Source organism: Echinicola jeungdonensis, from assembly GCF_030409905.1.
In the GTDB taxonomy this organism is placed as follows: domain Bacteria; phylum Bacteroidota; class Bacteroidia; order Cytophagales; family Cyclobacteriaceae; genus Echinicola; species Echinicola jeungdonensis.
The window spans coordinates 1,445,071-1,502,741 of record NZ_JAUFQT010000001.1; the positions used below are offsets into that span (position 1 = coordinate 1,445,071).

Consider the following 57,671-nt stretch of genomic DNA (forward strand, 5'->3'; position numbering starts at 1 on the left):
ATGCAATCTGGTTAATGTATTTTTTGACCTCTTCTGCAGTCATCCCGATTCCTTTATCGGTAACGGTGATGGTTTTCTTGTCCTTGTCAAAACTTACTTCAACTGTCAAATCCCCCAAATCACCAGAGTATTGCCCCAATGTAGCCAAACGCTTAACTTTTTGCGTTGCATCCACCGCATTGGAAACTAACTCACGAAGGAAGATTTCGTTATCTGAATACAAAAACTTCTTAATGATCGGGAAAATATTCTCGGTATGAATCGAGATGGTACCTTTCTCCTGCATAACTATTTTCGTTTTATATTTATTTTCAATGGAATAATTCCTTCATATCAAGGCCTGTTCCAAAGCTTTATCTCCGCCAAAATGACAGTCCAATCTGAAAAAAAATAACAGCCTGTTCACATTTCCTGAAAAAATTTCTACCTGGAACAGCTGCGTCCCTTCCTTACATAACGCATCCTCTAATACAAAAAATTCTATTTCTTCCATTGTTTCAGGGATTTAGGAGATTTATTTTTCCCATTTACCTGACAAATTGTTAAATTAATTAGGTATATGAACCCAAAGAACCATGGCTTTTTACCATCGATTAGGGGAAATTCCCCCCAAAAGACATACGCAATTCAGGCAGCCAGATGGAAGCCTTTATAAAGAGGAACTGGTAAGCTCCAAAGGCTTTTCAGGCATTTACAGTAATCTTTACCATAAGAAAAACCCCAATCGCGTAACCCAAATTGGTGATCCCCGGCCTTATCATTGGGAAAATGCCCAGGAATACGGGCTTCGGCAAACCCACCTTAAAACCTCCCAGGTCACCCATACGGGCAAAGATTACCTCCTGTCCAGAAAGATTTTGCTTCAAAATCAGGATGTCATGATGGGAATTTGTGCTCCGGAAGAACGACATATGGATTATTATTTCAAAAATGCAGATGGGGATGAAGTCATATTTGTCCATGAGGGGGAAGGACAGTTGGTCTCCCAGTTTGGCATTCTTCCAGTAAAAAAATGGGATTATATTGTCATCCCCCGTACCACCATTTACCGCTTTGAATGGAAAAAAGGCCCCTTGAAATTATTGGTCATTGAATCCCACAGTCCGGTAGAAACGGTCAAAAGGTACCGCAATGAGGCAGGTCAATTAATGGAACATTCCCCTTATTGTGAAAGGGATATCCGCCCCCCAGAATACCTGCATATGGAAGACAACCCAGGGGAATATCGGGTCCAGATCAAAAAATGGGGCCAGCTTTTTCAATACCACTATGAACACAGCCCATTGGATTTGGTAGGTTGGGATGGGTATTTATACCCTTATGCTCTTTCCATCAAAGATTTCGAACCTATTACAGGCCGAATTCATCAACCCCCTCCTGTTCATCAAACCTTTCAGGCAGATGGTTTTGTCATTTGCTCTTTTGTTCCCCGGTTATTTGACTACCACCCACAGTCCATACCGACCCCTTATAATCACTCCAATATTGACTCGGATGAAGTGCTGTATTATGTAGACGGGGAATTTATGAGCAGAAAAGGAATTGATATAGGATCTTTTACCCTCCATATGGGAGGCCTCCCACATGGACCACATCCCGGTGCTGTAGAAAAAAGCCTTGGAGCCACCAAAACAGAGGAAACCGCGGTAATGCTGGACACATTCAGACCATTCCAATTGACCAAAAATGCCCTTGAATACGTTGATAAAAACTACCCCATGAGTTGGACGGAGTAGATTTAAGTACGAGGTAGTAATACAATAATTCTTTTAACAGGTAGGTGAAATGTGGATTTTAGCATATTCCACCCCCTTACATCTCAAGTCCCCATCTCATCTCTCCTACTGTTCTTCCCACAAATTCCCTATCTTTGTCCTCCAAAATCTAATCTTTCCTTATGAGGCTTCATTCCAATACAGTTTACGGCGTAGTACATGCCATTGAAGAAATTTTTAATGAAAAGCAATTTGCCGATAAGGTAATCGAACGAACCCTTAAGTCCAATCCCAAATGGGGATCAAGAGACCGGGGATTTATTGCAGAATCAGTTTATGAAATGGTTCGATGGTGGCGGTTGATAAAAGAAATCAGCCCTTCTGAGGATATTTTTCACCTCTTTGGCACCTATTGGTTGATGCAGGGTAATGAACTTCCCCCTTGGCGTGAATTTAAAGGCATTGACCCCGAAGCCATCAAAAGGAATTACGAAAAAACCTATGACCGGGCCACTTTACAATCCATCCCCGATTGGTTGGATGAAATGGGATCTGAATTATTAGGCAAAAAATGGGACAAGGAAATTGACACCCTCAATGAACAAGCTCAAGTGGTGATCCGTGCCAATACCCTAAAAACTACCCGGGAAGATTTAATGAACCGCCTCAAGGAAGACGAAATAGAAACCTTTGCACCCAAAGGCTACAAAGATGCTTTAGTGCTGGCCAAAAGGCAAAATATATTCCGGCACCCAGCCTTTAAAGAAGGATGGTTTGAGGTGCAGGATGCTTCTTCGCAGTTGGTTGCTCAAGCTCTGGATGCTGAACCCGGTATGCGGGTAATTGATGCCTGTGCCGGTGCGGGAGGGAAATCCCTTCACCTTGCTGCATTGATGCAAAACAAAGGAAAAATCTTATCCATGGATCTGGAAGGATGGAAGCTCAAAAACACCAAGTTAAGGGCCCGGAGAAATGGCATTAGTATCATCGAAACCCGGGTCATTGAGGGGAATAAAACCATAAAAAGGCTTAGCAATAGTGCAGACCGTTTATTACTGGATGTCCCCTGTTCCGGCTTGGGGGTATTAAAAAGAAACCCCGATACTAAATGGAAGTTAAGCCCTGAATCCATTGCGGAGGTAAGGGAGGTCCAACAAGACATCCTCCAAAAATACAGCAATATGTTAAAACCAGGAGGCTTAATGGTTTATGCCACCTGCAGCATTTTACCCTCTGAAAATCAATTTCAGGTTGAAGCCTTTTTGAAAAGTGAAAAAGGCAAGGAATTCGAACTCTTGGAAGAGCAGAAAGTTCTGGCACATGAAAGTGGTTACGATGGATTTTATATTGCCAAATTAAAAAGATCCGAAACTTCCTCATGAATCAATTTTGCTTGAACTGGTTTTAATGGACAACCCAAACAATATCCCCTTTCCATCCGGATTGAAGCATTACTTTCTCAATTCATCCATTTCCCCCACTATATGAATCCTTTTGGAAAGAGGACATTTATAAACAAGTATTAATCTAAAACCTTGGGCCAGGCTTAATCTGACTTGAGGGAATTCAACAATACATTTCCCGCATACGCTATTTCCATGCTTGGGTCCAACAAACTGGCCTTTAAATTGGAGGTGATTTTTTGCTCAACTTCTTTTTCAATTTGAACTGCATTTGCCATCTCCTAAGAAACTCTATGAAAATGGGGGCGGTTTGAGGAAACTTCTAAGTATTTTGAAGAATTTTTGAAAATTGTAGGAAATAAATAAACAGGGTAAATGAAAACCAAAATCACCTCCCAACCAATAAGCATTTTGAATTTTAATGGTTTTACACAATCAAACGAATATTTGAAATCCTTGTGATTCCAAAGAATATTCCATGGTCAGGAAAATTTTTGTAAAAAATTTAAAGAATTTTTCCTTTCCCATTGATTCTCGTCTAAAAATGTTTGTATCTTTGACGGGCAAATAGGGTGACTTAACCAAATTTGCCATGAATCTAAACACGGATAAATTCCTCTTTGAAGCACTCACTTACGATGATGTGCTATTGGTACCGGGATACTCAGAAGTATTACCGCGCGACACCAACACTTCCACACAGCTTACTAAAAAAATCAGGTTAAACATTCCTCTGGTTTCCGCCGCCATGGATACAGTTACCGAGGCGGAATTGGCCATTGCAATTGCCCTGGAAGGCGGCTTGGGCTTTATTCATAAGAATATGCCCATCGAAAAACAGGCTGCCCAGGTAAAAAAGGTAAAACGATCTCAAAGCGGCATGATCCTGGATCCTATTGTCCTGGAAAATGACGCCAAGGTAAAAGATGCAGAAGCCATAATGAGGGAATTCAGCATTGGCGGAATTCCTGTGGTGGATGAAAAAAGAAACCTTAAAGGCATCATCACCAACCGGGATTTGAGGTTTATCAAGGACCAAAACAAGCCCATCAAGGATATCATGACCTCTGAGGATCTGATCACTGCCAAAGCAGGAATTACCCTCGAGGAAGCCGAAGAGATTTTGCAGGAGTATAAAATCGAAAAACTCCCCATAATAGATGAAAACAGCAAGCTTACCGGCTTGATCACCTATAAAGATATCCTGAAAAGGAGGGACAAACCCAATGCCTGCAAGGATGAATATGGCAGGCTAAGAGTGGGTGCCGCTGTAGGGGTAACTGCAGACATTCAAGACAGGGTGCAAGCCTTGGTGAATGCCGGGGTGGATGTAGTATCTATCGATACAGCTCATGGACATTCCAAAGGTGTGATCGAAACCTGTAAAAAGATCAAAGAACTGTTTCCTGACCTGGAAGTGATTGTTGGCAATATTGCCACACCCGAAGGAGCCCTAGCACTTGCAGAAGCAGGAGCAGATGCGGTTAAGGTAGGGGTAGGTCCGGGAAGTATCTGTACCACCAGGGTGATTGCCGGTGTAGGCCTTCCCCAGTTATCAGCAGTATTTGAATGTGCTAAAGCCCTGAAAGGGACTAATGTACCCCTTATCGCAGACGGAGGTATCCGATATTCCGGAGACCTGGTAAAAGCCATAGCTGCTGGAGCAAGTTCCATAATGATTGGTTCCCTGCTGGCAGGAACTGAGGAAGCCCCAGGAGAAATGATCATTTACCAAGGCCGAAAATTCAAGACTTACCGGGGAATGGGATCATTGGAAGCCATGGAATCAGGATCCAAAGACCGGTATTTCCAGGATGCAGAGGACAATATCAAAAAACTTGTACCGGAAGGCATTGTAGGCAGGGTACCTTTCAAAGGATTGGTAGCTGAAGTTCTTTACCAAATGGTAGGAGGCTTGCAGGCAGGTATGGGGTATTGTGGCACCAAAACCGTAGTAGACCTTCAAGAAAACGGCAAATTTGTTAAAATTACTGCGGCAGGTGTCTATGAATCTCACCCCCACGATATCAGCGTGACACGAGAAGCGCCTAATTATAGTGCAAAAATGTAAGAGTCACTTAAAAAAATCCATAAAAAAAGGCTGCATTATTTAGCAGCCTTTTTTTATGGATTTTAAACCAACAAAGGATTTTTAATTACATCAAGATCCAAAATATTGAACTTAATCCATACCCAGAAAATCAATTTCAAACACCAACACAGAATTAGCGGGTATTAATCCTCTTTCAGAGTCCTGATAAGCGTAAGGGGAAGGAACAATAATTACCCCTTTTGCACCACTTCTCAATTTTTTTATACCAATACTAAATCCCCGGATTGCAGCACCTGTAGTCTGGCTATCCACCACAAATTGGAAAGGGCGATACTCATCCCCTTCTTCATGGAGGTCATTTTCTTTGGCCACAGCTTCAATATTGGTATCAAAAACAGTACCGTCCAGCAGCTTACCGACATAATCCAAATAAACCACATTTCCACCAGTAGGCCTGGAAGCATTTCCCTCTTCCTGAACGATTACTACGACCCCTGTTTCATCATGAATCCTGTATAGGCTGTCATATTCGGCAGTTTCAAGGAATTCAGCAATCTTAACACTATCCTGTTTTAGATTTCCCTCAAAATCATACACTGGCCCTCTATCAAATGGATTGCTGCTCTCGCAGGATGCCAATATCCCTAATACCAGCACAACCAATATACTCCAAAATATTTGTCTTAATTTATTCATTGGTATCTTCTTCATTAATTTTCACTTCCAAAAGATGGACATCGAAGATCAAAACAGAATGGGGTGGAATTACTCCCAAGTCCCTGCTCCCATATCCCCATATGGAAGGAATAAATACTTTGGCCACATCCCCTTTTTCCATCTTTGATAATGCAAACTCAAAACCAGATACGAGCCTATCATTTTGCCCATCTCCGAGAAATTTCAAGTGTAAGGGAGCATAATTTCTATTTGAATTGTAAATGCCCTCCTCCTTGGCCACTTCTTCATTTGAAGTATCAAATACGGTTTCATCCAAAAGGGATCCTGTATAATCTACTTTTATGGAATCTCCTTTTTCTGGATTTATTCCACTTTCAGAAATTGATTCCCAAAATATAATAATACTAGATTTCTCATCTCTATATTCACTGACCCTGTCAATGGAATGATCATCCAGGTACTCTTCTATTTTTTTTAATTCCTTTTGATGAATTTCTTCCGGGGTTTCTATTTCCGAAAGACAAGAAGAAAGCAGCCCAAAACATTGGACTGCTATTATCAATCTTAAAAGCCGGTGAAAAGGTTTATTTTTCAGCTTTTTCAACGTCTTTTACTTCTACGTCAAATACCAGAACAGAGTTTGGTTTGATCACCTTACCGGCTTGTCTTGGACCATAGGCCAATGGAGAAGGAATCAACAATTTTGCTTTGGCTCCATTTTTCAATAACTGAAGTCCTTCATCCCAACCTGGGATGACCCTTCCTTTACCAACAGGAACTTGGAAAGGCTCATAGTTTCTGTTTTCTTGGAAAATTTCATTTTCTTTGGCAATCGACTCAAGGCTGGTATCAAAGATAGTACCGTCCAAAACGTACCCTGTATAATCTACAGTTACCTTGTCTCCTTCACTGATTTCTTCTCCTTTACCTTCTTTCTCGATAATGTAGAAAAGCCCGGATTCAGTTTTAGTGGCATTCAGATCCTTTTCAGCCATATAATCCTGAATGGTTTTGATATCCTTGGCCAATTGTTCTTCAGCTTCTTTTTCCCGTTTCATACGTTGTTTTTCGGAAACCTCAGCCATAAAGTCCTTCATCTCATCCTCATTCAAGACATCTACCACTCCGATGTTTAAGGTGATATTTTCTTCTTGTTTCAAGAAAGGTGGCACATTCATTTCTCCAAATACTTTGGCAGCGGTAGTAGTAAACTGGATGCTGTCCCCATTTTTAAGCCCCATAAAAATTTCGTCCACACCTGGTCTTACTTTGGTGGTGTCGTAATTTTTTATGGTATCATTATATTGCATATAGGCTGGGGCTCCATTTTCAATGCTGGAAAGGAAAATGGAATCATTGGCATTTTTCTTTGCAGTAAAATTGTAAATGATAAACTGGCCATTTTCCGGTTTCTCACTTCCCTCATTAAGGTAAGTGTATTCGGTGCCGTCTTCTGTGGTTTTGGTCTTGTTACACGCAACCATCGCTACGGATGCAACCAGCACCCCAGCGGACAATACTAAACTTTTAATGTTTTTCATTGACTAACTCTAGTTGATTTAATAATCTATCTTGGTTCTCTTTTATTAATTTTTCAAACTTCTCAAGGGTTTCTTTTAAGGTAAGGTCGGACTTTCCTCCTGCGGCATTTTTATGTCCCCCACCATTAAAGTATTTGGCGGCAAATTTATTTACCGCTATATCCTCGGTAGAACGGAAAGAAATTTTCACAGCTTCTTTTCGCTCGGTAAATAAAGCTGCAATTTTGATTCCATCCAAGGACAAGGCATAATTGACCAGGCCTTCGGTATCCCCTGTTTGGGAATCATATTTTTTTAGGTCCTTTTTGCTAATCCAAAAATAGGCTGTATTCAGCTCATTGAGAATTACCAACCTTCTGCTTAGAGCGAAGCCAATAAATTTGAGCCTGTTGACCGAATTGGTATCATATATTAGGCGGGAAATTTTGGCATTGTCAGCCCCAAGTCCGATCAGCTCCGCGGTGACTAGGTGAACATGTTTTGTTGTATTCGGATGTTTGAAACCTCCGGTATCCGTCATAATCCCTGAATAAAGGCATTCAGCAATGTCCTCATCGATTAGTTTTTTATCCCCAATCTTTACGATAAGGTCATAAACCAATTCGCAAGTGGCAGCAGCTTGGGTACTCCAATACCTGAAATCCGCAAAATCTTCAGGATCCTGGTGATGGTCAATATTAACCTTAAAGGCCTGGGACCTCCGTACCATTTCTCCAAGCTCATTGATCCTGCTCAGGCAAGAAAAATCAAGGCAAATGATGATTTCAGCCTGATTCACACGCTTGACAATTTCTTTCTTGTGGTTTTCCTCCTCAAAATTCAACACCTCATCATTCCCTTTCATCCAATAAAGAAATGAAGGGTAATCAGAAGGAGTCACCACCGTCACTTCATGGTTTTTCTTCACCAGGTAATTGGCCATCCCCAATGAGGAACCCAATGCATCAGCATCAGGTTTATGATGGGTCGTAATGACTATTTTTTTTGGTGAATTCAGAAGTTTTTTAAATGACTCTAATGCTATCATCTACGTAATTTTGGTCGCACTTTTCACAGCACACAAGATGCAAATGTCCACATTATTTTTTAAAATTCCCAATTTCCATAAACCGCTAAAAACGAACAACATACAGCTTTAATAAGCCAATTAATGCATACTTTCCATGAAAAACACTAATTTTGAAACCGAAAGTTAAACCAAAGCATATAAACAAATTCAAATGGCAAGTAACAGAACATTTACGATGATCAAGCCTGATGCCTTTGGCGAAGGCAATTCAGGTGCGATCCTAAAAATGATTGAAGAAGCAGGTTTTAAAATTGTGGCCATCAAAGCCACCAGGTTATCTGCTAAATTGGCAGGTAAATTTTATGCCGTCCACAAGGAAAGGCCTTTTTATAATGACCTTTGCAACTACATGTCCTCCGGTCCTATAATTGCTGCCATTTTAGAAAAAGACAATGCAGTGGAAGATTTTAGAAAACTGATCGGTGCCACCAATCCTGAAGAAGCCGCTGAAGGAACTATCAGAAAGCTTTATGCTAAGTCTATTGAAGCCAATGCAGTTCATGGCTCCGACTCTGACGAAAATGCTGCTATTGAAGGGGGCTTCTTCTTCAACCAATTTGAAATCCAGTCATAATCTTATTGGATCTTTTTGGAAATGACTTTGAAAAGGCCCCGGGTTAGACGGGGCCTTTTTTTTATTCATTTTTTTATTGGTCTGTGAGGAGAAAGGCCAAGGATTAGAATCTACCTACGGTAGTCTGGTTGTGAAACTGTCTAAACTACCTTCGAACAGGCAGTTTGTCGAAAGCCGAATGGTGAAGGCCGAATATTGAAGGCCAAAAGCGAAAATATGAATCCAAAAATGCGATGATACTTCTAAAGAAAGTTGCTGTAAAGATTTTTTCTAGATACTAAAACCTTGATACTCAACACAGCAGCTTTCCTCTTTATACTTGATTCTTGGTTGTATAATACAACTAGTTAACTTCCCAACAAGGAACAATCTCATATCTCCCACCTCAATTCTCTCCCATCATGCTTCTTCCCTTTTCTTTGAAAAGAACACCTGTCTGATCCACCTGGGCAAGAAGATGGCCCCTAAAAACAAGTAGGGATAATAAGAGAACATCCTCCACAAAATACTAGTCACGAAGGTGTAATTGGTCAAAAATTCGTTGAAAAACTGGGCAAAGAAAAACTCTGCGGTACCACTGCTCCCTGGTGTAGGGGATATCATCATGACAATCCACATGATGATCTGCCTGGCAAAGACGATGACATGGTCTATCAAACTGAGTGATTCGTATGCAGAAATCAAGGCATTCAGCATCAAATAGCGGGAAGACCAAATAAAAATAGTTGAAGAAATAATCAGGAGCCAATATTTGGCAGATTTGCCCTGTAATTCCTTAGAAGATTCCATGATTTGGTTGCCGTATTCCCCGGCATTATATTTCCATTTCTTGATCCAGCGAATGCTAAATATTTTTAACAACACCCACTTGAAAACCCTTGGCCTATAAAACAGGGCCGCAGCCATAACCATACTGTACAAAGCGTACAGTGAATAGCTAAACCAGAAAATATATTGAAGGCTGTTTTCTAGTCTTAATTCCAGCACTTTACTGTCCGGGAAAATACTTCCTTGGGCAAAAAACAGGACTATTGGGGCTCCGATGACAAAAAACAAATTGTCCATAATGGCAGTCAACATCACAAAAGCAATGGATTTTCCCAGCTTGATCCCCTCTTTATGTAAGATAAAGACCGCTACCGCCGTGCCCCCCACAATGGAAGGCGTCACCGCAGAGGCAAATTCCCATAAAATAATTACATAAATGGATCTTATCCAAGTAAGTCTTTTGTCTGTAATCTCCCTTATTCGAAAAACATAGCCAGCATCCCGCATAAAGATTACCAGGATGGCAATGCATATGGAAAGGGAAGAAGCATCAAATACACTTCGCAAGTCGGCCTTTTTGATGGAAGGGTCAGTATAAAACATCAAAAAAACAATCCCCAAGCCGATCAGCACCGGAATCCAAACTTTATTAGGATTGAGTGTTTTAAAAATCTCTTTATTATCTAACCTCATACGAACTATTCCGGATTTTCTTCAGTCTTCTCTACCCAAAAATTGTTGAATCCCTCCCCCAGTTTGAGGGTAACTTGGGACAGTTGCAAAAGCTCCAAAATGGCCAGGAAGGTATAAATCACAAATATTTTGTCAGGCTTGTAAGCAATAAAATCTGTAAACGCCATGCGACGTTTTAAACCTATCCGCTCCAGAACAAAGTTTTTTTGCTGGTCAATGGTATAAGGATACTGAACAACAGTATGTTTGGTATCATCAGTTCTTGAAGAATATTTGGCCATGACACGCTGAAAAACCTTTAAAATTTTGTAAAGGTCCAAATCCTGGATTTCCCGCTCCACATCTTCAGTTTTGCTCAGCTCCTTCAGTTCTTCCTGAATATTCCCTCTTTTTTTCTTAGAAAGCCGGTTTTCCTCCAAATCGGACAGCTCCCCGATCACTGATTTGTACTTTTTATATTCCAGTAAATGTCTGATCAGCTCCTCCCGGGGGTCAATTTCCTCCCCATTCTCATCCAACTCCGGCCTGGGAATCAACATTTTGGATTTTATTTTCATCAATGAAGCCGCCACCAATATAAATTCACTTGCCACTTCAATCTCCATTTTTTCCAACCGATGTATGTAATCAAGGAAATCAAGGGTGATTTTGGAGATGGGAATATCATAAATATCCAATTCGTCCCGCTCAATAAAGAACAGCAAAAGATCGAAAGGTCCTTCAAAAAGCGGTAATTTGATTTCGAAACTCACTGGATACTATTTATTTTGTATTATTTTTGCGGTCAAATTGAATTCAAAGATATTACATATATACAAAATTCAAGGTGTGACCGTTCAAAATCAATAAGAATTCTTATTGAGAAAAAGATTGGCTATATTAAAACAAAAGAATTGGGTCGGAGTTATCTAATTCTAAACACGACAATGGCATAATGTTGATACAACCTGGCAAATTTCTGGCTCAAATAAATTCCCCTGAGGATCTAAAAAAATTCCCCAAAGATCAATTGGTACAGGTCTGTGAAGAGTTGCGCCAGTATATCATTGACAGTGTATCCGTATATGGGGGCCATTTTGGGGCCAGCCTTGGCGTGGTGGAATTGACCGTTGCCCTCCATTATACCCTCAATACCCCCAAAGACCAATTGGTATGGGATGTGGGACATCAGGCTTACGGCCATAAGATCCTGACCGGAAGAAGGGAACAATTCCATACTAACCGATTATACAAAGGGGTATCCGGCTTTCCCAAAAGAAGTGAAAGCCCTTATGACAGTTTCGGCGTGGGGCATTCAAGCACCTCCATATCTGCGGCCCTGGGAATGGCCATGGCATCCAAATATTCAGGTGATGCCCTTAAACAACATGTAGCCGTCATTGGTGATGGAGCCATGACTGGTGGAATGGCTTTCGAAGCAATGAACCATGCTGGCGTTTCGGACACCAACATGATCATTATCCTCAATGATAATTGCATGTCCATCGATCCCAATGTGGGTGCCTTAAAGGATTATCTGACCGACATCACCACCTCCCAGATTTACAACAAGGTAAAAGATGAGCTTTGGAGAATTTTGGGGAAATTCAGCAAATTTGGATCCAGCGCCCAAGAGGTGATCTCAAAAGTTGAAGGGGCTGTAAAATCAGCCCTGTTAAAGCAAAGTAACCTTTTTGAATCCCTTAACCTGAGGTACTTTGGCCCCGTGGATGGTCATGATGTCACCCACTTGGTGGAAGTTCTCAATGATCTAAGAAAAATACCAGGTCCGAAGATTTTACATTGTGTTACGCTCAAAGGAAAAGGATATGGCCTGGCCGAAAAGGACCAAACCAAATGGCATGCCCCAGGGAAATTTGACAAAATTACCGGGGAAATCGCCAAAAAAGTGCACGACACCCCTCAGCCACCAAAATACCAGGATGTTTTTGGACATACTTTGGTAGAGCTGGCTGAGAAGGATGAAAAGATAATGGGCATTACCCCTGCTATGCCATCGGGATCTTCCATGAACATCATGATGAAAGCCATGCCTGAAAGGGCATTTGATGTAGGCATTGCTGAACAGCATGCGGTAACATTTTCTGCTGGGTTGGCCACCCAAGGCATGAAGCCTTTTTGCAATATTTACAGCACCTTTATGCAAAGGGCCTATGACCAGGTAGTCCATGATGTATGCCTTCAAAATCTTCCCGTGGTTTTCTGTCTGGACCGGGCTGGATTTGCAGGTGCTGATGGACCAACCCACCATGGAGCCTATGATTTGGCTTATTTCCGCTGTATCCCCAACCTGGTGGTCAGTGCCCCGATGAATGAAGAGGAGTTGCGTAATATGATGTATTCGGCCAGCAAATATGATGGGCCCTATTCCATCCGTTATCCCAGGGGCCAGGGGGTCATGGCTGATTGGAAAACGCCTATGTGTGAAATTCCAACCGGTCAGGGAAGGATCGTTAAAGAAGGGGAAGAAGTGGCCATCTTAACCATAGGCCATATTGGCAACTATGCAGTGGAAGCTTGTGAGATGCTGGAAAAAGAAGGATTGAATCCTGCCCATTTCGACATGCGGTTTGTCAAGCCATTGGATGAAGAATTGCTCCATGAAATTTTCCGCAAGTTCAAGAAAGTGGTGACCGTTGAGGACGGTTGTTTGTTGGGTGGATTTGGATCAGCCATTTTGGAATGGATGATGGATCACAATTATCAATCTCAAATCAAAAGGTTGGGCATCCCCGATAGAGTGGTAGAACATGGAACCCAATTAGAACTTCATAAGGAATGTGGTTTTGACCCGCGGGGAATTGCCAAAGCTGTCAAAAAAATGGCTCATTTGAATTTAGCCTAGTTCTTTAAGGCCCTGGGTTTTCAAATAATTTTTTTTAGAGAATTCTGTAATCATTCCAGGTAATCCCTGGGCCCCAGGTATTAAGTACAATGTACAAAGATTGGATTGGGGAAAGTATTTGTTATTTGGAGTATGGGGCATTTTGGAAGCCCATATTAACCTGAAAACTTAAACCACTGATTTTTTTATTATTCGTGGTGCCAGATACTGACCGTAAAAACACAATACTCATTACTCAGGACAAAAGACTACAATTAGCTAAAAGGTGGATTTCCACAAAATATCCATTAATTTGGTAACTATTCAACTTAAAAAAGAACACCAAAAATGGATATCCATTATACCGACAAAGGACATGGGAAACCCGTTATTTTTATCCATGGATTTTGTGAAACCAAGGAAATGTGGGGAGCATTTGAAGAAGCTCTTTCCCCTTATTACCGGATAATCTGCCCCGATTTGCCAGGTTTCGGAGAAACCCGCTGGCACCAGGAAGAAATTACATTGGAAGAAACAGCCGCCATTCTCGAACATTGGATCAAGTCCCTCCAACTGGAAAAACCAAAAGTCATTGGCCATTCCCTTGGGGGGTATGTTACTTTGGCTTTGGCTGAACTGATGGATAATCAATTGGGCGGAATTGGGCTTTTTCATTCTACAGCCTATGCAGATGATGAGGAAAAAGTCGGGGTTAGGAACCGGACTTTGACCTTTGTGGAAAAACATGGAGTGCAAAAATTTGTCGAGTCTTTTGTCCCTCCACTTTTCTCAGAGCCCCACCGGGAAAATATGAAAGACACCATCGATCAGGTAGTCCAGTGGGCCAAAACCACCACATATGAAGGTCTAGTCTCCTTTACTAAAGCCATGAGGGACAGAAAAGACCGTATGGACGTGTTAAGAGAATTTCCCGGCAAAAAGCTGATGATAGCCGGGCTAATGGATGGAGCGGTAAAAATAGAGTCCAGCAAACAGCATCAAGGTTATGTGGATGATTATCATGAACTGCCAGAAACCGGCCATATGGGTATGTTTGAAATGGAAAAAGAAACCATTCAGATTGTTAAGGATTTTCTGGAAAAGTAAATAATCATTTGACTTTCTTCTGGGATAAAAGGTCCACGAATTGTCACTAATAAAGTTTTATATGAAAAAGGCCTTCCTGGCTTTGAAACCCAAGAAGGCCTTTTTTACTTTTTGGAGCTTATTCCCTAATTAAAATTTCACATTTACACCTGCCATAAAGTTAATTCCGGCCATAGGGTAGTAATAATTCTCAGTAACCAATTGCCTGCTTCCTTCTGATTCACCAGGGACATAATAGCTAAAGGTATAACCATTGGGTTCGTATTCTTGATCCAATAAGTTATTTACTTTGACATTAAATTCCAGGGCTTTGACAAACCTGGGCCTAAGAGTATAACTCAACCTTAGGTCATTAGTAATATAGGCATCCAATTTCCTGTTTTCGTTTTCTGTGTTGTCCAGGTATTGGTCACCCACATATTTATTGAGCAAACTGATTTCCAAATTGTCCACCGGTTTAAAATCAATAGTGGCAGACCCTACTATACTTGGAGAAAAAGCAATTTCCGTATCTGTGTATGTAAAGGATTCCTGCTGAAATTCTTCAGCTGCATAATCATCCACATACTCGGTAAATTCGTCAATTTTATTTCTACTGAAGGCAATATTACCTCCTAAGGTCCAAGCAGGGGAAAGGCGTACAGCTCCATTTAATTCCACACCAGCACGATAAGAGCTTTCCACATTTTCCCTGATATAAGCCCCTACATCATTGATCTGGCCGGTAAGGATCAGCTGGTCCTTGTATCCCATATAGTAGAAATTGGCATTATAGCTATAATTTCCTTTTTGGGCCCTAATACCAGCCTCCACATTGTTAAGTCTCTCCGGACGGGGGATTTCAGTAATGGGGTTATCCGTAAAATCACTTCTTACAGGTTCGCGATTGGCAACGGCATAAGAAGCATACCAGGTTTCACCCTCTCCGGTTTCATAACTTAGACCTACTTTGGGGTTGAAGAAATCATAACTTTCTTCTCCATCCAAAACTCTCCTGTCATCATTGATCCCTTCAAAGGTGTAATCAATCTGACGGAATTGAAGGTCACCAAACAGATAAAGTCTTTCCTTAACTTCATAAGTTGCTTTCAGATAAATATTGCGGTCATCTTTTACTGCATTATTATCATAATACCTGTCTCGGATATCGGTATCTCCGGCAATCCTGGCCCAGATAATTTCACCATAATGATCCCCGTCGTAGCGGTTGGCACCACCGCCAAGGATCAAATCCCAAAGCCCATCATCTGAAACATAGTTAAAGGAAAAGACACCTCCATAGAAGTCATTATCAAGCCATCTTCTCCTGATAATATCCGTGCTCTCGATGGTCTCTCCACCAATCACAACCGGGTCAAGCCCATAACTGGAAAAGTCATCATCCTCACGGTATTGCTCATAATAGCCCCTTCCATAGGTATAGTGCAGGGCTGCATTGGCTTTCCAATTATCTCCATATTTCCCGGTATAAATGAATTGATAATGATCCTGCTGGTAATTATCAGTTTCATTTTCATAGGTATAATAATTGTCTGTCCTGTCATTTTCCAGTTTGGATTCAGGAAGTCCCCACCAGGATTGATAGGTTTGCTCGTTTCCGGAAAATACATTGACTTTAAAAACATGGTCATCGCCATAATAACCACCTGACAAATAATAACTTTTCAGGTCAGAAAAAGCCCTATCGACATAGCCATCAGAGGTGATTTTTGACAGGCGGGCATCCACCGTCCACCTGTTGTTGAGGAGGCCAGTTCCTGCTTGGACGGTATGCTTCCAGGAATTGAAGGAGCCAAAGGAATTGGCTACCTCTCCATAAGCTTCTTCTTTTTTTGTATCTGTCTGAATGTTCATGCTGGCCCCAAAAGTGGCGGCTCCATTGGTGGAAGTCCCCACCCCCCTTTGGATCTGAATATTGTCAACAGAACTGGCAAAATCCGGCATATTTACCCAGAAAACACCATGGGATTCCGCATCATTGAGGGGAATTCCATTTACCGTTACATTGATTCGGGTCTGGTCAGATCCCCGGATACGAAGGCCGGTATAACCAATTCCTGCTCCTGCATCAGAGTGGGTGACTACTGAAGGTGTATATTTTAAAAGGATGGGCAAATCCTGCCCCAAGTTATTTTTATCCAACTCTTCATTAGTTATGACCTGAAAGGTGGTGGGAGTCGTTTCTGAAGCCCTGGTAGCAGAAACAATAAACTCCTCTGTCAATAGTGTGCTGGGTGCCAAATGGATTTCCACATCTTCAATCGGAACCTCTATTTCCGTCCTAATGGTTTGATAACCGATATAAGACACTTTTAATTGATAAGTTCCACTTGGCACATTCCGGATGTGAAAATCCCCCTGCAGATCAGAAGTACTTCCCCTTCCGGTGCCTTCCAGGATGACATTGGCTCCTATCAACTCTTCTCCAGTTTCCGCATCAATGATGCTTCCACTCACGTTGTTTTGGGCAAATGCGCCAATGGCCACCAATGAAAATATGGCGGTCAATAATAAGCTTTTCATAATAACAATGATTTTTTTGGTTAAACAAGAAGAAATCAAAAGGGGCGATTCCTCCATTATTTGTTTACCCTTTTTCCATAGAAAATGGAATTTTCCCTTCGCCGGCACTACCCGGATCAGGTGATATGGGTATGATCTCAGCCCGTGGTATTCAGGCACCCCTTGTAATCGATCGTTTCTAATGCAAAGTTAGAAGGAATAATTTAGAATGTAAAAAGCAATTTTAACAGCTTAACCCTCCATTAATGTGATGGACACATATGATCTTCAATTTTTTTAATTCATAGAAGGAATTTCTGAGTTATTCGGGAATTAAGTTATTGAGTATCGCTTCTCATCAAGCTATTCAAGAATTTTAAAGCCTCGAAGAGCTCTCCTTCTCCTCCTCAAGAGTCCGGATTTTCCAATAACTAAATAACCCATTAACCAATTTCTACAAATACCTTCCCCGTAAATTCAATAAGCTAGAAACCAAATCCTAAAAAAGTTAAAATTCTAGTTACTATTGTCTTCAGCAAATACCTTTTTCAAAAAGCCATCCATATATCCAACTGTCGTATCCACCCAGGGCTCAAAAAGCCAAAAAGGATGCATTTTTACATCAAATTCATATACCTCATGGTAAATGCCATAATCTTCCAGCATTTCCACCATTTCTGCCTGACCTGCATGAAAACGGGGAAAACCGCTGTTAACAAATAAGGTAGGCACAGAATTTTCATCCACCCAATACCCTGGAGATGCTTCTTTCCAGATTGCTGGCACTTGAGTAAAGGTTCCGCCCAACCAAAATGCATCCGGGGAATCAGGACTTCTTGGGCTTTTCAAAGACAATGGAGCCAAAAAGTTAATTGCGCCATCAATATCCATAATGGCTTGCACTTCACTTGAATATTCCTCCCAGCCCTGCTTGCCTTCCATTTTATCCACATTATTGGTCAACCCTACTAAAGATGCCAATTGGCCTCCAGCAGAACAACCAGAAATTGCTATTCTGTCCGGATTAATTCCATACTGGTCAGCATGAGCTCTGGTCCAGCGAATTGCAGACTTGATATTATGGACAGCAGCTGGATATTTGGCTTCCAGGGAAAGTTGGTATTCCACACAAATGGTAACAAAGCCTTTTTTGGCCAACTTTTTGGCCATGGGTACCTGCAGGGATTTGTCCCCCGACCTCCATCCTCCACCATGGATTAGGAGAATAACTGGAAGATTTTGGGAGGACTCCGGGTAAAAAATATCTAAATGAAGCGGCCTATCTCCATAAGGGGTATCTTTTAGAACAGTATAAACCACATCCCTATCTTCTCGTACTCCTTCAGGAAGTTCATCCTTCGCCAGTTTTGCCTGTGGAAAATCTCCTTTTATTTTCTCCCAAACTGCCTGGGCATTATAGGAGGTATCTCTGGGAATGGTCTTTTGTTGGGACCAGCCATTGGTGCAGCAAAGGGAGATAAAAAGGGCAGTTAAAAGTAAGTTCAGTTTCATTAGGGGTAAAATCCATTTAGTGAAATAAATTCATTTCATCCATCCAAGTCTCACAGATGGCTGTCCATTGGTTGGCAGATCCGGGATTATTTCTAAGGGCAATGCTATGACCACCTTGTGGAAATATATGAAGACTGGCATTGACACCTTTTTCTTTTAGGGCAATATAATATAGGATACTATTCATGGAGCTTACAACGGGATCATTATCAGCATGAACAATAAAAGCTGGTGGTGTATTTTCTTTTACCTGTTTTTCACTGGAAAACTTACTGACCAATTCCTCACTAGGGTTTTCGCCCAATAAGGCCTCCCGGCTGCCCTCATGGAAATGTTCTATCATACTTACCACAGGTGAAACCAATATTTGGAAATTGGGCAAAAACCCCTGAGCATCCAAAGAATCGCCAATTCCAGCATAATCATTTTCCAGGGTACTTAAGGTTGTCGCCACATTTCCCCCAGCAGAACTTCCATAAACCCCAACTTTTTGAGGGTCAATTCCCCAATCCTTTGCCCTAGCCCTAATAATTTTCATGGCCCTTTGCGCATCCTGAAGGGAACCATAGGCAGGCTTGATCAAATCCGGGGAGGTGGGCAGTCTATGTATCAGCACAAATGCATTTACTCCTATGGTATTGAACCATTTGGCAATTTGTAAACCAGCGATGTTATAGGTTAACTTTTGGTAACCTCCCGGAGGGCAAATCAAAACTGCACTTCCCGTATTTTCTTCATTTGAAGTGAAAAAAGCATATAGCCCAGGTTGGTCCACCTGGGTTATCCTCTCCCTTTCCTCAACCCGTTTCAATTTCAAACCCTTGGAGTTAGGCATTTTGCCTTTTGGCCAAATTGGGATATAATCCTGGGAATAAGACGGACCAGCTATCAAAAAAAGTAAAAAATAAAACGGTAAGGCTTTCAAATTTTTTAGATCCATAATTGAACTTAAAGTTAGGTTAAAATTATAAGTCCAAAATTTAAAAAGAAAGAGCTGCAGAAACAGCTCTTTCAAAAATTAAACTAAAGGAATTAGTGGTTTATAGGTTTAATTTAAATGATTAATTATAGTGATCGTTTTGCTGGAATTCTTCTTTATTTTGGACCACATCCAATTCTACCTGAGGAATTGGCCTAACCAAATGATAAGGTTCAACATTGGCTGCAGCAGCTACATTGTACTTATCCAATCGCTCAATTAACTTTCCGGTCCTCTTCAGGTCAAACCACCTGAGCTGTTCACCCACAAACTCCCGGGCTCTTTCGTCCAAAATAAAGTCAATATTCACCTGATCAGCTGTAATTCGCATAGCTGCTTCTTCACCTGGGTAAGCGGCACGCTCACGGACCACATTGATATAATCTGCGCCAGCCTGATTATTTCCCAGCTTCATGCTAGCTTCCGCTGCAATCATGTACATTTCGGCTAGTCTGAAAACGATAGCATCCCGCTTACTTTCTATCACCCCTTCTGCTGAACGGGTATCATCATTAAATTTTTTCATGTGGTAGTACATGGTCTTGTCACCACCCAAGGTTCCATCCGCATTGTAGATATCATTCAAATCCAGGATTTCATAGGACTTGGAAGCTTTATACTCAGGGTCCAAAACTTTATTGGCCACATACAAGACAGTATCTCCCAACTGCATTCCTTCCGGAAGGTTGCCTTCATCATTTGCCAGCCAAGTATCCCTGAATGTACCTTCATATCTGGCGTCAATTTCATCGTTATAAAGTTCAATCAGATATCTTGAAGGGGCAAGTTGATTAAGAGGACGGTCATATTCCAAAGAAAACCTAAGCCCAGGCCTTGCATTATAATAATATGGGGTAAAGTAAAGGTGTCCATGATGCCCCCCTTCCCATAACCACATATATCCAAGTGCATCACCTCTGGGAACATCATTTAGGTTATTATCTGCCGCATAATTTACAAACCAGATAGCCTCAGGATTTAAATTGGCATCGGAGTTTTCCATGTTCCACATGGTGGTGTAATCTTCATTTAACTCAAAGTCGTAATCATTGATTAACTTTTCGGCCATATTCAAAGCCTCCTGGTTCATACCTCTTGTCAAATAAATCCTTGCCAGAAATGCCTCCACAGCTGGTTGAATCACCCTTCCACCCCCTGGGGTCACCTGGCCTTCCAAGTTGGTCAATGCAACTTCAAGGTCACTGAAAATCAAGTCATACACATCATTTACAGGTGCACGGGTAGCTTCCAATTCTGGGGAAGAGGTTTCCTGAGTCCTAATGGGAACTGGCCCAAAAGTCTCTACAAGATGATAGTAATAAAATGCTCTAAGGAAATGAACCTCACCCAATCGAAGCGTTTTGGTTGACTCACTTAATGGGGAACCAGGAATCCTTTCAATGGCAGCATTACAAGAATTGATACCCTTATAAGTTGCGCTCCAAATGTGTTCAATTGGTTTTTCAGATCCTTGCAAATTGGAGTTGTAAGTATGAAATCCAATGTATCCGGTACCCCAACCTGCCATTAAAAATTGGTCAGTGCCGGCTTCGGACAGCAAATAACCGGAAAACTTTCCGTACCATTTACGAGTAACCGTATAGCTGGCATTAACGAGACTTTCAATCCCTTCCTCCGTGCTATAAAGTGCATCTGCTGTTGTGGTACTGATAGACTCTTCTTCCAGAAAACTTTCGCAAGAAACGGATAGAAGAACTGTTATTGATAATATGAATAATTTTAAAGTTTTCATGCCTATACATTTTTGGTTTGACATTCCTGTTAAAATTGGATATTCAATCCAAATACAAGTTGTTTAGTAAGTGGGAAGGTAGCCGAACCCCCTCTCTCTGGATCGTAATCCTTCAACTTTGAAAAGGTGAAGAAATTTTTGGCCGTAGTATATACTGATACCCTATCAGTATGTAAGAAATCCGTGGCCACCTTAGGCAAGTTATAAGCGAGCCTAACTTCTTTAATTTTAAGGAATGAACCATCTATATAGCCAAGTGTCGAGATGTATTGGTCATTACCCAAAACAGGCCTTGGATAGGCATTGGTTGGGTTTTCTGGGGTCCAATAGTCCACATAAGGAGTATTTTGGATACCTCCGGTATAATACATCTTTCTAAATTCATGATCGATCATCTGCCCTACCCTGGCATAAACCAACACTGACATGGAGAAATTTTTATAAGAGAAATTGTTGGTCATACCTGCAGTCCACTTTGGAGATGCCTGACCCAAAATTACGCGGTCATCTGCAGCGGAAATATTTCCATCATTGTTTTGATCTTTTACCTTGATTTCTCCAGGTTGCTTATCAAAAGTTTCTGCAACATCTGCTTCATCAGATTGCCAGATACCAACTTTTTCGTAATCATAAAATACATTAAGTGGCTCACCCACAAACCAGGCATTAGACACGTCATCTCCACCGGCACTGAGTTCCAGGATTTTTTCCTTAACCGAAGAAAAGTTCATGCTAGTACTCCAGCTGAAATCATTGGTATTTATATTTCTGGTGGTAATCTGAAGGTCAATACCCTTTGTTTCTGTTTTACCAATATTGGCAATAATGGAGTTATAACCTGTCAAAGCAGGCAATATACTTTGCATCAGCAAATCACTGGTTTCAGTTTGATAAACATCAACGGAACCATAAATCCTGTCATTCAAAAAGCCGAAATCCAAACCTAAGTTTTTGGTAGCGGTAGTTTCCCAGCCAAGGTCCTTATTAGGAATCATGGTAGGCATATAACCAAAGGCAGGATTTTCATTGAAGGCAAAATTCAATTTGCTTACTCCTCCTTGTGTCTGGTAAGGAGCAATGGCACTGTTACCGGAAACACCATAACTTACCCTGGTTTTCAAATCAGACAACCAGGATACATTTTGCATAAATGGCTCCTCTTTTAACCTCCAGGCCAAGGCAACAGAAGGGAAGTAGGCCCATTTTTTACCATCAGCCAATACTGAAGACCCATCTGCCCTCAAAGAAGCGGTTAATAAGTATTTTTCCAAAAACTTATAATTCACCCGGCCAAAGAAGGAAGCCAGTTGGCTTTCGGTTAGATTACTAAAAGTCCTAATGTTATCAGTATTGGTATTCAGGTTATAGAATAAGGAAGATTCAAAAGCCTGATTTCTACCTTCACCGGATAGGTTGGTGGTACGGTAATTCAAAATACTGTTACCTACCATCATATCCAGGCTGTGATCACCTAACCCCAATTTGTAGTTCAGTACATTTTCCCAGGTTAGGTTTCTATTTAAAGTATTCGCAAGAGAGGACTTGGAAAAACCATTATTATTAATTGACCAAGTAGATTTGGAACCTTCAAAAACACCTTGTTGGCTATTTTGGATATCCATTCCAATGTTTGACCTTAGATTAAGGTTGTCAATGATTTTCCAATCTACATTACCCACCAAAAACACCCTGTTACTTTTGGTATTATTGTAATAGTTTTCTTTTTGCTCATCAAATAATGGATTCAAATTAAGGTTACCTGGAAAAGGCATCTCCTTTAAAGTTCCATCTTCATTATATGGTTGTCCAGTGGGAAGCAACTTGATAAGGTTCCAAAAACTGGTGTTTCTGGTATCCCGGTCTGAAACATTAAAGTTAAGGGCTGCACCCACTTTTAAATTATCCAGAATCTTATGGTCAAAATTGATTCGTTGAACGAAACGCTTTAACTGGTCATTTTTTACCAATCCGGTCTCTTTGAAATATTCAGAAGATAACCTAAAGGAGGATTTTTCATTACCCCCGGAAATGGCCAGGTGGTGACTCTGGATTTTGCCATCATGAAGCATTAATGCAGGCCAATCGGTATCAATACCCTGTTGGATGTTGGCATAGTTGGATCCAAAAATGGTCTCATCATCTTCTGGGCCAGACCATTCCCCTGCAGCTTCAAAAGCCTCCCGGGTCATTTCAACATACTGTTCGGTATTGGCAAACTTCCTATAATCTGTAAGGGCATTCACCCCATAATAATTATTCAGCTCAACCTTAGTCTTACCTTTTGCACCATCCTTGGTGGTGATAATGATAACCCCATTGGCCCCTCGGGATCCATAAATTGCTGTAGAAGAGGCATCTTTTAAGACCTCTACAGATTTGATATCGTTGGGATTGATATCGATATAGGAACCATACTGGATTCCATCCACCAAAATAAGCGGGGCATTTGAAGCATTCAAAGACCTGTTTCCCCTAACTGTAAAGTTCAAACCTGCTCCCGCCTGACCACTGCTTCTGGTGATGTCAAGCCCGGAAACACGGCCTTGCAAAGTTTCCAAAGCATTAGTTGCGGGGATATTCACCAAATTGTCCGCATCAAGGGAAACCACAGAACCTGTAAGGTCGCTCTTTTTCATGGTTCCATAACCTACCACGACTACCTCTTCCAGGGCTTGCAGATCTTCCTTTAATACAATATCGATTTTAGATTGATTGGCAACGGTAACCTCTTGAGATACAAACCCCACAAAACTATAGGTCAGAACATCCCCTTGTTCCACATTGATCTGGTAATTACCGTCAATATCTGTAACCGTACCTCTGGTTCCACCTTTGACACGGACAGTTACCCCAGGAATGGGCATGCCAGTCTCATCGGTAACTGTTCCACTGATGTCAACGATTGCCTTTTCAGAAATAATCTCATCCAAGCTTTTCTCATTTTCCTTTTTTCGAACCACATGGATATTATCATTGATCCTAAGGAATTTTAAGTCGGTATGTCCGGAAATTTCCTTTAGCACATCAGTCATCTTCCCATTTGGGATATCGATGGACATTTTTTCGTCTGTCACTTTTTGGAAACTCTCATTATAAGAGAACTTCAAATTGGATTGTTGCTCCAATGCCTCAAAAACTTGCTTTAGAGGCAAATCTTCGACCTGTAAGGAAACACTAATCTCACTTAAACTCGCCCTTTGGGCATTACTCGTGTTGGCTAACAGTACAGCTGTAAAGAAAAGCTGTAAGACAAAACCAAACACAAAATATTTCGATAGCATAATAAATTGCCTAAGTATTCTTTTTTCCATATTTTAATGCTGTTTTGAGTTTTAACAATTCTTGAAATCAGTCTTTGCTAGATTTGGCGATTGACACAAAGACTGGGAAGGCAGCTTAACCCGCTGCCTTCCGCACTTAGGTTGAATTAGGGGTTTCTATATATTTCATGGTTTATTAAGGGTTTGGATTGATAATTACTTGATTTTTATCGATTTTATATTCAAACTCAGAAGTTGCACTGATTCCTTCCAAAACCCGCTCTAGGGTTTCATGGTAATACTGCCCAGTATAGGACCAATCTTTTTGAAGGGGTCGTTCCCGGATTATTTCAACACCATACCATTTTTCCAGTTTTCGTTTCACCTCTAAAAAATCATCCCCACGGAAAACCAAATATTTGTCTTTCCAGCCAATGGTCTCAAAAGGGTCAAATCCGGATTTGGAATACTCTCCGTCTTTTTGATAAGTGACCATTTCATTGGGTGATAATAAAACTTCTTTTCCTTTGGTATCTTTAACTGCCACCTTTCCTGAAACAAGGGCCACCGATACTTCCTCTTCCTTCTTCACATTAAAGGAAGTACCCAAAACTTTGATTTCAATTCCATCCACCTGGACAATAAATGGTTTCTCCTTGTTTTCTTCTACCTCAAAAAATGCCTCTCCTTCCAGGGCTACATACCTGATGGAGTCGTTGAATTTCTTGGGAAAGGTAAGTTTACTTTCAGAATTCAGGTGGACAATAGTTCCATCACTTAGCTTCATTTGTGATTTTTGTCCAGCCGGATTGACCTTAACAATTTGTTCCACTTTCTCCGGAGTCCCTTTTGAGGAGGGAAACATGGTTTTAAATCCAAAATAGGCACAAAAAAACACCAAAATCACCGCTGCAATCCGTCTCAATGCCAAGAAAACATTTCTTTGCTTTCTGCCTTTTGGTTCCTTTTCATCTTCCTCCAGGTCATGACTCAGGATAGATTCAAACAAATCAATATGCTCCTGATCACTGACTTTTAGTTCATCTTTATAATTCAGCGAATTGATGATATAAAAAGCCTCCATTACAGTCCCTCTCTTTTCGGGATTGTTTTCCATCCATCTTTGCCAAAAGTGTTCCTCTTCCTTATTGGAAGATTTGGCCCACCTTACAAAAAATTCATCGACGAGGAAATCCTCTATTTCAAATTCACTATATTTTTTCATAACTCAAATTCTATCAACAGCCCTCAGCTATTTTTGTCGGTCACCAAAATTGCCCTCATTTTAGCAACTGCCCTGTAAATAAGTTTCCGGGCTGATTTTACATGTTCAAGTTCCAGGATTTCTGCAATTTCCTTGTAGGATAGTTCTTCCCTGTACATCAAAAGGAGGGCTTCCCTTTGCCTTTTTGAAAGCTGGTTCAATGCATCTTCCAGCTTGGACCTCTTTTCCTCTGATACTTCCTGATTTATCATTTGGGATTCAGGAGACAATTCTACCGGGAAGAGATTATCATGTGGATTTTCAATTAGCGGATGACTTTTCTGCTTTTGCTTTAAAGCATCCAAAATAAGCCTATAGATGATTTTCATCAGGTAGGCTTTGATATTATGCACCTCAGGCAGCTCTTTCCTTTTCCTTCTAATTTTGATAAAAAGGGTATGAATGGCATCTCTGGCTAAATCCTGATCCCTAGAAACCTGATAGGCATAATTGTACAGGGCATTCATATATTGCCTGTAGATGTAATTGAATGCTGCTTCGTCTCCAAGCTTAAAAGCACTCCATACTTCGAAATCAGATTTTTCAGCATATACCATCAGAATTTTACGATCATGGAAATGCTCCACCTCTTTACCATTTTTGGAAAGATGCAGACGGTTATTTCTGGGTTCTTTCATCATTGTTATTCTGCAAAACTCTTCCTTTCTATAATAGCGACGTGCATATCACCCAAAATGACCCCAAAAAATTTTGTATTTTTTCACAAAAAGGACAATTTAATTTTAATACGCTGAAAATCTCATTTTTTTCACTCCTTAACTCGCTAGTTTTAAAACAACCGAACAAATTTACAACAATCTATTTACCAATGAATTAAAACAAAAAAGCAAGCATGATATATATCTATCATGCTTGCTTTGTGTCTCCAGGAACTTTAGCATTAAAGTTTAAAAACCTGATTGGATTACCTTAAAATGCCTGGGAATTTCAAAAAAAATGACTTCCCCAATCGCTACATCACTCCATAACTATCCCATACCATTCTTCACCTTTTGTATCTAATTGATCCGTTAGGCCCTCAAAGATTTTATCGATTGAATACTGATTGTTTTCTTGCTTATCTAATTGCACAGCCCAATCCACACTGTTTGATGCATCAGCTCCAGGACCTATTGATCCTCCTTCTGCATAAAAAACCGTTTTCTCATTTTCCGGATTGCCCCAATTATGCCACCTTTCTTCAGCAATGTGTGACCCCATTTCACAATTGATAAAAACAGTTTTGGCATGGGCTCTCCATGGCCTTCCCAAATATACTTTGTCCACTCCTTCGGCAGCGGTCAACTTACAATCTTTAAAAACATAGCCTTGTTTCACCCATTTTGGTGTCGAAGCGGCAGTGATATAGCTATTGCTCTTGGAATGAATCTCGCAGTTTTCGAATAATGCCGTACCCGATCCAAAAATAAAATCCGTAGTCCCCTCGATATAGCAATTTTTATAGTATTGTCTTTGGTTTTCCCCTGAGGCAAACATGGTATCCTGATTTCCCTTAAAATTGCAGTTTTCAAAAACCAATCGATCCCCATCTGCATGCAAGGCCACTGCTTGCCCAACAGATCCTGCTGAGTTTTCAATGGTCAGGTCTTTAAAAGTCAATGTATTCCCGGAAACCTTCAGCGTGTAAGATTCAAAGGTTCCTATTTTGCCCTTACCGGAAAAGTCATCATACACTATTTTGGTCTTTTCAGGTCCCTCCCCTTTAAAGGTCACATTCGTAACCGTTGCAGGAATCTCTAGCTTTTCCCTGTAAACCCCTTCTTTGATGTAAACCGTAATTGGCTCTGGCAAAAACACCCGGATAGCTTCTATGGCATCTGCCAAATAAAGAAAATCCCCTGTACCGTCCTTGGCTACAACAATATCCTCCTGAACCCTTCCTTTTAGGTTTTTGATTTTTCCATCCTTGGGATAATTGTTAACATCCTGAGCTAAAACTGAATTACTTAAAATTATCAGTAAACCTAATAACAGATATTGGCCCTTAAATAAAAAACCAAAAGTTAAACCTTTCATAATGTCTTTCATTTTATTTCCTTAAAACAAAAAAGATTCCTCCTTCAAACGAAGGAGAAATCTATGTTAGCAATAAACCCTCAATTATTAGATGAATAATTCTTCTTTTTTATCCTAAGGGATTAAAAACCGGTTTTTTACTCATCCTCTATAATAAAGAGGGGCTTTTCTACTAAAATGCCCCCAATTGGTTTTAATTATTTTTTAAAGAGCCAAGATTTAAATTGTCCACGGTCCAGGGTTGACAGTCGACGGTCGTCCGTGGACGGGCATACCCCGACACCGGTCATTTCAGCTGCTTCGCAAATTCCCTGGGCAACTCATTTACCGTTCTGATTTTAATTTCCTTGTAATACAATTCTGCTCCTTCTGATTGTAGTTGAATTTTCCCTTTTGTCAAAGTGACTCCTTGGCTTCCTTCAGGATATTGCTTCGAATTTTTCAACACCATCACCACTTTGCCATTGACGATATGATAAGCTTCCTCTCCGATACAAATCAACTCCAAATGATTCCATTTTCCATTGGGCTTTTCATAGTTATGGCTCTTTCGGCATCTTCTATATTTCGCATCGCTTTTGAAGGTCATGGTTTTTCCCTGGGGATCATATTTCCAAAATTCATCCCCATTTTCTGTAAAGGGAACTGCTTTAATATCCATGCTAACGCCTGCCAGTGGGTGGAAATCTCCACAATCCGATTCCTGAACCTGCATTTCGGGTGCCCTCATCCACACATTCCAAAACTGGCCATGGGGTTCCTGACAATGGTAAAGGATTCCACTATCCCTTTTGTCTTCCAAACGGGGAGCATATTTTTCCGTTCCCCATTTAAATTTTAAGCTAAGGTGATAGTTTTCATATTCTTTTTTGGTGCTAAGGCCACCATAAATTTCACCGGTAACTTTTAGGATTGGCTGGCCATTGTCCATTTTGACTGAAAAGACATTCAAGGGATCATTGTTCAGTCCCAATGGTTTTCCATTTTTTCCATCTCCCTTTTCAACTCCTTCTAATGGAACAGAATGATGGGGTACCCCCATAAATTTATCCCATTTGCTTAGGTTTTTGTCCAATAGCTGCTCCCAATTCTCCTCATAAACAGGAGAATATTTACGGTTGGATTCCGTTTTATTTTTTCCATTTCCAGGCCCTATGATCAGGAACGCCATCAAAATTGCAAATAAATTTATCATGGTAATATTTTTTTCTTTTGGTAAGGATTATCTAAAGATCCTCAATTACAAGACTTTTATTCACTTTAAATTGACCCTTGAGGACTTCTGTTGTGGTTGCATCAAGGGTACCGGTAAATCCTGGCTGCTCGCCCCCTACATATATTTCAAAAGTTCCATTTTCAATCACCCTTTTGGATTGCTTATTGATCATGGAAAGCTGTCTTGGTGTTAAGGTAAATTCAACTTCCTGACTTTGGCCCGGTTCAAGGTGAATCCTTTCAAATCCCTCCAATTGCCGAAGTGGCCTGAGAGTGGAGCCTTTCACATCCCTCAAATACAGTTGAACAACTTCATCACCATCCCTTTCTCCAACGTTCTTCACGCTTACACTCACCTTTAATTCTTCTCCTGCTTCAATTGCAGCAGGTAATTTCAAATCTGAATATTCAAATTCAGTATAGCTCAACCCATAACCAAATGGATACAAGGGCTGGCCGCCAAAATAACGATAGGTTCTACCCTCCATATCATAATCCTCAAAAGGAGGCAAATCATCAACAGACTGATAATAAGTTATCGGAAGTCTGCCTCCAGGATTGTAATCTCCAAAAATCACATCAGCCAGGGCATTGCCCCCTTCCTCGCCGGGATAACCAGCACTTAAAATGGCTTCCACATTATCCTTGGCCCAGTTTATTGCCAGGGCACTACCTGCGTTTAATACCAAAATAATAGGTTTTCCCGTTTGCTGAATGGCTTTTAACAACTCTTCCTGTTGCTTGGGAAGCCCTATGGAAATCCTGTCGCCGCCTTCAAATCCTTCTGCAGCAACATCCATACTTTCCCCTTCCAGCCTTTGGGATAGGCCTAAAACTACGATGGCTACATCTGATTTTTCAGTCAATTGGACGGCTTCCTGTACCTTGTTCTCATCGGTTCTGGCCCACAAAAGCTTGGCCAGGGCATTACTTTCATCACTATGGTACTCAACGGTAATTTTATACTTTTCCCCTTTTTCTAAATGAAGTTTTCCGGTAGCATAACGGCCTTCATGGACAGAACCTTTTCCATTGGAAATTTCTTTTCCATCTATCAAAAGCTTCATTCCCCTTTTGGAAAAAACAGCCAATTCAAAATCCCCATTAGAATGAGGGACAAGGTAGCCTTCCCACCTGATAGAAAAATTATCAATTAATTCCTTCGAGATTGGTTGATGCTGCCAGGAAAAATTGATTTGATCATCAATTCTCTCCAAGACAGGCTCCCCCTCCCATTTGGTATTATTAAAGTATTGAGCTTTTAGCCCCTGTTTACCATCCTCGGTTTGGAAATAAGCAGATGGAATGGGTTTCAAATTATGCACACCTTCTGCCAAATGGGCTCCTTCCGCATAAACCACTTCCACTTTTGGCCCAATTTTATTTTTGATCCCCTCAAGAAAAGTCACCGGATTTTTTGGGGTACCATGGTAATTGCCCAATAGGGATTCTTCATTATCTGCATTGGGTCCAATAACGGCAATTCGTTTTAGCTTTTCTTTGGATAAGGGCAAAAGGTTATTTTTGTTTTTCAACAAAACCATACTTTCCTGGGCTGCCTTTCTCGCCAGTGTATTATGGGCATCTGAGCAAACAATTCCAGTTGGAATTTGGGCAAACTCAACCTCCTCTGCAGGATCAAACATTCCCAACCTGAACCTGGCCAAAAACATCCTTTTAACTGCCGTATTGATCACTTCCTCAGTAACCAAGCCCTCTTCAACGGCCTCCATCAAATAAGCATAATAGCCTCCACAATTAAGGTCGCAACCACCTTTAATCCCTATGGCAGCGGCTTCCTGCTCACTGGAAGCCAGGTTATGTCCTGTGTGGATATCGCGGATGGCCCCGCAATCCGAAACCACATAACCATCAAAGCCCCAATCACCCCTCAAAACCTGATTGAGCAGGAAATCATGTCCACTGCAGGATTCCCCTCTGAAGCGATTGTAAGCTCCCATCACGGAATAAACCCCGGCGTCTTTTACCGTTTTTCTAAAAGCAGGGAAATAGGTTTCGTACAAATCCCGGTCACTTACATCAACATCAAAAGAGTGTCGCAATGGCTCCGGCCCGGAATGCACTGCAAAATGTTTGCTGGTAGCAATTGTTTTCAGGTATTTTTCATCATTGCCCTGAAGGCCAATAATAAATTGAGAGGCCAATTCCCCTGTCAAATAAGGGTCCTCTCCATAAGTTTCATGGCCCCTTCCCCATCGGGGATCCCTGAAAATATTGATATTTGGCGACCAAAAATCCAGACCTGTATAGATCCCTCTTTTATTATTTCTTACAAATTCATGGTGCTTAGCCCTGGCTTCATCTGAGACCACAGTGCCAATCTCTCCCATCAAAGCTTTATCAAATGAGGCCGCCACGGTAATAGATTGGGGAAAAACGGTGGCATAACCAGCCCTGGCAACTCCATGCAGGCATTCATTCCACCAATTATATTGTGGGACCTTCAATCTGGGTATGGCCTGAGCATCATTCATCAGTTGGCTGACCTTTTCTGATAAGGTCATCTGGTCAACAAGAATATCCACCCTTTCCTGAAATGGTTTTGAGGTGTCCAAAAAGGAAAAATCCGGCTCTGCGTCCTGGGCAATGGAAACGGAAACGTTGGTTAACAAAAAGGCCAATAAAAGTAGTAACGGAAATGGAAAGAATTTGAATTCTCTTTTTTGCACATCCTCAAGAGAATCTGCCTCCAAAACGGAATAATAAACGAGTTTCATTTTAGATTATGGGGTTTTTAATTGTTAATTAGCACGAAATATAAATGATCCCGAATCAAAAATAGATTTTGGATCCACTTTTTCGCTTATATTTTTACGTATTTTCCTCAATTAAAAAAAGGAACTGCAAAAGCAGCTCCTTCTCGAGTTTCAATTTCACAAGAAACAATTAGGGGTAAATTAAATAATTATTATTTTCATTTTATTCAATTTTTGTACCTGGGCTTATTGATTTGGATAATTTGGATTTTGATCAAGCATAGGGTTTGCCACAATTTGTTCGGCTGGAATGGGATAAATACCTCTCCATTCCTCAGTAACTCCAGTTTTGATACCAAAAGTATCGGTGAAATAAGACCCAAAACGGATCATATCCCTCCTTCTGTGGCCTTCCCATAGAAATTCCCTGGCCCTTTCATCTTCAATATCATCCAAGGTCAAACTGGAAAGCAAAGTGGCATTACTTCTTTCCCTCACCTGATTGACCAAATTCAAAGCCTCTCCATGATTACCCAATCTGAACAAACATTCTGCTTTTATCAAAAGCATGTCTGAATATCTGATCAAGACAAAATCATTATCAGCATTGAAACCAGACCAAGAAACACCTTCAGGAGAATATTTCAAAACTTTAAAGCCTTCATTGTCCTCTGCTGCAGTCATGTCTTGAATGGGAATTAATTCCAACTGCTCACCATTAGCTAACAACATGGGTTCCCCATTTGAATAGTATTGAGGTCCATGCTCGATCATTGCTTTTCGCTCGTCCCTATCCTCATATCGATTGAGTGCAATAGGTCCAGTACTATACCCATTTGCTGGCGTAAAAGGAAGATCATATTTTTCTTTGGTTAGTGCATGTTGGGTATAAAGAATAAACTGATTGGCCCCTGCATTTCTATTGGGGTCAATAGAGAATCCAACAATAATTTCCGGGGAGTTAGATTCATTTGTTGCCAAAAAACAATCTTGAACCCTTTCCTCTAAAGAGAACGCCCCACTATTAATCACACGCTCTGCATTGGCCAAAGCATCCTCCCAATGCGGTGTTCCAGTATATACTTCTCCATTTAGATAAATTGTGGCTAAGGCTGCATAAACAGCTTCTTTGGTAAACCTGGGATAATAACTGGACCTGTCAACATCATTAACCGAAGGCATTACTTCAGCAGCTGCTTCCATTTCAGAAACAACAAAGTCAAATACTTCTTGCCGGGTATTGGTGGTTGGAAGATTTTCAGGATCTACCCTTGCCTCAGTAAAAATCGGGACATTTCCCCAAAAATCCATCGCATAGAAATAAGCATAAGCCCTCAAAGCCCTTGTCTCCGCAATTAAGGTTTGTAATTGGTCACTGTTTGGGGAGTCCTCCAAACTTTGTATTACAGCATTTGCCCTTCCTATGGCCGGGAAAATATACCAACTCCAAGCCCTGGCAGAAGCAGAGTTTTGCGGGGTTACTTCATGACGCATGATTTCCATATTATATTCATCAAACCATCCTCCACTTGCTCTGCCGGGAACAAAAAACTCATCAGTTCCAAACTCAGAAATTCTCCAAGCGTCACCCACATCTGCTACCCTGGAAAGACTTTGATAAACTCCCACAACAGAGGACAAAGCTTCCTCTTCTGTTCTGTAATAATTGTCTGGAGATAACCTTCCGAAAAGTTCTTCATCCAAATCCGTACATCCTCCTAATACCAAGATCAAAAGCCCTAGTAAAAAGATTCTTTTATAATTAGTTTCCATCGTTCAGTTACTTTTTTGGGTTTTAGAATGAAATATTAGCACCTAAGGTGATGGTTCTTGATTTTGGGTAACTCAAATAATCAATTCCCAAGGGTGCCACCCCTGATCCGGATACATCTGAATTAACCTCCGGATCCAAACCTGAATAGCCGGTAATCAAGAACAAGTTTTGGCCTGACAAATAAACTCTTGCCCTGGATAAGAAAGAATCAACAAGGTTAAAGTCATAGCTTAAGGTTACATTATCCAGCCTCATAAATGAACCATCTTCAATCCACCTTGAAGAAAATTGTTTTGGCTGGTCCCTACTTACTCCACTGGTAACCGCACTGGTAAACACATTTCGGCCGGGCAGATTACTCATATAACCCAAGTTATTTCCGGTAAGATTAAAGACATCATTTCCAACGGATCCCCTGATATTAGCCACCAAACTCCAATTTTTATAGTTGAAGGTGTTACTAATACCATAGGTAAAATCAGGTTGTGCATTTCCGATCACCTGCTCTTCAGCCTCAAATTGTTCTTCGCCATTTTCAATTCCAGTGAATACCTTCCCATAAAAAGTTCCAATAGGTTTTCCAGGGGTGATCAATTGTGCATAAATTCCAGAAAGGCCTTGACCTTGCAGTGGCGCGGTTTTTATATCATCTCCACTCCAATTTTTATTGGAAAGACTAAGTACTTTATTTCTATTTCTACTGAAATTCAGGTTAGCACTCCATCCAAAATCATCTTTATTCATGATATCAGCTCCCAATTCAATTTCAACCCCTTTGTTTTCAACACTTCCTACATTGGCCAATTGAGTACTGATCACGGAGGGGGAAGGAACTGCTATTTGGAGCAGAAGATCCTGGGTTTTTTTATGGTAATAATCGATGTTACCATAAACCCTGTGGTTAAAGAGTCCAAAGTTCAGGCCAATATCCAGTTGGGAAGTTTCTTCCCATTTCAAATCAGGATTGGCATATTGCTGGGGAAGAACTATGGTAATCCTTTCACCGCCTACCAAATAACCTTGTGTACTTGCTCCCAAAGTGGTTATGGAATTTAGGTTACCAATTTCCTGGTTACCTGTCACCCCATAACTAGCCCTCAATTTCAAATCTGAAATAAAGTCACTTTTGAAGAAATCCTCCTGACTGACCCTCCAGGAGGCAGCAGCAGAAGGGAAAACTCCCCATTTATTGCCCTCACCAAAACGGCTGGAACCATCCCGGCGGACTGTTGCCGTAAGGAAATAGCGGTTGTCATAGTTATAGTTTACCCTTCCATACATGGAGATCAGGGTATTACTTCCCACAAAACTGGATACACTGGAAATGGTACTTGCCGCTTCAAGGCTATACCACTTAAACTCATCGGATAAAAATCCACTTGCAGTATTTCTTATTCCCTCTTCCAAAAAATACTGGTAGGAATAACCTGCTACAGCATCAATCGTGCTTGCTCCATAAGTTTCATTAAAACTAAGAGTAGTTTCAAGTAGTTTTGAGAAGTCAGCCAATTTTTGGACGCTGGTATATCCTCCAAAACCTTGTCCTAGCGGATTGTTTTTACTGATAAAGGAATTCCTGTCCGTTCCCTGTCTGGTATAACCCAAATTAACTTTGAAGCTTAATGGATCAATTATTTTGTAAGTAGTCGAAAGATTTCCTATAAATCTCCTATTTATCCTTTCATCAATCAAATCAGTTGAAAAAGAAACAGGATTGACCCTAAATGGAGGTACATGATAATAATTTCCATTTTCATCTCTCACTGGATAAGTAGGGTTAAAAACATATGCTTCATAATTCAAACTGGATCCTAATTCACTCCCAACAGTATTGGAAATTGGTGATTGGTTGGATGTATTTTGTCCATAATTTAACCTAAAATCAAAAGCTAATTTTCCTTCTAATTCTTCATGGTTGATATTGATCCTGGCATTTGCCTGTTCCAAGCTAGAGCCCAGCATAATGCCCTGCTGATCTCCAAAACCTAAGGAAGCGCGATAAGTAGTTTTTTCGCTTCCCCCCATTAGAGAAAGGTAGTGGTTTTGCTGATAAGCAGTTCTGTAAACCTCATCTTGCCAATTCGTGTTGGCACCTTTATCGTCAAGAGGAAGGCCCAATTCATTGATTGTCTCCCTGTATTGATCTGCTGAAAGCACATCCAAGGTATTAGCCACCTTTGAAAATCCGCCAGACACGTCATAAGTAACCTGTGCTCTGCCTTCCCGGCCCTTTTTGGTGGTAATCATGATCACCCCATTAGCCCCTCTGGATCCATAAATGGCTGTTGCTGACGCATCCTTAAGTACAATAACCGACTCAATATCATTAGGATTTAGAGTCATTAGAGGGTTAGTGGGTTCCTGATCAAAGAAATTGGTGGAGCTTGTGCCAATATTGGCTTGGTTTACCCCCCCAGAAGTTGAAATGGGAACGCCATCAATTACATAAAGTGGATCATTTGAGGCGGTAATGGAAGTTCCTCCCCTGATTCTGACAGTGTTTGATCCTCCTGGTTTCCCACTGTTTTTACTAATGTTGACACCGGCAATTTTCCCCTGAATCAATTGTTGGGTACTTAATTGGGGCCCTTTATTAAAATCCTCGCTATTGATGGAGGAAATAGAACCTGTCAAATCGCTCTTTTTCATTGTTCCATATCCTACAACTACCACCTCATCCAAGGATTGTAAATCTTCTTCTAGAGCTATATCAATTACGGATTGATTAGCAATAGTTACTTCTTTGGGTTGATAACCCACAAAACTGAAAACCAGAACTTGACCAGGAGCCGCCTCGATGGAGTAATTGCCATCCACATCGGTCACTGTTCCCCGTTGACTTTCTTTAATCCGGATGGTTACCCCTGGAATTGGACTGTTATCCTTTGCGGAAGTGACTACCCCCCGAATTTCTATCCATTCCTCTTCATTCATAAACTCATTGATCCGGCTTTCTCCTGAATCTCTTTTACTGACATGGATATTATCATTTATCCTGACAAACTTGAGATGGGTTTGTTGTGATATATCACCTAAAATCTCGGAAAGAGGTTTATCCACCTGGTCTAAATCTACCTTTAACTTTTTTACATCCAGTACACTTGAATTATAGGTGAATCTTAACAGGGTTTGTTTTTCAAGCTCTTTAAGAACGGTTTCCAGGTTTCTATTCTCCACCTGGATGGATGCAGAAATCTGATGGATGCTCTCCCTTTGAGCTTTTCCTGTGTTGGCCAGCAGTACAGCTGTAAAAAACAGCTGTATGGTAAAGCCATACACGAAATATTTCGATAGCATAATGATTTGCCTAAGTATTCTTTTTTCCATACTTTGTTAGAAATTTTGAGTTGAAGAAACTTAAAATTGGCCTTTGACAGATTTGGCGATCGAGGCAAAGGCTTGAAGGCAGAAAAGGTTTCTTTTCTGCCTTTCTCTTAACTGGAATCTGATTTCAATCTTTTCATAGCTTATTATTTTGGGTTATAAATGGTGACTTTTTTCTTTTCAATTTTATAGGCAAAATTGCTTGTAATGCTGATTCCTTCCAGAACGTTTTCCAGAGTTTCCTTATAAAAAACCCCTGAGTAGGACCAATCCTTCTGGGAAAAACCTTTGGCCTGGATATCTACCCCATACCATTTCTCTAGTTTTCTTTTCATTTCCACAAATGAATCATCCTTAAAAACCAGGTACTTGTCTTTCCATCCAATTACTTCAAATGGGTCAAAAGTGGTTTTAGTGATCTTTCCTACTTTATCCTTCACCACCATTTCCTTAGGCTCCAGGACTATTTTGTTTCCTCTGACATCCTCTACAGAAACTTTCCCTGTAACCAGGGCCACAGATAAGCCCTCTTCTTTTTTCACATTAAAGGTGGTACCTAAGACTTTGATCAGGTTGTCACCGGTGGATATAACAAAAGGCTTATTTTTATTTTCCGTGACATCAAAAAAGGCCTCTCCTTCCAGGGAAACATTCCGGACACTATCGCTAAAACGGTCAGGGAAGGTAAGTGAACTTTTGGCATTGAGATGCACTTTGGTGCCATCTGAGAGGGTAATTGTGGATTTTTGGCCTGCAGGGTTTTCCCGTGTAATCATTTCTACTGCTAGGGGTTCCTTTTGCTTTTTTGCAGGTTTCATTATATAGGCCAGGTACAAGCAGGCACCTAACAATAAAGCAGCAGCCATATTTTTCCAAAATCCCCAATTGATGGATCTTGTTTTGACTTTTTCTGCACTATCCTTGGACACTATGTTTTCATACATTTCAGTGTACAACTGATCCGTAAGATCCATTTCATCTTTATAATGTATAGACTGGATGATTTCGCTGGCCGCTAGAACATCCTGCCTTTTTTCAGGATGGTTTTCCAGCCACCTTTTCCAAAAATGGTCGGTTTCCTCATCAGGTTGTTTGACCCAGGTGATGAAAAATTCATCCTTTAGGAAGTCTTCAATATGGAAATCTTTGTATTTCATATAAGATGGCCAAAGCCATTTAAATAATTATCACTTAACACTTTTTAGGAAATTTTGAAATATTCCCTCATACTGGCCAATGCCCGGTAAACCAGTTTACGAGCTGTTTTGACCTCTTTAATTTCCATGATAGCGGCAATTTCCTGATAAGAAAGGCCTTCATGGTAAAGCAGCAATAATGCTTGCTTTTGACGGACCGGAAGTTGATTGAGCGCTTTGTCAAGTTTCCTTTTTCGCTCTGCAGTAAACTCTGACCTGATCATTTTTGTCTCATGAGAAACCTCGATTGGAAAAAACCGGTCATTCGCTTCGATTGGCTCGAAGGGATCCTCTTTTTTACTTTTGATCAACTTGAACAATTCCCGGTACATAATGGTATATAAATAGCCTTTGATGCTTCTTACATCTGACAACTTCGAACGCTTTTTCCTTAAATCAATAAAGATGGTCTGCACGCAATCTTTAACCAGATCTTGGTCTCTACACAATTGATAGCCATAATTGTATAATCCTGGCACATACTTTCTGTAGATAAAATTAAAGGCTGACTCTTCCCCTTTCTTAAATGCAGTCCAAACCTCGCTATCTGTTTTATTGGTATAAACCAACAATACTTGGCTGCGATGTTTTTCCATCAATGTCCTGCTCTTGGGGTTTGGTCCTTGTGGTTTATTTTGGGTTTCCTTCATGTATCAGTTGGTCTTCTCAACTTCCTACAATAATGAGTAAAATTTGGGAGTAAAAGCACCCAGTATATTTTACTTTTTTAAAAAAAATTTTGCATTCCTGATTATCTGTATCCAAAAAAATCAAAACTATCAAGCTGCAAAAATCAAATTTACAGATTATTTATTTTGTAGAAACACCAATAAATATCCTCCATCAAAAATATTTTAGGCTTATTGGTTAAAAAAAACTTTAATGGCATTTAAAGCTAAACGTTGTCTTTCCTCCCAATTTCCTGAAATCTTGACAACCGGAACATTGGTTTTGGATAAAAGGGCCTCAAACTGATCAAAAAAATATTTCCGCATTTCAGGGTCGGGGTATTCCCGTTGGGGGTCATCTTCCCAGGGCAAGTCAATATCTGTAAGGAGGTAAAGGTCATAAGTTCTTAGCTCCAACTGTTCTGCCACCCAAGGATCCAATTTCTGATATTTATGCTCACTCCAAACCTTAATAACATTAAGATCAGTATCGCAAAACAAAAACTGATTGGCCTGATTGGCTTTTTCTTCTTCCAGTTTTATTTGCCCTTGAGCAATCTCCACCAAATCTTCAAACCTGTAAGGACGGTCCAATTTTTCTATATATTCCCGGGCATATTCCTCCACCCAAGGTTCACCAAAATGACGGGCAAGGGTTTGGGTAAGGGTGCTTTTACCCGTTGACTCGGGTCCAATGATGACTATTTTTTTCACTTTCTCGGGCATACTTTTTAGCAGATTTAATCCAGGCAATCAGACCAAGGACGGCCAGTATCGTAAAAAACAAAAATTGGAAAGAGGTTAATATCAAACCTTTGTAAAAATAAAGGGGAACAGATACCAAATCGGTGATGATCCAAGCTATCCAGTTTTCCACTTTCTTTTTGGCCATCATAAACATTCCAACAAAAGCCACTGACGTGGTAAAAGAATCCCAATAAGGGACATCACTGTCCGTAAAACGGGAAAGCACAAAATACAAAACTGCATATGATACCATCCAAAGGGCAATGGAGGAAAGCCAACCTGGCCACTTCAACCAAGTCACTGGCAATACATCCTTTCCGGCCTTGGGATGCGTCCAAACATACCAGCCATAGATGGACATGGAAAAATAATAGGCATTGATGCCCATATCAGCATATAATTTTACCTCAAGGCAGATCCAGACATAAATAAGGGTACTAATAATTCCGGTTGGATAAACCAGAATATTTTCCTTCATGGAAAAATACACACTGGCCACTCCAAAAAAAACCGCTGTGGCTTCCAGCATTGTCATATTTTGTAAGCCCCGAATCAGGCCATCCATTACCCATTGCCAATCCATGTCCCGAAATAAGGGTAAAAATGGGGGAAATGGAAAGGATTGGAAGATTTTAAAGTTAGTATTTTGATTTAGTAAATATTTAAAACCACATATAAGAAAATATGTATATCCGCAATGACACCAGTAGCCAAATAAATTAAAAGTGACAGTTAGTGTCAATAGCTTTAGTTAAGTTATTACTCTGTATAAATTGGGTCAAAATAAACGGTTTTGACCATGAATATAATCAACTTCATTAATCGGTTTCCTGACGAGTCTTCCTGTATTAAGTTCATTAGAGAACAAAGGACAAAATCGGGCATCATTTGCAAACGGTGCAGCTGTAACCGTCATTATTGGCTTGAAAACAAGAAGTCCTTTCAATGTGCTTCATGTGGGTTCAGGACCAGCATCAAGAGTGGTACTGTTATGGAAAACAGCAACCTTCCAATTAGGACCTGGCTGCTGGCCATGACCTTCATAACCGCCACTAAGAAGAGCTTCAGTGCCTCAGAGCTACAAAGGCAGCTTGGGATGAAGCGGTATGAACCTGTTTTCAGGATGTACCATAAACTCAGGAAGGTCATGGGACAACGCGATGATATCTATAGGCTTGAGGATATGGTAGAATATGATGAGGCCTTTGTAGGAAAAGCCACCAAAGCCAAATCCCAAAACAAGCTCAAAAGAGGCAGGGGCAGTCAAAAACAGTCCATTGTAGCGGTAATGGCCGAATCGACAGTTTTAGAAAACCCTGAATCCGGAAAGCTTGAAAAGAGCTGTAGATATTTTAAAATGAAGAAGATAAAGAACTTAGAGGCAAAAACAGCCCAAGGTCTGGTCAAAGAATTCATTGATCAGGACTCAGTGCTTCAAACAGATAAGAGTACCACCTTCTCAGATCTGGGTGACTGTATTGAGGTTCATGTCAGAGAGGTCTCTGGAACTGATAAAGGCCATTTTAACCTCAAATGGGTTCATATAGCCATAAGTAATTTAAAGAAACAGCTGCAGACATACCATATGATAAGTGAAAGGATGATGCAAAACTATCTTGATGAGTTTAGTTATAAGCTCAACAGAAAATATTTCGGTCAAAAACTTTTTGACCGGCTCATTATTGCTTCCATTTATCCTTACTGGCATGATTGCGGATAATCATATAAGAAAATATACTATGATTTATACTTAATTAAAAATTGCCTACTTTTTCCATTGATGAAAAAGTAGGCAAAAAATCTAGGCCTGTGGAGCATTCTTCAAATTGAACCGATTTCGTTTCCGATAAGGGCTTTTTTATTCAATTTGATTTTGGACCATTTGTTCCAGACTAAAAATGAGTGGATCTCGCTGTTCCACAACGCGAGCTAACTCATTTTCTTAACGCCTTTCACAACTGTTCCAAAACCGAATGCTCCAAGGGCCGAATCCAGGTTTCCCGTTTTTGATCCTGGTTTTCCCAAACTGCATAAATTTTTTCGAATACTCACAAAATTGAAAGGCTAGACTATTATTTAAGATGATTTTAGAGCTTCTTTTACCATTACTTTCAATCTGGGGAGAACAGTTTCTTTGAACCAGGGGTGTTTGGATTGCCAGATGTTATTTCGTGGAGAGGGATGGGGCAAGGGAAAGAATTTGGGCAAGTAACTTTCAAAATGATGGACCGTTTCAGTAAGATTTTCCTTCCTGGATTTCCCCAGATAAAACTTTTGGGCATAATTTCCTACCAATAATACCAGCTCTACTTTCTTCAATTGGGCAAATAACTGCCCATGCCATAAGGGAGCACATTCCGGTCTAGGTGGTAAATCCCCGGAATTCCCCTTTCCCGGAAAACAAAAACCCATGGGCACCAATGCCAATAATGATGGGTCATAAAATTCCTCCCTTCTAAGTCCCATCCAATTTCTCAGATTATCACCGCTTTTATCATTCCAGGGGATTCCCGTGTGATGGACAATTTTGCCAGGTGCCTGCCCAACCACCACTATTTTACTTTCTGTACTTCCCGTGACAATGGGATTAGCTCCCAAAGGCAGCTCCAGTTCACAAACGGTGCACTTTTTTATCTCTGATAATAGCTTTTCCATTTGTTTTAAAGATAAGGTGAAATAAGGGTATATGGTATTTTGAGATTTGATATTTAGGCATCCTATTTAGCTAATAAAATCGAAGGAAGACTGTTAAGGATTTAAATAAAATAACCCAGGGTATCCTGGTAGAATTTTTACAGCCCGGAAAAATTGTATTATTAACATTTATTAACAGAATTGCCATATTGAAACAAAAAAGACCCAATGATTCCACAGATTGTTTCCAAATAACAACAAAAAATAAAAGGGCCATCCTTCAAAACGGGCATTATAGCCACTTTTGGCACTTGGCACGGTTGATGAAATAATGCTAAACAAATGACGGAAACTGATCCGCATTAAAAACAAACTTGAAAACTAAAACCAATTTAAATTTAACCATTATGAAAAAGTTAGCATTAGTATTCGCTTTGGGAGCATTCACTTTCGCAGGAGTTCAAGCGGCTCCAGTATTTTCAAATGTTGCAGTTATCCAAACTGTAGAAGACAAAGTAGAAATTGAAGCTGAAAACCTTCCACAAGCGGTAAAAGACACCATCCTTGGAAGTGAAGAAACAAAAGCTTTGGCCATCTCTAAAGCTTATCAAATAACAGATGCCGAAGGCACTCTTTCCTATGAAGTGGTTTTCGGTATGGAAGAAGATGCCTTGACCAAAAAGTATGATGCTGAAGGCAAGGAAATCTCAGAAGAATAATTTATTCCTCTTCTCCTTAATAAAAAGCAAGCGCCGCGGCGCTTGCTTTTTTTGTTATTAGATAAATGACTACTGGTTATTCGGGATTCCGGATTGAAAACATTTATTTCTCCTCTATAAATTGTCTTTGTATTTCATCCTCTTCAGGTTCCTTCTCTTCTTTTTTTTGGTCTGTAAAGAATTTTTTCTGGAACAATAGGATAACCAAAACCCCAATAAAAATTGAGGCGTCAGCTATATTGAAAATTGGCCAAAGGGCGGTGTAACTTCCTCCAAATAATGGTACCCATTCCGGAATAAAACCCTCCCAGATATCTACATAAAACATATCAACAACTTGCCCATGGAACCATGGCGTATTGGCATCATAGGGTGCATTATTTAACCAAACCCCATAGAAAACACTGTCAATAAGGTTCCCAATGGCTCCTCCCAATATCATAGCAATGCAGGTAATATATCCTGGATGCACTTTCTTTTGGACAAGGTGATAAAGGTAGTAACCAATTCCCACCATGGCTATCAACCGAAAGGTGGTCAAAATTAACTTACCATATTCAGAACCTAGCTGCATGCCGAAGGCCATTCCGGGATTGGTTGTATAATGGAGTTTAAACCAATCTCCTAAGATTTTGATCTGCCCGGGTGTGCCAAAATCCATTTGGAAATGGACGAGCATTTTTACTGCCTGGTCAATGGCAATGACCAAAAGGGCAATACCAAAATATTTTAAATACTTCATCTTCCTTTATTTATTTGAAAGCCTTGGATAAGGAATTATACCTTTTCCACTTTCACCTTCAATTCAAACTCATCCATGTCCAAAACTGTTCCCTCACTCACATCGCCATTCACAGACAATGAAAGGGCTTGGGTTTCCTCTTGGATATAATCGGCAAAATTCAATAATGCCCGGTCCACGTCATCATTTAAACGGGCCACTTTAATGGTGATCTTGTCCTGTACTTCCAGCCCCATATCCTTTCTGAGATTTTGGATACGGTTTACCAAATCCCTGGCGATACCTTCTTGCTTCAATTCATCAGAAAGGGTCACATCCAAGGCTACGGTAATGCCCTGATCACTGGCCACAGACCAACCAGGAATATCCTGAGAAGTAATCAATACCTCCTCAAGAGTGATTTCCGCCATTTCTCCGTCAACGTCAATTTGGGCAGATCCATTTTTTTCAATGGAAGAAATTTCCTCCTGGCCCCATTTATTGATCACGCCGGCAACCACTTTCATCTTAGGACCAAAACGCTTTCCTAATAATGGGAAGTTAGGTTTGGCATTTTTAACTAAAATTCCGGATGTATCATCGATATATTGGATTTCCTTTATATTGACTTCAGACTTGATCAATTCCTCCACATGCTTGATCTGCTCCCTGGTTTTTTCATTTAAAATAGGAATCAGAATCTTCTGCAAAGGCTGGCGAACTTTCAACTTCTCCTTTTTCCTTAAAGAATGGACAAGAGAAGAAATATCCTGGGCCATCTGCATACTGGCTTCCAAATCTTCATTGATCCAGTCCTGATTGGCTGCTTTCCAGTCTGTCAAATGCACGGAATCAGGAATTTGCTGGCCAGCACTTTTGGCACCTTCGGTCAAATTCTTAAACATCCAATCTGCATAGAAAGGTGCAAAGGATGACATTAACTGACAAATGGTGGTCAAACAATCATAAAGCGTTTCATAGGCAGCCTTTTTATCCTCATTCAATTCTCCTCTCCAGAATCTTTTCCTTGCCAAACGGACATACCAGTTGGACAATTGATCAGTAGTAAAGTTCATGATGGCCCTGGTGGCATAGGTAGCATCATAATTGTCCATGGCCTTTTCCACCTCAGTAATCAGGGATTGGAGTTTGGAAATGATCCATCGGTCCAACTCAGGCCTTTGGCCAACAGGAACTGATTTTTCTTCCTCATAGGTAAAGGCATCCAAGTTGGCGTATAATGCAAAGAAATTATAAGTGTTTTGCAGGGTGCCAAAGAATCTTCTTTGCACTTCTGCTACGCCTTCCAAGTTGAATTTCAGATTGTCCCAAGGATTGGCATTACTAAGCATGTACCAACGCAAGGCATCTGGTCCATATTGTTTTAAGGTTTTGAATGGATCAATAGCATTGCCCAAACGTTTGGACATTTTGTTACCATTTTTATCCAAAACAAGACCATTGGCAATTACATTTTTGAAAGCTACGCTATCAAACAAAATCCCGGCAATGGCATGCAAGGTAAAAAACCATCCACGGGTTTGGTCTACGCCTTCAGCAATATAATCTGCCGGATAATTGGCTTTGAAAATATCTTCATTTTCAAATGGATAATGCCACTGGGCATATGGCATGGCCCCGGAATCAAACCACACATCGATCAAATCCGGCTCTCGGAACATTTTTTCGCCATTACTATCGGCCAAAACCACATCATCCACATAAGGACGGTGAAGATCCACCTCCCCATCCTTAAATGGAGATGCTGTCATCAAGCCTTTATCAATAGATTTTTGGATTTCCTCTTCAAGTTCAGCAATGGAGCCTATGCACTTAGTTTCAGTAGCATCTTCATTTCTCCAAACCGGCAATGGCGTTCCCCAAAATCTTGAGCGGCTTAGGTTCCAGTCCACCAAATTCTCTAACCAATTTCCAAAACGGCCGGTACCCGTGGCTTCCGGCTTCCAGTTGATGGTTTTGTTCAATTCCACCAAGCGGTCCTTACAAGCGGTGGTTTTCACAAACCAGCTTTCCAAAGGATAGTAAAGCACAGGCATGTCTGTTCTCCAGCAATGTGGATAACTGTGCTCGTATTTTTCTACTTTAAATGCTTTATTTTCATTTTTCAGGATGATGGAAATGATCACATCGGTGTTTTTGTATTCGGGTGCATTTTCATCTTCCTTCAAGTAATTCTTTACATAGAAATCATCCACCCCATATTCTTTATGGGCAGTGATTTCATGTTCCTCCATTTTGGCTTTTAGGTACTCGCCAATAACTGGGAGGAATCTTCCTTTTTTGTCCACCACAGGAATGTCATTACCCTGATCATCTTTTACAAAAACCCCAGGAATCTTGTTCTGCTCCAGGTTTCTGTAATCGTCCGCACCAAAAGCTTTGGCCAGGTGAACAATTCCGGTACCATCCTCCGTGGTTACATAATCCCCTGGGATAATGGTATAGGCAGGATGAGGTAAAGCGATGCCTTCGATAGGAAACAATGGTTCATACTCTAGACCTATCAGCGATTTGCCTTTAAATTCCTCCACTATTTCATATGGAATCAGCTTGTCGCCTGGCTTATAATCTTCCACCTTCAGGTCCTCGGCCTTTTTATTAAAATAAGCACCCATTCTGGTTTTGGCCAGGATTACAGTTTGAGGTTGGAAAGTGTAGGGATTAAAGGTTTTCACTTTTACATAATCCAGCTTTTCCCCAATAGCCATGGCGGAGTTGGAAGGCAAAGTCCAAGGAGTGGTGGTCCAGGCAATAATGTACTCATCTTCTTTGCCTTTTACCTTAAACTGGGCGGTAATTGAAGTATCCTTGACATCACGGTAACACCCAGGTTGGTTAAGTTCGTGGGAACTCAGCCCAGTACCTGCGGCTGGAGAATATGGCTGAATGGTGTAGCCTTTATAAAGCAGGTCCTTGTCAAAAAGGCGCTTTAATAAATGCCAAAGTGTTTCAATATATTTAGAGTCAAAAGTGATATAGGGATCATCCAGGTCCACCCAATAACCAATTTTTTCGGTCAGGTCATCCCATTCATCCTTATACCGCATCACGGTTTCCCGGCATTTTTTATTATAATCCTCAACGGAGATTTTCTTTCCGATATCCTCTTTGGTAATGCCCAATTCCTTTTCCACCTGCAATTCCACAGGAAGACCGTGGGTATCCCAGCCGCCTTTACGTTTAACCTGGAAACCTTTTAGGGTTTTGTATCTACAAAAAATATCCTTTAGGGTTCTGGCCATCACGTGATGGATGCCAGGGGTACCATTGGCGGAAGGAGGTCCTTCAAAGAAAGTAAAAGTTTCAGCGCCTTCTCTGTTTTGGACAGATTTTTCAAAAATCTTATTTTCCTGCCAATAACTAAGTACGCTTTCACCAATTCCTGGATAATCGACTTGTTTGAACTCCTGATATTTTTTCACAATCGCTCTTTTATTTCTTCTTACTCTAATTGAATGGGTTAAGGAATTTTGGCTGGACTAAATATCCGCACCACTGTAATCCTTTCAAAAGCAGGCACAAAGTTAATATAAAACTAGTGTTTCTGTATGGAGAAAAAGGAAAAACTCACAACTGTGAGATAATAACCTGTTTTCTCATAGGGGAAGTTGATTAAAATCTGTTTTTAAAATCTTAAATAGGATTGATGGTGCAAGGCACCAGGTATAAAATATGATGAAGTGAAAAGGCAACAGCAATAAAAAATTTAGCAATCATTATTCCTAATTTAACCAGAACCCTCTATTTGCCCAATATTACCTGTTTTGGTTAACATAAGAAGAAGCATTTGTCTAAAATCTTTTATTCCCATCTTTCTTCTTTTTTAGTATTGATAAGTGACAATAGACCACTCCAATCATAGACAAAACATTCCTCCCCCATTTAAATTTGATACCATAACGTTATAATTGAAGCATTTGGAAGGTATTTAAATTGGCAAAATCCAGTGGAATTCGGGCCTTTTTAATGCCAAAAATCCTGGCTTCCCCTACTTTGAATATTGTAAAGCCTTTGGAAAGTATTAGACATCCAAACTCTAACTTACACTTGAACCATATGCTCCATTAGCTGGAAAAAGATGTAAAATTAACCAAAATGAAAATCAAACCACAATTAACCCAAAACCTACATTACATTATTTTATATGATTATCCGCAATCATGCCAGTAAGGATAAATGGAAGCAATAATGAGCCGGTCAAAAAGTTTTTGACCGAAATATTTTCTGTTGAGCTTATAACTAAACTCATCAAGATAGTTTTGCATCATCCTTTCACTTATCATATGGTATGTCTGCAGCTGTTTCTTTAAATTACTTATGGCTATATGAACCCATTTGAGGTTAAAATGGCCTTTATCAGTTCCAGAGACCTCTCTGACATGAACCTCAATACAGTCACCCAGATCTGAGAAGGTGGTACTCTTATCTGTTTGAAGCACTGAGTCCTGATCAATGAATTCTTTGACCAGACCTTGGGCTGTTTTTGCCTCTAAGTTCTTTATCTTCTTCATTTTAAAATATCTACAGCTCTTTTCAAGCTTTCCGGATTCAGGGTTTTCTAAAACTGTCGATTCGGCCATTACCGCTACAATGGACTGTTTTTGACTGCCCCTGCCTCTTTTGAGCTTGTTTTGGGATTTGGCTTTGGTGGCTTTTCCTACAAAGGCCTCATCATATTCTACCATATCCTCAAGCCTATAGATATCATCGCGTTGTCCCATGACCTTCCTGAGTTTATGGTACATCCTGAAAACAGGTTCATACCGCTTCATCCCAAGCTGCCTTTGTAGCTCTGAGGCACTGAAGCTCTTCTTAGTGGCGGTTATGAAGGTCATGGCCAGCAGCCAGGTCCTAATTGGAAGGTTGCTGTTTTCCATAACAGTACCACTCTTGATGCTGGTCCTGAACCCACATGAAGCACATTGAAAGGACTTCTTGTTTTCAAGCCAATAATGACGGTTACAGCTGCACCGTTTGCAAATGATGCCCGATTTTGTCCTTTGTTCTCTAAGGAACTTAATACAGGAAGACTCGTCAGGAAACCGATTAATGAAGTTGATTATATTCATGGTCAAAACCGTTTATTTTGACCCAATTTATACAGAGTAATAACTTAACTAAAGCTATTGACACTAACTGTCACTTTTAATTTATTTGGCTACTGGTGTCATTGCGGATATACATATTATTTTATTAATGTTTTTTCCCATAGCTGTTCAAGCCCAGGAATTATATAAGGCTCCTGAAGGGCAAAGAACCCGCTGGACCAGCTTTGAAAATATAACAGGGGAAAAAGGAGCAGGAGGAATGGAAAACCAAGGTGCCAAAGGCCATGCCTTTGACCAACTCCTTGCCGGAGAAACCAAAACCCTTTTGAATTTTGAAGGGCCAGGAATTATCAAAAGGATTTGGTTGACCATCGGCGACCGGAGTCCGGAAATGTTGCGCTCTATCCGTATTGATATGTATTGGGATAGAGCTGAAAAACCTGCAGTATCTGCTCCTTTAGGCGATTTTTTTGGGATTGGTCTCGGTCAATTAGTTCCCTTTGAAAATGCTTTATTTTCTAACCCAGAAGGAAAATCCTTCAATTGTCTGATTCCTATGCCCTTTAAAACTGGTGCTCGCATCACCCTGACCAATGAATCATCAAAAGATTTGATGCGACTGTTTTTTGATGTGAACCTTTTGAAATGGGAAACGGCCCAAGAAGATATACTTTATTTTCATACCTATTGGAACCGCTTTACCCAAGCCCCCTTGGGTCAGGATTATGAGATTCTCCCTACAGTGGAAGGAAAGGGCCGATTTCTAGGTTCCAATATGGGTGTAATGACTGATCCGGAATACCTGGACACTTGGTGGGGAGAAGGTGAGGTAAAAATTTACCTGGATGGAGATGGAAAATTCCCTACCCTAGTGGGTACCGGAACCGAAGATTATATCGGGACAGCCTGGGGGCAAGGCAGTTTTGCCCACCAATATCAAGGTTCTCCTTTGGTAGATCAGAAAAAGGGCCATTATGCATTTTACCGTTTCCATATTCCCGACCCAGTTTACTTTTATGAGGATATCAAAGTGACCATTCAACGGCTTGGAGGAGGCCCCAAAGAAAAAGTATTAGAGCTATTGAAAAATGGGGCAGACCTATTGCCTGTTACTGCAGACAATGCACCAGAATTTATAAAATTGTTGGAGATTGACCCCCCAATGGATATCCAGGATCCTGATTTTCCAAATGTATGGACCAATTTTTACCGTCAAGATGATTGGTCTTCTACGGCTTACTTTTATCTGGAAAAAACCATCAATCAACTCCCAAAATTGGCCCCAGTAGAAAAGAGAATCCAAGGATTGGAATAAACCCAATTAACCCATGAAAAAACTTTTCGCCATTCTTATTATAAGTCATATTCTTTATACCTGTTCTCAGCCTACTCTTGAAGAGAATGATAACAGACCAAAAAAAGAAGCCAAAAGGGATTTTTCCACTTATTGCAATCCCATCAACATCGATTATTCTTACATGTCCCATTACCGGGCTAAAAATAATGTCTCCTACAGATCAGGTGCAGATCCAGCAGTTGTCAATTTTAAAGGGAAATATTACTTATTTGTCACCCGTTCCCATGGCTATTGGACTTCGGATGACATGAGCAATTGGGAATTTATCCGGCCCCAAAGTTGGTACTTTAATGGCAGCAATGCCCCGGCAGCAGCAGTTAAGGAAGATAAAATCATTGTCTTGGGAGACCCTTCAGGCCGTGGAGCTGTCATTGAAACTGACAACCCTGAACTTGGTGATTGGAAAACAAATTTTGCCGTGATCAATATGCCCGGCGGTGTACAGGATCCCTGTCTTTTTGTGGATGATGATGGGAGAGTGTACCTCTATGAAGAATCTTCCAACAAGTGGCCCATCCGTGGTGTAGAACTGGATCCCGACAATTTTTATGTTCCCAAGGGAGAACAAAAAGACCTTTTTAACCTGGAACCCGAAAAACACGGCTGGGAACGCTTTGGCCAGGATCACAGATCGGAATTGGATCCTTTTATAGAAGGTCCCTGGATGGTCAAACATAATGGCACCTATTATCTGGAATATGGGGCTCCAGGCACCCAATGGAATGTCTATGCGGATGGAGTGTATACCAGTGACAGCCCATTGGGTCCATTTACTTATGCCCCTTACAATCCCATCTCCTATAAACCTGGCGGCTTTCTAAAAGGATCCGGACATGGAAGTACGGTAAAGGACAATAATGGCAACCTTTGGCATTATGCTACAATGGCCATTTCGGTTAATTACAAATTTGAAAGAAGGATAGGCATGTACCCCGCAGGATTTGAGGATGATGGGCAAATGTACGTCAACACAGCCTATGGGGATTATCCACATTTTTTGCCAGATACCGAGGTTGAAAATCATAAAAACCGCTTTACCGGATGGATGCTGCTTTCCTACAACAAACCAGTGAGTACCAATTCCAGCTTGGTGGATGCAGACATCAATGTGGTGGATGAAAGCGAAAAAGGTTATATGCAGGAACAAATCAGGGAGTTTGATATTTCCCAGGTCAATGATGAGGAAATCCGTTCCTATTGGGTTTCGGAAGCCAATCATGATTCCATTTATGTGGAAATGGACTTGAAAAAACCTATGGACATCAAGGCGCTTCAGATCAACTTCCAGGATTTCAACAGCAAGATTTTTGGCCGGCCGGACACCTTAAAACATCAATTTGAAATCTTAACCTCATTGGATGGGGAAAATTGGGAAACTGCGGTTGACTATTCCAATAATCAAAAGGACATTCCCCATGCCTATATCGAACTTGAAAACCCAATTGAAGCCCGCTATGTAAGATATGATCATAAATATTGCACAAATAATTACCTGGCCATTTCAGAATTAAGGGTATTTGGCAAAGGCCAAGAAGCACCCCCGGCAACCCCAGCCAACTTTAAGGCGGAAAGGCAAAGTGACCGCAGAAACACCAACCTTTACTGGGACCCTGTGGAAGGAGCAACTGGATATGTTATTTATTGGGGAATTGCAGAAGACAAGTTGAACTTGTCCGCCCTGATGTATGATGAACCCAATTACGAATTAAGGGCACTCAATACTGACCAAGAATATTATTATCAGGTGGAAGCCTTTAATGAAAATGGGATTTCAGAAAGGAGTGAGGTATTGTACACGAAGTAATAAAAACACCAAACTGGGTTTTTTATCACCTTAAAACATTTCTCTCTCAAGTCCCTGGCAAGGAAATTCCCTTCACTTTCCGATATAGTGAAAGCGCATATTTATCCGTCATTCCGGAAATGAAATCAATCAAATTCCGCAATAAAGTATACGGGATAAATGCCTCTTTGTCTATTTGGAATTCCTCAGGAAGTAATCGGAGAATGCTTTTATCTTTCCCTGAAAATGAATTAGGGGAATAATATTTACAATAAAGCGCTTTTGAAAAAACCTCCAGTAAGCCTTCCAAAACCTGATATCCTGCCGCTTCCTTTTCCAGCACTGGCCTGGATTGATATATTTTCTTGACAGAAAGATTGCTGATTTTTTTTAATACGAGAGCAGAGGGAATAATTTCTGTAAGGGCTTGATCAAAATCCCCGGAAAGCATACAAGCTTCCTGTTCTTCAAATGCAGCCACAGATTCCCTGATCAACTGGTTGATGGCCATTGCCCTTAACACCGCCAGCTTCTTGGCCCTGCTCGGAATAGCATTGAGTTTTTCTTCTTTGAAACGGTCCCCAAGGATTTGGGACAAAAGGTCGATAGTTTCCTCCAATTGCACCAAGCCTAAAGTACAGCCATCTTCCAAATCAATAATGCTGTAACAAATATCATCTGCAGCCTCCACCAAAAAAGCCAATGGATGCCTTAACCAACAATTTTCCCCTGCTGCTTGAATTCCCAAAACATTGGACAACTTTTTATAATGGCCCAATTGGTCTGCAAAGAATCCATATTTCTTGTGGCTCTTTCTTTTGGAATTTTTCCCATTCAGGTAAGAAGGCCTGGGGTATTTGGTAAAAGAGGCCAAAGTCGCATGTGAAATCTGTAGGCCATTGTCCTTTTCCACCAACATACGGAATCCTTGTGCATTACCTTCAAAATTGACCATATCGGCCCATTCTTCCTCTTGCAGATGCCTCTTCCACAATTTCCCATGGGAATGGAATTTAAAAAAATCAGAAATGGCCTCTTCTCCAGCATGACCAAATGGAGGGTTCCCTATATCATGGGTCAAGGCCGCAGCAGCTACTATGGCCCCAATGTCCCCATTGGTAATCCCTTTTTTTCTAAGTTCCGGATATTTTCTTAATAAAAACTCCCCGGCAGATTTCCCTAAAGACCTCCCCACACTGGAAACTTCTAAACTGTGGGTCAGTCTGGTATGTACAAAATCATTTTCCGGTAAGGGAAATACCTGGGTTTTGTCCTGTAAATTCCGAAAGGGAGCGGAAAAAATAATCCGGTCATAATCCCTTTCAAATTCACTACGGGATGAATCTGACCTGTCATCCAATTTTTTTTTGGCTACCAGGTCAAATCGGTCCGAGCTCAGTAGTTGTTCCCAATTCATCATGCCCAAAATTAATCAACCCCACTTAATCTGTTGGTATATTGAGGATAAAATCTTTACCTTATACGGAAGTGGGCAATTTCTGAATCTTTCGAGGAAAAATGTAATCATTGGCATGTTAATTGTATTAATTAACTCTTGTATAACCAACTAAAATCTTTTATGAAAACTAACCTGCTAAGAAACTGGATATTAGGATTGGGAGGCTTGATTATCGCAGCTTCCTGTAATCCCGAAACTGAAGATCAAATGAATGGAAACGCTACCCTAAATGTTTCCATGGTAGATGCACCAGCTGATTACGATGAGGTTTGGATCGAAGTATTGGGTGTGGAAGTCCTTACAGGAGATGACAATGAAGAAAATGAGTCTGCCTGGATTTCAATTGGAAATGAAGCAGAGGATGACCATGTCAATCTGCTTTCCCTGGTAGGAGGAAATTCTGCTTTCATTGGGTCCAAAGAAATCCCTGCTGGAGAAATTACCCAAATAAGACTGTTGCTTGGTGAGGACAACTTCCTTGTAAAGGATGGTGAAGAAATCCACCTTACCACCCCAAGTGCTCAACAAAGTGGCCTTAAACTTCAGGTACATGAAGAGTTATTAGCTGGTATTCAGTATAACTTGGTAATTGACTTTGATGCTGCGCAATCAATTGTAAAGGCAGGAAATTCCGGCAAATACATCTTAAAACCTGTTCTTAGAGTGGTAGCTGAAGAATCTGCAACCATTGAAGGAATTGTTTTGCCTGTTGAAGCCGAACCTACCATTTACGGAATTATCAATGAAGATACCGTTTCCACTTTCACTGATGAAAACGGTGCCTTTGCCCTAAGAGGATTGATGGGTGGAGAATATACCATCATTTTTGACCCAATGGACACAACTTATTTAGCCGACACGCTTTATAATGTTCCAACGATTGAAGGTGAAATCACTGTTCTTGACCCTGTTCAACTTGAAGAAGCTCCTGTAGAGGAAGAGCCTACTGAGGAGGAGACAACAGAAGAGGAAGAAGGCACCACTGAAGGATAAAAAGTGAAAACAGATAATTGATAAGTTTTTATAGTAGGCTTATCAAACAACCTATAAAGGGCCAAAAATGGCCCTTTTTTTATTGTAGGCTGACTTTGCCTTTACTGAATGGCTTTTGATCGATTTAAATGGTTAATTTTGAAAAATAAATTAAAGTCATTCTTCAAATTTCCAAATAATTTAAATTGGACCATGCGGCTAATTAACTTCCTGTTTTTCATAATTATTATCAGCTTCCTAACTGCTTGTATAGGAAACGATGATGTTTCGGGCAAAGCCCTGATAAACATTTATCTGGTGGATGCACCGGGTGATTTTGATGAAGCATGGATTGCCATAGAAGGGGTCGAAGTATTAATGGAAAATGAAAATGGGCCAGAAAACTGGATCCCATTGGAGTATATCCCCACCCAGGACCGAATTAATGTAAGTGATTTGATTGCTGGATCCGCTTTGATCATGGGAAGAACGGAGTTGGACACAGGCACCATTGCTGCCATTAAATTGGTATTTGGTAAAAATCATTTTTTGGTAAAGGATGGGAAAAATATTGAACTTAATCCTGAGAATCCAAATCTTCAAGAAATCATCATTGAAGCAGCTTATTCTTTGGATGGAGGGATTTCTCATGACCTTTTTCTTGATTTTGATTTGGACGCCTCCATTCGAGCACTTCCTGAAGGGGAAGGCTTTACACTAAACCCCAAAATTTCTTTTTTCTCTTCGGATAACATGGCTGCCATAAGCGGCAGGGTTACACCGGTTGCTGCTCAACCCGTTCTATATGCTATCATTGGCACAGACACCGTTTCTACCTATACAAATAATCAGGGAAATTATCTTTTCAGGGGATTACAAGAAGGAAATTACAACCTTTATATCGCCCCAAGGCCCCCCTATCAGGATTCCCTATTGATGGATGTTCCCACTACCCTGGGAATGAATACCCAAATAGAAACCATTACCCTGGAAGAACCTACTGATGAGGAAGCCGAATAATCTTAAAGGTTAATCCCAACAAAAACCATATTATATGGAAGAGGATATCAAATACATGCATCGCGCCCTTGAACTGGCAGATCTAGGTAGAGGTTATGTAAGCCCCAATCCGATGGTAGGCTGTGTGGTTGTTCATGATGATCGAATCATTGGAGAGGGTTACCACCAGCAATATGGTGGCCCCCATGCAGAGCCCAATGCCATAAATTCCGTCGAAGACCAAGATTTATTGCCCCAATCCACGGTTTATGTGACTTTGGAACCCTGTGCCCATTTTGGGATAACCCCTCCTTGTGCCCAACTATTGGCTGACAAAAATGTAAATAAAGTTGTAATGGCAGCCACTGATACCAATCCCCTGGTGGGTGGAAAGGGAATCAAAATCCTCCAAGATGTCGGTATCGAGGTTAAATCCGGCATATTGGAAAAAGAAGCCAGGCTTCAAAACAAGCGATTTTTCACCATGATTGAGCAAAAAAGGCCCTATATAATTTTAAAATGGGCCCAGACTCAGGATGGTTTTGTTGCAAGGTCCGATTATAACAGCAAATGGATTAGCAATGAATACAGTAGGCAATTGGTGCACAAATGGAGAACAGAGGAGGATGCCATAATGGTAGGGACCAAAACTGCCCACTATGACAATCCAAAACTCAATGCTAGAGAATGGAGGGGTAAAAATCCAACCAGAATAGTCATTGACCAACAATTGACCCTGGACCGGGAACTTGCCCTTTTTGACCGGTCCCAACCCACTCTTTGCTATAACCTTTTTAAGAATGAAGAATCTGAAAATCTCAGTTATATAAAAATGAATTCAGATTTTGCTATACACGACCTCCTTCATGATCTCTACCAAAGAAAAATCCAAAGTGTAATTGTTGAAGGAGGTGCTTATTTGTTAAAAAAATTTATGCAGAGTGGTCTTTGGGATGAAGCACGTGTTTTTACAGGCAATGCCTCTTTCAAAACCGGGATACCCGCTCCCAAGCTATCTATCGGCCCCAGTGAATCCTACGATATCATGGGTGACCAGCTGGAAATATTCAAATCTCTAATTCCCGACCCAGTAAAATATTAAATAGCATGTCTTATTCTCTTTTTGTACCACTTAACGCTTCAAAAAAAGAAAAATATGAAGCCATCCTACCCCAAATCAAAGGATTAGTAGAAGGTGAGAATGATCTTACTGCCAACCTCGCCAATATTGCGGCAGTTTTGAAGGCCACCTTTGATTTTTTTTGGGTAGGCTTCTATTTAGTAAAAAATGACCAACTGGTATTGGGACCTTTTCAGGGACCGATTGCTTGTACTCGCATTGCATTTGGGAAAGGTGTCTGCGGAACAGCTTGGAAAGAAGCAAAAACCCAATTAGTCCCCAATGTACATGATTTTCCAGGCCATATTGCCTGCAGCAGTGAATCCCAATCCGAAATTGTCTTGCCCGGATTTAAAAACAGTAAAGTTGCACTTGTCCTGGATATTGATAGTGATCAGCTTAATTATTTTAATGAGACAGATGCTGATTGCTTGGAAGAAGTGATGAAAATAATTGGAGGTTTATTATAGACTTGGGGTCAATTTTTAAATATCCTAAAAGGGAAAATACCAAATCGGTATATGAAAGGTTCAAAAATATTAAGTCGCCTCTTCCCACACTCTAGTATCGCAAATACGGAATAGGGGAATCCACTAGGCCCCCAATATCCTCCCTATATGGTACATATAAGGCACAAAAAAAGCCATGAACAGAACCCATAGCTTTAGTCAATTAACAATAAACCCAAAATAACCAGCTGTAGGGGAAGGATTCGAACCTCCACGGGGCAGTTAGGCAAAACACGAGCTCGATATTTGCTTTATCCCGGAATCCCCACCTCTGAGACAGAGAGGCATGTCTGCCAGTTTCAACACCCTACAGTATGAAAGCTTTTAAGCGCTTTTCGCTTTGCTTTATATTACAAATGTAATACAGCTTTACTTACGTTACAAATATCATAACAAATAAATTTATTTTTTACAGTTTTTTCACTAAAAAACCTTTTTAATTAACAAATCAGAATTTACATTATAAATAAAACATCTCAGTTTTCCGTTTTAATAATCAGCTAATTACCTCACTAACAAAAGACACATATCCCCTAAAACTTACCGAATGAGTTTTCCAGGTCCGCAATTGTGGAATAGCTTAATTTACCATATCACTTCTCAAATAATCCTCGGTTAACTTTTCTTCCTCATTCAATTCATTTGAATCAGTAGGCAAAGTTTGGTTAATCAGGTCATCACAAATTCCAACTCCGTCAGCAGAACCACGAAAAATGTAATGAGGAGTAGGTCCAAAAAACAAATTAATTCCGGTAATTATTATTCCGGGGAATATTGGTTATTATCCTTTCCCCCAATCTGGTTCTAATTTTGGCTCATAGGCGGCCATTTTATCCAACAGAACTCCTGGATCATTAGAAATGATCAATAGATCCCTCTGATATTTTTTGATAAACCCTTCTCCAGCAGCAAAATCCAGAAAATCCACCAATTTATCGTAATATCCCGCCACATTA

General features: G+C 40.6%; 45 protein-coding genes, 1 tRNA gene and 1 riboswitch (2 of these 47 only partly in view). Of the genes, 14 read left to right on the forward strand and 32 right to left on the reverse strand.

The window, feature by feature from the left end; translation table 11 throughout:
* A protein-coding gene (gene htpG, locus QWY93_RS06120) for a molecular chaperone HtpG (RefSeq protein WP_290247286.1) crosses the window boundary here: on the reverse strand, window positions 1-286 show its start. The gene continues 1,601 nt to the left of window position 1, outside the view; the window shows 286 of its 1,887 coding nt (coding positions 1-286); it begins with the start codon at window positions 284-286; its stop codon lies off the left edge, out of view.
* Window positions 287-328: 42 nt separating this feature from the next.
* On the reverse strand, window positions 329-493 hold the full coding sequence (locus tag QWY93_RS06125) for a hypothetical protein (RefSeq protein WP_290247287.1): 165 nt from the start codon (window positions 491-493) through the stop codon (window positions 329-331).
* Window positions 494-575: 82 nt separating this feature from the next.
* Here QWY93_RS06125 and QWY93_RS06130 point away from each other — a divergent pair, with 82 nt between their 5' ends.
* Together QWY93_RS06130 and QWY93_RS06135 are read left to right on the forward strand one after the other, a co-directional pair.
* Window positions 576-1,736, forward strand: coding sequence for a homogentisate 1,2-dioxygenase (locus QWY93_RS06130; RefSeq protein ID WP_290247288.1), 1,161 nt, complete (start codon window positions 576-578; stop codon window positions 1,734-1,736).
* 161 nt (window positions 1,737-1,897) lie between these two features.
* Window positions 1,898-3,097, forward strand: a complete 1,200-nt coding sequence (locus QWY93_RS06135) for an RsmB/NOP family class I SAM-dependent RNA methyltransferase (RefSeq protein WP_290247289.1) — start codon at window positions 1,898-1,900, stop codon at window positions 3,095-3,097.
* A gap of 164 nt (window positions 3,098-3,261) precedes the next feature.
* On the opposite strand, the gene QWY93_RS06140 is transcribed toward QWY93_RS06135, so the two are convergent.
* Window positions 3,262-3,396 (reverse strand): hypothetical protein, encoded by a 135-nt coding sequence (locus tag QWY93_RS06140; RefSeq protein ID WP_290247290.1) that lies wholly within the window; start codon window positions 3,394-3,396, stop codon window positions 3,262-3,264.
* A 314-nt stretch (window positions 3,397-3,710) separates the two neighbouring features.
* On the opposite strand from QWY93_RS06140, the gene guaB reads away from it, so the two are divergent.
* A complete protein-coding gene (gene guaB, locus QWY93_RS06145) occupies window positions 3,711-5,189 on the forward strand; it encodes an IMP dehydrogenase (RefSeq protein ID WP_290247291.1) in 1,479 nt (492 codons plus the stop codon).
* Between the two features lie 111 nt (window positions 5,190-5,300).
* Here guaB and QWY93_RS06150 read toward each other — a convergent pair whose 3' ends face one another.
* From QWY93_RS06150 to QWY93_RS06165, 4 genes are read right to left on the reverse strand one after another with little or no spacing between them, the layout of a single operon-like run.
* Window positions 5,301-5,867 carry an FKBP-type peptidyl-prolyl cis-trans isomerase gene (locus QWY93_RS06150; RefSeq protein WP_290247292.1) on the reverse strand — a complete coding sequence of 189 codons (567 nt, stop codon included), beginning with the start codon at window positions 5,865-5,867 and terminating at the stop codon, window positions 5,301-5,303.
* Window positions 5,860-6,453 carry an FKBP-type peptidyl-prolyl cis-trans isomerase gene (locus QWY93_RS06155; protein ID WP_290247293.1) on the reverse strand — a complete coding sequence of 198 codons (594 nt, stop codon included), beginning with the start codon at window positions 6,451-6,453 and terminating at the stop codon, window positions 5,860-5,862. The genes QWY93_RS06150 and QWY93_RS06155 overlap by 8 nt, the downstream gene beginning before the upstream one ends.
* A complete protein-coding gene (locus QWY93_RS06160) occupies window positions 6,434-7,390 on the reverse strand; it encodes an FKBP-type peptidyl-prolyl cis-trans isomerase (RefSeq protein ID WP_290247294.1) in 957 nt (318 codons plus the stop codon). Before QWY93_RS06160 ends, QWY93_RS06155 begins: the two co-directional genes overlap by 20 nt.
* A complete protein-coding gene (locus tag QWY93_RS06165; RefSeq protein ID WP_290247295.1) occupies window positions 7,377-8,417 on the reverse strand; it encodes a DHH family phosphoesterase in 1,041 nt (346 codons plus the stop codon). Before QWY93_RS06165 ends, QWY93_RS06160 begins: the two co-directional genes overlap by 14 nt.
* A 193-nt stretch (window positions 8,418-8,610) precedes the next feature.
* On the opposite strand from QWY93_RS06165, the gene QWY93_RS06170 reads away from it, so the two are divergent.
* A complete protein-coding gene (locus tag QWY93_RS06170; RefSeq protein ID WP_290247296.1) occupies window positions 8,611-9,033 on the forward strand; it encodes a nucleoside-diphosphate kinase in 423 nt (140 codons plus the stop codon).
* A 399-nt stretch (window positions 9,034-9,432) separates the two neighbouring features.
* On the opposite strand, the gene QWY93_RS06175 is transcribed toward QWY93_RS06170, so the two are convergent.
* Together QWY93_RS06175 and QWY93_RS06180 are read right to left on the reverse strand one after the other, a co-directional pair.
* Window positions 9,433-10,494 carry a lysylphosphatidylglycerol synthase transmembrane domain-containing protein gene (locus QWY93_RS06175; RefSeq protein WP_290247297.1) on the reverse strand — a complete coding sequence of 354 codons (1,062 nt, stop codon included), beginning with the start codon at window positions 10,492-10,494 and terminating at the stop codon, window positions 9,433-9,435.
* Between the two features lie 5 nt (window positions 10,495-10,499).
* Window positions 10,500-11,246: a segregation and condensation protein A gene (locus tag QWY93_RS06180; RefSeq protein ID WP_290247298.1), complete on the reverse strand. Its 747-nt coding sequence runs from the start codon at window positions 11,244-11,246 to the stop codon at window positions 10,500-10,502.
* A gap of 182 nt (window positions 11,247-11,428) precedes the next feature.
* Here QWY93_RS06180 and dxs point away from each other — a divergent pair, with 182 nt between their 5' ends.
* Window positions 11,429-13,339 carry a 1-deoxy-D-xylulose-5-phosphate synthase gene (gene dxs / locus QWY93_RS06185; RefSeq protein WP_290247299.1) on the forward strand — a complete coding sequence of 637 codons (1,911 nt, stop codon included), beginning with the start codon at window positions 11,429-11,431 and terminating at the stop codon, window positions 13,337-13,339.
* Window positions 13,340-13,666: 327 nt separating this feature from the next.
* Complete coding sequence (locus QWY93_RS06190; RefSeq protein ID WP_290247300.1) at window positions 13,667-14,425, forward strand: alpha/beta fold hydrolase; 759 nt, start codon at window positions 13,667-13,669, stop codon at window positions 14,423-14,425.
* Between the two features lie 129 nt (window positions 14,426-14,554).
* Here the strand turns inward: QWY93_RS06190 and QWY93_RS06195 are convergent, their stop codons facing one another.
* The 16 genes from QWY93_RS06195 to pnuC form a co-directional block, all read right to left on the reverse strand.
* Complete coding sequence (locus tag QWY93_RS06195) at window positions 14,555-16,948, reverse strand: TonB-dependent receptor (protein ID WP_290247301.1); 2,394 nt, start codon at window positions 16,946-16,948, stop codon at window positions 14,555-14,557.
* A 79-nt stretch (window positions 16,949-17,027) separates the two neighbouring features.
* Window positions 17,028-17,121: riboswitch (TPP riboswitch) on the reverse strand.
* Window positions 17,122-17,443: 322 nt separating this feature from the next.
* Window positions 17,444-18,439 (reverse strand): alpha/beta hydrolase, encoded by a 996-nt coding sequence (locus tag QWY93_RS06200; RefSeq protein WP_290247302.1) that lies wholly within the window; start codon window positions 18,437-18,439, stop codon window positions 17,444-17,446.
* Between the two features lie 16 nt (window positions 18,440-18,455).
* The gene (locus QWY93_RS06205) at window positions 18,456-19,256 is read right to left on the reverse strand and encodes an alpha/beta hydrolase (RefSeq protein ID WP_290247303.1); all 801 of its coding nucleotides are present in this window, start codon (window positions 19,254-19,256) and stop codon (window positions 18,456-18,458) included.
* A 244-nt stretch (window positions 19,257-19,500) separates the two neighbouring features.
* Window positions 19,501-21,171 carry a RagB/SusD family nutrient uptake outer membrane protein gene (locus QWY93_RS06210; RefSeq protein ID WP_290247304.1) on the reverse strand — a complete coding sequence of 557 codons (1,671 nt, stop codon included), beginning with the start codon at window positions 21,169-21,171 and terminating at the stop codon, window positions 19,501-19,503.
* A gap of 29 nt (window positions 21,172-21,200) precedes the next feature.
* Window positions 21,201-24,482, reverse strand: a complete 3,282-nt coding sequence (locus QWY93_RS06215; RefSeq protein ID WP_290247305.1) for a SusC/RagA family TonB-linked outer membrane protein — start codon at window positions 24,480-24,482, stop codon at window positions 21,201-21,203.
* Between the two features lie 145 nt (window positions 24,483-24,627).
* Complete coding sequence (locus QWY93_RS06220; protein ID WP_290247306.1) at window positions 24,628-25,656, reverse strand: FecR family protein; 1,029 nt, start codon at window positions 25,654-25,656, stop codon at window positions 24,628-24,630.
* Window positions 25,657-25,679: 23 nt separating this feature from the next.
* Window positions 25,680-26,336: an RNA polymerase sigma factor gene (locus tag QWY93_RS06225; protein WP_290247308.1), complete on the reverse strand. Its 657-nt coding sequence runs from the start codon at window positions 26,334-26,336 to the stop codon at window positions 25,680-25,682.
* Between the two features lie 337 nt (window positions 26,337-26,673).
* Complete coding sequence (locus tag QWY93_RS06230) at window positions 26,674-27,732, reverse strand: pectinesterase family protein (RefSeq protein WP_290247310.1); 1,059 nt, start codon at window positions 27,730-27,732, stop codon at window positions 26,674-26,676.
* Between the two features lie 286 nt (window positions 27,733-28,018).
* On the reverse strand, window positions 28,019-28,927 hold the full coding sequence (locus QWY93_RS06235) for a 3-keto-disaccharide hydrolase (protein WP_290247311.1): 909 nt from the start codon (window positions 28,925-28,927) through the stop codon (window positions 28,019-28,021).
* Between the two features lie 31 nt (window positions 28,928-28,958).
* Entirely contained in the window at window positions 28,959-31,685 is a 2,727-nt protein-coding gene (locus QWY93_RS06240; RefSeq protein WP_290247312.1) for a glycoside hydrolase family 3 C-terminal domain-containing protein, read from the reverse strand.
* 225 nt (window positions 31,686-31,910) lie between these two features.
* Window positions 31,911-33,437 carry a RagB/SusD family nutrient uptake outer membrane protein gene (locus tag QWY93_RS06245; protein ID WP_290247313.1) on the reverse strand — a complete coding sequence of 509 codons (1,527 nt, stop codon included), beginning with the start codon at window positions 33,435-33,437 and terminating at the stop codon, window positions 31,911-31,913.
* Between the two features lie 22 nt (window positions 33,438-33,459).
* Complete coding sequence (locus tag QWY93_RS06250) at window positions 33,460-36,765, reverse strand: SusC/RagA family TonB-linked outer membrane protein (RefSeq protein ID WP_290247314.1); 3,306 nt, start codon at window positions 36,763-36,765, stop codon at window positions 33,460-33,462.
* Between the two features lie 143 nt (window positions 36,766-36,908).
* Window positions 36,909-37,919 (reverse strand): FecR family protein, encoded by a 1,011-nt coding sequence (locus QWY93_RS06255; RefSeq protein WP_290247315.1) that lies wholly within the window; start codon window positions 37,917-37,919, stop codon window positions 36,909-36,911.
* Window positions 37,920-37,963: 44 nt separating this feature from the next.
* Window positions 37,964-38,608: an RNA polymerase sigma factor gene (locus QWY93_RS06260; protein ID WP_290247316.1), complete on the reverse strand. Its 645-nt coding sequence runs from the start codon at window positions 38,606-38,608 to the stop codon at window positions 37,964-37,966.
* A gap of 210 nt (window positions 38,609-38,818) precedes the next feature.
* The gene (locus QWY93_RS06265) at window positions 38,819-39,352 is read right to left on the reverse strand and encodes an AAA family ATPase (RefSeq protein ID WP_290247317.1); all 534 of its coding nucleotides are present in this window, start codon (window positions 39,350-39,352) and stop codon (window positions 38,819-38,821) included.
* On the reverse strand, window positions 39,300-39,956 hold the full coding sequence (gene pnuC / locus QWY93_RS06270; RefSeq protein ID WP_290247318.1) for a nicotinamide riboside transporter PnuC: 657 nt from the start codon (window positions 39,954-39,956) through the stop codon (window positions 39,300-39,302). Before pnuC ends, QWY93_RS06265 begins: the two co-directional genes overlap by 53 nt.
* Before the next feature lie 216 nt (window positions 39,957-40,172).
* Between pnuC and QWY93_RS06275 the strand changes: the two genes are divergently transcribed.
* Complete coding sequence (locus QWY93_RS06275; protein WP_290246175.1) at window positions 40,173-41,093, forward strand: IS1595 family transposase; 921 nt, start codon at window positions 40,173-40,175, stop codon at window positions 41,091-41,093.
* 356 nt (window positions 41,094-41,449) lie between these two features.
* Here QWY93_RS06275 and QWY93_RS06280 read toward each other — a convergent pair whose 3' ends face one another.
* Window positions 41,450-42,028, reverse strand: coding sequence for a uracil-DNA glycosylase family protein (locus QWY93_RS06280; RefSeq protein ID WP_290247319.1), 579 nt, complete (start codon window positions 42,026-42,028; stop codon window positions 41,450-41,452).
* Between the two features lie 386 nt (window positions 42,029-42,414).
* Between QWY93_RS06280 and QWY93_RS06285 the strand changes: the two genes are divergently transcribed.
* Window positions 42,415-42,726 carry a hypothetical protein gene (locus QWY93_RS06285; protein WP_290247320.1) on the forward strand — a complete coding sequence of 104 codons (312 nt, stop codon included), beginning with the start codon at window positions 42,415-42,417 and terminating at the stop codon, window positions 42,724-42,726.
* 103 nt (window positions 42,727-42,829) lie between these two features.
* Here QWY93_RS06285 and QWY93_RS06290 read toward each other — a convergent pair whose 3' ends face one another.
* From QWY93_RS06290 to QWY93_RS06300, 3 genes are all read right to left on the reverse strand, one after another.
* On the reverse strand, window positions 42,830-43,468 hold the full coding sequence (locus QWY93_RS06290) for a lipoprotein signal peptidase (RefSeq protein WP_290247321.1): 639 nt from the start codon (window positions 43,466-43,468) through the stop codon (window positions 42,830-42,832).
* Window positions 43,469-43,503: 35 nt separating this feature from the next.
* Window positions 43,504-46,890, reverse strand: coding sequence for an isoleucine--tRNA ligase (gene ileS, locus QWY93_RS06295; RefSeq protein WP_290247322.1), 3,387 nt, complete (start codon window positions 46,888-46,890; stop codon window positions 43,504-43,506).
* A 726-nt stretch (window positions 46,891-47,616) separates the two neighbouring features.
* Complete coding sequence (locus QWY93_RS06300) at window positions 47,617-48,537, reverse strand: IS1595 family transposase (protein WP_290247323.1); 921 nt, start codon at window positions 48,535-48,537, stop codon at window positions 47,617-47,619.
* A gap of 127 nt (window positions 48,538-48,664) precedes the next feature.
* Here QWY93_RS06300 and QWY93_RS06305 point away from each other — a divergent pair, with 127 nt between their 5' ends.
* Together QWY93_RS06305 and QWY93_RS06310 are read left to right on the forward strand one after the other, a co-directional pair.
* Window positions 48,665-49,831 carry a glycoside hydrolase family 172 protein gene (locus QWY93_RS06305; protein ID WP_290247324.1) on the forward strand — a complete coding sequence of 389 codons (1,167 nt, stop codon included), beginning with the start codon at window positions 48,665-48,667 and terminating at the stop codon, window positions 49,829-49,831.
* Window positions 49,832-49,844: 13 nt separating this feature from the next.
* Window positions 49,845-51,677, forward strand: a complete 1,833-nt coding sequence (locus tag QWY93_RS06310; RefSeq protein WP_290247325.1) for a family 43 glycosylhydrolase — start codon at window positions 49,845-49,847, stop codon at window positions 51,675-51,677.
* Window positions 51,678-51,723: 46 nt separating this feature from the next.
* Here the strand turns inward: QWY93_RS06310 and dgt are convergent, their stop codons facing one another.
* Entirely contained in the window at window positions 51,724-53,076 is a 1,353-nt protein-coding gene (gene dgt / locus QWY93_RS06315; protein WP_290247326.1) for a dGTP triphosphohydrolase, read from the reverse strand.
* A gap of 159 nt (window positions 53,077-53,235) precedes the next feature.
* Here dgt and QWY93_RS06320 point away from each other — a divergent pair, with 159 nt between their 5' ends.
* From QWY93_RS06320 to QWY93_RS06335, 4 genes are all read left to right on the forward strand, one after another.
* Window positions 53,236-54,108 (forward strand): DUF4382 domain-containing protein, encoded by an 873-nt coding sequence (locus QWY93_RS06320; RefSeq protein ID WP_290247327.1) that lies wholly within the window; start codon window positions 53,236-53,238, stop codon window positions 54,106-54,108.
* Between the two features lie 192 nt (window positions 54,109-54,300).
* Window positions 54,301-55,107 carry a DUF4382 domain-containing protein gene (locus tag QWY93_RS06325; protein WP_290247328.1) on the forward strand — a complete coding sequence of 269 codons (807 nt, stop codon included), beginning with the start codon at window positions 54,301-54,303 and terminating at the stop codon, window positions 55,105-55,107.
* A 34-nt stretch (window positions 55,108-55,141) separates the two neighbouring features.
* Window positions 55,142-56,188 carry a bifunctional diaminohydroxyphosphoribosylaminopyrimidine deaminase/5-amino-6-(5-phosphoribosylamino)uracil reductase RibD gene (gene ribD / locus QWY93_RS06330; RefSeq protein WP_290247329.1) on the forward strand — a complete coding sequence of 349 codons (1,047 nt, stop codon included), beginning with the start codon at window positions 55,142-55,144 and terminating at the stop codon, window positions 56,186-56,188.
* A 5-nt stretch (window positions 56,189-56,193) separates the two neighbouring features.
* Window positions 56,194-56,676: a GAF domain-containing protein gene (locus tag QWY93_RS06335; protein ID WP_290247330.1), complete on the forward strand. Its 483-nt coding sequence runs from the start codon at window positions 56,194-56,196 to the stop codon at window positions 56,674-56,676.
* A 227-nt stretch (window positions 56,677-56,903) separates the two neighbouring features.
* Here the strand turns inward: QWY93_RS06335 and QWY93_RS06340 are convergent.
* Window positions 56,904-57,027, reverse strand: a tRNA-Asp gene (locus tag QWY93_RS06340).
* A gap of 469 nt (window positions 57,028-57,496) precedes the next feature.
* A protein-coding gene (locus QWY93_RS06345; RefSeq protein ID WP_290247331.1) for an LOG family protein crosses the window boundary here: on the reverse strand, window positions 57,497-57,671 show its 3' end. The gene runs 398 nt beyond the window's last position; 175 of the gene's 573 nt are visible here — the last part of the coding sequence; its start codon lies off the right edge, out of view — the gene reads right to left on this strand; it ends in the stop codon at window positions 57,497-57,499.

Excerpts from the sequence above, each read along its gene's own strand:
- QWY93_RS06260 (WP_290247316.1), bottom strand. The coding sequence starts at position 38,608 with ATGAAGGAAACCCAAAATAAACCACAAGGACCAAACCCCAAGAGCAGG.
- QWY93_RS06170 (WP_290247296.1), top strand. The coding sequence starts at position 8,611 with ATGGCAAGTAACAGAACATTTACGATGATCAAGCCTGATGCCTTTGGC.
- ribD (WP_290247329.1), top strand. The coding sequence starts at position 55,142 with ATGGAAGAGGATATCAAATACATGCATCGCGCCCTTGAACTGGCAGAT.
- QWY93_RS06195 (WP_290247301.1), bottom strand. The coding sequence starts at position 16,948 with ATGAAAAGCTTATTATTGACCGCCATATTTTCATTGGTGGCCATTGGC.
- QWY93_RS06235 (WP_290247311.1), bottom strand. The coding sequence starts at position 28,927 with ATGATAAATTTATTTGCAATTTTGATGGCGTTCCTGATCATAGGGCCT.
- QWY93_RS06320 (WP_290247327.1), top strand. The coding sequence starts at position 53,236 with ATGAAAACTAACCTGCTAAGAAACTGGATATTAGGATTGGGAGGCTTG.
- QWY93_RS06325 (WP_290247328.1), top strand. The coding sequence starts at position 54,301 with ATGCGGCTAATTAACTTCCTGTTTTTCATAATTATTATCAGCTTCCTA.
- QWY93_RS06305 (WP_290247324.1), top strand. The coding sequence starts at position 48,665 with ATGTTTTTTCCCATAGCTGTTCAAGCCCAGGAATTATATAAGGCTCCT.
- QWY93_RS06225 (WP_290247308.1), bottom strand. The coding sequence starts at position 26,336 with ATGATGAAAGAACCCAGAAATAACCGTCTGCATCTTTCCAAAAATGGT.
- QWY93_RS06240 (WP_290247312.1), bottom strand. The coding sequence starts at position 31,685 with ATGAAACTCGTTTATTATTCCGTTTTGGAGGCAGATTCTCTTGAGGAT.
- QWY93_RS06130 (WP_290247288.1), top strand. The coding sequence starts at position 576 with ATGGCTTTTTACCATCGATTAGGGGAAATTCCCCCCAAAAGACATACG.
- QWY93_RS06125 (WP_290247287.1), bottom strand. The coding sequence starts at position 493 with ATGGAAGAAATAGAATTTTTTGTATTAGAGGATGCGTTATGTAAGGAA.
- pnuC (WP_290247318.1), bottom strand. The coding sequence starts at position 39,956 with ATGGATTGGCAATGGGTAATGGATGGCCTGATTCGGGGCTTACAAAAT.
- QWY93_RS06250 (WP_290247314.1), bottom strand. The coding sequence starts at position 36,765 with ATGGAAAAAAGAATACTTAGGCAAATCATTATGCTATCGAAATATTTC.
- QWY93_RS06290 (WP_290247321.1), bottom strand. The coding sequence starts at position 43,468 with ATGAAGTATTTAAAATATTTTGGTATTGCCCTTTTGGTCATTGCCATT.
- QWY93_RS06160 (WP_290247294.1), bottom strand. The coding sequence starts at position 7,390 with ATGAAAAACATTAAAAGTTTAGTATTGTCCGCTGGGGTGCTGGTTGCA.
- QWY93_RS06300 (WP_290247323.1), bottom strand. The coding sequence starts at position 48,537 with ATGAATATAATCAACTTCATTAATCGGTTTCCTGACGAGTCTTCCTGT.
- QWY93_RS06165 (WP_290247295.1), bottom strand. The coding sequence starts at position 8,417 with ATGATAGCATTAGAGTCATTTAAAAAACTTCTGAATTCACCAAAAAAA.
- QWY93_RS06215 (WP_290247305.1), bottom strand. The coding sequence starts at position 24,482 with ATGGAAAAAAGAATACTTAGGCAATTTATTATGCTATCGAAATATTTT.
- QWY93_RS06175 (WP_290247297.1), bottom strand. The coding sequence starts at position 10,494 with ATGAGGTTAGATAATAAAGAGATTTTTAAAACACTCAATCCTAATAAA.
- guaB (WP_290247291.1), top strand. The coding sequence starts at position 3,711 with ATGAATCTAAACACGGATAAATTCCTCTTTGAAGCACTCACTTACGAT.
- QWY93_RS06135 (WP_290247289.1), top strand. The coding sequence starts at position 1,898 with ATGAGGCTTCATTCCAATACAGTTTACGGCGTAGTACATGCCATTGAA.
- QWY93_RS06200 (WP_290247302.1), bottom strand. The coding sequence starts at position 18,439 with ATGAAACTGAACTTACTTTTAACTGCCCTTTTTATCTCCCTTTGCTGC.
- QWY93_RS06310 (WP_290247325.1), top strand. The coding sequence starts at position 49,845 with ATGAAAAAACTTTTCGCCATTCTTATTATAAGTCATATTCTTTATACC.
- QWY93_RS06210 (WP_290247304.1), bottom strand. The coding sequence starts at position 21,171 with ATGAAAACTTTAAAATTATTCATATTATCAATAACAGTTCTTCTATCC.
- QWY93_RS06265 (WP_290247317.1), bottom strand. The coding sequence starts at position 39,352 with ATGCCCGAGAAAGTGAAAAAAATAGTCATCATTGGACCCGAGTCAACG.
- dgt (WP_290247326.1), bottom strand. The coding sequence starts at position 53,076 with ATGATGAATTGGGAACAACTACTGAGCTCGGACCGATTTGACCTGGTA.
- QWY93_RS06275 (WP_290246175.1), top strand. The coding sequence starts at position 40,173 with ATGAATATAATCAACTTCATTAATCGGTTTCCTGACGAGTCTTCCTGT.
- QWY93_RS06255 (WP_290247315.1), bottom strand. The coding sequence starts at position 37,919 with ATGAAATACAAAGATTTCCATATTGAAGACTTCCTAAAGGATGAATTT.
- dxs (WP_290247299.1), top strand. The coding sequence starts at position 11,429 with ATGTTGATACAACCTGGCAAATTTCTGGCTCAAATAAATTCCCCTGAG.
- QWY93_RS06190 (WP_290247300.1), top strand. The coding sequence starts at position 13,667 with ATGGATATCCATTATACCGACAAAGGACATGGGAAACCCGTTATTTTT.
- QWY93_RS06285 (WP_290247320.1), top strand. The coding sequence starts at position 42,415 with ATGAAAAAGTTAGCATTAGTATTCGCTTTGGGAGCATTCACTTTCGCA.
- QWY93_RS06280 (WP_290247319.1), bottom strand. The coding sequence starts at position 42,028 with ATGGAAAAGCTATTATCAGAGATAAAAAAGTGCACCGTTTGTGAACTG.
- QWY93_RS06220 (WP_290247306.1), bottom strand. The coding sequence starts at position 25,656 with ATGAAAAAATATAGTGAATTTGAAATAGAGGATTTCCTCGTCGATGAA.
- QWY93_RS06245 (WP_290247313.1), bottom strand. The coding sequence starts at position 33,437 with ATGGAAACTAATTATAAAAGAATCTTTTTACTAGGGCTTTTGATCTTG.
- QWY93_RS06140 (WP_290247290.1), bottom strand. The coding sequence starts at position 3,396 with ATGGCAAATGCAGTTCAAATTGAAAAAGAAGTTGAGCAAAAAATCACC.
- QWY93_RS06150 (WP_290247292.1), bottom strand. The coding sequence starts at position 5,867 with ATGAATAAATTAAGACAAATATTTTGGAGTATATTGGTTGTGCTGGTA.
- QWY93_RS06335 (WP_290247330.1), top strand. The coding sequence starts at position 56,194 with ATGTCTTATTCTCTTTTTGTACCACTTAACGCTTCAAAAAAAGAAAAA.
- QWY93_RS06230 (WP_290247310.1), bottom strand. The coding sequence starts at position 27,732 with ATGAAAGGTTTAACTTTTGGTTTTTTATTTAAGGGCCAATATCTGTTA.